Raw genomic sequence first — 51,182 nt, forward strand, 5'->3', positions numbered from 1 at the left:
TCCGCTGATCCGCCGCTGCTACGCCACGACCGGCGAGGCCGACTATCTCCTGCAGATCGTCACCGTCGACATGAGGGCGCTGGACAGGATGCTGCGCGAGGAGCTCAGCCGGCTGCCTGGCGTTCGCCGCACCGTCACCTCGATGGCGATGCGCGAGATCAAGGGCGACATCTCCTTTGCCGAGGCGGCGGCGCGTGCGTCGCTTTAGGAGCTGCAAGGTGCCCGACGGGCTCTCCCCAAACCGAACCGTGGATGCCAGCCGCACGGGCACCGCCGACCCTGACTTTTTCTGGCATGGTCGAAGGACGGGCGTCGAACCGGTCTATAAGTCGGGATCGGGGGTATGCGGGTGGCTGATATCATCTCAAGCAGAATCGGTGCGGAGCCTGTCTTGTCGGCTGGGCGTCCGCGGTTTTTCACATCGGCGGCGAATGCCGACATCGCGCGCCGTATCTTCCCACAGTTCAGAAGCAGCTTGGCAGCGGTGCTGCTTGCGTCGACCATGCCGCTGGCGACGGCCATGGCAACCTATGCCGCGCCGGTCCTGCCGGAGCCGCGCGACGGAGTCCACCGGTCGATGGACCCGGCTGCGCTCATCCAGGACGCCAACCGCGCTCTTCTGGCTCAGGCCGCAGGTGGCAACGGCGGAAATGGTGGCAATGGGGGGAATGGCGGCAACGGTGGAGCCGGCAATGGCGGCAACGGGGGGAATGGCGGCAACGGTGGCGCCGGCAATGGCGGCTCCGGCGGGAATGGCGGCGATGGCGGCAACGGTGGCGCCGGCAATGGCGGCTCCGGCGGGAATGGCGGCGATGGCGGCAACGGTGGCGCCGGCAACGGCGGCTCCGGCGGAAATGGCGGCGACGGTGGTAACGGCGGCAATGGGGGGAATGGCGGCGACGGCGGCAACGGTGGAACCGGCAATGGCGGCTCCGCCGGGAATGGCGGCGACAGCGGCAACGGTGGCACCGGCAATGGTGGAACCGGCGGCAATGGCAGTTCGGGCGGCGGTGGCGGCGCCGGCCATCACAGCACCGGTTCCGGTCATTCCGGCAACGTCGGTTCCTGCGGCGCTTCCTGGCGATCGTCTTGCTGACGCGGCTTGACCTGGAGGCGCGGCGCGCCGAAGCGGATCAAACGGACCTGCAGCAAGCCTTTGTTTGCGCGCGGATGGAAAACGCTGCGCACTTTTCCTCGAATTGCTCTACGGACCGGTGCGGTAGGCGAAGTCGTCCATTGCAGCCTGCCAGGAGTGCTGCGTCCGGATCTCGAGCCGCGTGATGCGCGTGTAGTCGGCCGCGAAATAGACCGGGCCGCTCGCGGACAGCACAAGCTGATCCTCGTAGGCCGGCTGGTCGCCCCGCCAGGCCTTGAGAACAAGCGTCTCGCCCTCAGCGTCGTTCCAGCCGACGCCGAAATAGGCGCCCGTGAAATCGAACGGCTTGTCGCTGAACACCTGCCCGGGGTGGCCTGAGCTGTTATAGGCGATGAATTCGCCGGACGTCGTCGTGTTGATGTAACCCGGGCCGTCGGTGAAACGCTGGTGCATGGCAACGAGATTGTACCAGTTAAGCCCGCCATAGCCGGACGGAATTTCGAACACGCCCGACGTCGTCAAAAGGTCGTCGAAGCCGACGACATGCTCTCGGGGCAGCGGCTCCTCGGCGAGCCCGCCCTTGCCCGAAAACGCGGAGACCACGACCGGCGCCTCGCCGACCACGATCTTTCGCCGCTCGGTCGCCCCGTCGGCCGAAACCTCGACCAGCCATTCGCCTGATGTCACGGGCGCGCTGAAGCGCCCATCCGGATCGACCTTGGCGGCGGCGCCTGCCCCGTCAGGCCCGGTGAGGGAAATCCGCGCTCCGGGGGCGGCCGCGCCGCTGATCGTCAGGTCCGCCGCAAGGCCGACCGGATGCGTCGTGCGTTGCGCGGTCATGTCGCCCGGCGCGCCGGGGGAAGCCGCATAATCGCTTTCCTGGAACGCGTTTGCGGTGGTGACGGAAAAGCCCGGCGGAGGCACGGCCCGGAACGAATAATATCCGGGATCGACAACCTCGAGATTGCGCTGGAGAACCGACATCCGGAAGTTGGCAAAGCCGCTGACATTGCTCCATCGCATGATGGTGTCGCCATTGGGCTTGCCGAGCTCGACGGCAACATGCGACATCGGCCGGTCGCCGAGATCGTAGATCCCGTTCCTGTTGCGGTCGCGGAACACCAGGATCGATGTGTTCATCTGGCCGCCGTTGAAGGCATCCCACGCGCGCCTGGGATAATAGTCCGCCGTGCTGCCGGCACGCGCCGAGCCGCAGACCATGGCCAGGCCGGCGGCCGCGACGACGACGGCACCCGGGGGCGACAAGCCACGCTTCACGAAATTCCCCCTCTGGCAGTCGGTGTCGGTCCGATTCCCTGGAGCCGCGCGATGATCCTGTCCACGGCATCCGCATCGAAATAGGCGAGATAGAGCAATGCCATGGTCGCGCTGAACGTGTAGACCGGCAGCGTCAGATAGATGATGGCGTGAAAGGCCAGGCCCGGCAGGACCAGATAGCGCCTCGTCGCACGGAACGGCAGGCCAAAGGCAAGGCCATATTCAAGCGCGACCACGCCGAAGGATATGATCGTGGCGGGCAAGGCAAGGCCGGCCGGGTAATCCGAACCCGCATAGAACCAGAGGAAGATCTGCTCGATCCGCGCGCCGCTCAGAAAGGCATGGTTCGACTTGTCGAAGGCGGCGAAGAAATAGAGCACCGAGAGCTGCACCACGATCAGCCGCAGCCCCCACAGATTGCCACGCTCCGCCGGCGGCGCAATGCCCATGCGCTCGGCGTGCGCCGCCGCCAGGTAGCGGTCCAGCGAATAGGAGCGGCCGCATGGGTTGAGCGCGACCAGAAGTGCCGCGACGGCGAGCAGATAGGCGTGATGGTGGGTCCAGGGCTCGCGACCAAGCTGGTGGCCGAAATAATAGTACATCACCAGCCCGACCGAGCCGGCCCAGACAGCAGCGGCGCGGCTCTGATAGCCGACGAACAGCAGCGCGGTGGCGACGAAGAAGTTGGCTGCCAGGAACAGGCCGATCGCCGACTGGTCCCTGTAGAGCAGCAACTCGCCCGCCCAGCGCGACCAGAACAGCATGGCCAGGCCGATGCGGATCAATGCGGACGAGCGCGACGATCCCTCCGTATCGACCGCCCAGCCGACGAAGCACGCCGCCACGGCGTGCGCCGAACGCCAGCCCATCCAGTCGGCGATCGCGTCAGCCGGCGCAGGCATTTTCGGCATCGGTATGAATGATCTGCCAGCCATTGCGCGTGCCTAGCCGGGCGCGGACACGGATGTCGGCGCCCTGCCCGGCGACCGTGCAGAGCCGCTTGACGACGGATGCCAGTTCCTCGCGGCTTTCGATCCGCTTCAGCCCGCCGTCGCGAGGAGCGCCGAGCATCTCGAACCGGTCGAGCGGGATGAGCACACCGTCCGGCTGGCGGATTTCGAAGGAAGCGTCGATGACGCCCAGCCCGATCGCGCTGAACATGGTCCAGGAGCGCAGCCATGGCGTCTGCACCCCGAAGATTTGCTCCGCGGCCGGACCGGCGATCATGAAAGCGGCGATCGCCGTGAAGGCGACCAGCCGCAAGCGTCCCGCCGACAGCCGTCCGGCAGGCTCCGCGCCTGTTCTGATTGAGATGATGTCCGCCACCCGCGCACCCCCGTCGCGACTATAGACCGGATCAACGCCGTTCCGCGACCATCCCAGAAAAAGTCAGGGCGCGGCGCGCGGGCGCCCCACCGTGCCTCGATGGCGAGAGGCAGGATCAAGGGCAAGATTTTTTGCGGAGGCTGCGGAGGCATTCCCGAGCGGATGAGTGCTGGAGCGGAACAACGCGTATCTCGCCGGGACTGCGGGCGCGAAGGATCGCGCCCTTAGGATTTTATCGATACATCTTCGCTGGCGAACAAAGGCATGGCGTCAGCCGCCCGCGCCACCTGTTCCTTCTCCGCGTCCGCCTTGCGTTTCGGGCACTCCTCGAAATCATGGTCGCGGCCGCCGCAATAGGAGCAGCATTTGGCGGGGGTGTCGGGGTTGAGCATCGAGGCCATTCCCAAGAATGCACGAAAAGGTTTCCGGTTGCAGCAATTACGTGAAGACGCCGCAATCACCGCCCAACCCGATACCCCAACACCGCAATATCAGGAGCTCGCCGCTGGCGCGGCGGGCTCCCGCCCGGTCACCGCTCACGCATGCGCGTGGGGATGACGGAAGTCCCATACGGCCCAGGCCGATGCCGCGACCACCAGCACGCCGAGCACGACGTGCGTGGCCATGACATGCGTGTCAGCCGCAAAGCCCAGCAGCCAGGGTGACACGATCAGCCAGAGCCCGAGGACGACGTTTACCCATTCCTCCCATTCGGCGAACACCGTCGCCAGCGCCAGCGCGCCGAGCAGAACGCCGACGATCCAGGCGTTCCACGCGGGCACCATCGCCGCGGCGAATCCGATGACCCAGGGTGAGATGAACAGGCAGATCGCGAGGACCAGAGTGATCCAGTCCTGGCTCTTTCTTGCTTCCATCAGTTTGCTTGCCATGACAACCTCCATGGATGAAGCTTGACCAAAGCAACAGCGTTCGCGTGGACATCGCACGCTTAGTTGTTGATGTAATTACGCTTTTATGAAGCTGCAAGGTGCCGGCCGGGCGGACAGTCCCGCGCGCCGGTGGCGCGGGCTCTCAGACGCTGAAGTCGGTTTCGTTCTCCGCCCCCAGCTGCGGCACGACGATCGCCTCGAGCGGCGCGTCGAGCTCCCACTTCACGCTGCCGGGAGCGCGTTCGAGGCTCGAGGAACCGCTCAGCGACTGCGGCGCCACCCGTTGCAGGACCACCGTGCCAAAACCCTTGCGATCGGCGAAACCCTTGCGGTTGCTCGCGTTCCGCCCGGCTTCGCCTGTTGTCGCCCCGGAGGTCTCGTGCCACAGAAGATGAAAGCGCCGCTGCGCCTCTGGGCCTGCCTCGACCTTCCAGGTGATTTCGACACGGCCGCCCTCGGCCGCCAGCGCACCGTATTTGGCCGAGTTGGTGCCGAGCTCATGGAAGGCCATGCCGAGATTCTGGACCGCATTCGACTGCAGCGTAAGCAGCGGACCCGAAAGCGAGATGCGCTCTTCGTGACCGAAGGGCTTCAGATGCTCCTGGATCAGGTCGAAAAGGCTGGCGCCGGCCCATTCCGAGGTGACAAGCAAATCGTGCGAGCGCGACAGCGCCATGATGCGCGAGCGGATCATCTGCTCGAACTCGACAGGATCAGTCGAGCGTTTGCTGGTTTCCCTGACCATCGACAGGATCACCGCGAACTGGTTCTTCACCCGATGGTTGACTTCACGCATCAGAAGCCGGATGCGGCGCTCGCTTTCCTTGGCGGCGGTGATGTCGCGGGCGATTTTCGATGCGCCGACGATGTCGCCGGCACCGTTCTTGATCGGCGAGATGGTCAGCGAAACGGCGACCAGCGATCCGTCCTTGCGCCTTCGGGTGGTCTCGAAGCTGGGGATGCGCTCACCCCTACGGATCCGAACAATGATCTCGTTCTCCTCGTTCTGCATATGCTCGGGGATCAGCATCAGGATCGACTGGCCGATGGCCTCTTCAGCGCTGTAGCCGAAGACGCGCTCGGCCGCCTGGTTCCAATCGGTGATGATGCTGTTCAGATCCTTGCCGATGATGGCGTCATAGGAAGAATCGACGATGGCCGCCAAGCGTGCGTCAGCGCCTGCGTCCTGACGGATAACCCCCCCGATTTTTGTCATGTGCTGAACGTAGCGCCGGACTGCATAAAGGCAACATCCTAATCGGCCGAGTTCTCGGCGTCGCCATTCGCTCTCGCCGACGACAGCACGACGCCGAAATCCTGCGACTTGATCCCGGCTTCCGCCGTCAGGAACCCTTCGGCGGCGAGGCCGCGGCGCAAAAGCTCGCGCACCGCCGCGGAGCGGCTAGGCATGCGCTTTTCAAAGCGCCAGTTCTCCAGAGCCGCGAGTTCTTCGTCATTGAGCATGATCTGCAACCGCTGAGGACGCTCGAGTTCAGCCACGTGTGCCACCCTTCAAAGGCTACAAATGCAACGAGTTAGTATGTGTCTTACTTTACAGGTAGTTAGGATTCGTCCAATGAAACGTCAAGGTCGCCCTGTGGGTCAAAACCGCAATAGACCAACGATGCCAACGATGCGTCTACCAAGCATTACGTGCTCTATGATAACTTACTGATATCATTGCGATTTTTTTTACTTTCCACTTGCCATTCCAGGGCCAGGGGAGCATCATCGAACCAGAGGGACAAACCGTCCGTGAAAGGGAGGGTTTTCCATGCAGGTGAGATATCCAAACAAGCTGAGAGACGACGCGCATTGCCGGGTACAGACGGCCCTGCGGGCCCACGGCGTCGTGAACCTGGTCGTGGTGGCTGAGGAGATAAGGCTCCGAAATCTCGCCGAAAACATCGCTCGCGAGGACATCGAGGAGTTGGTTCTGCAAGTCGCGCAGTTCTATGGGGCAATCGTGGAATTCGATGAACTGGCGCTCACCGCGCTCGACCTTCCCGATGCCAGCGGCCGCGACAATCGAAACGATCTGGAAAGAGCGCTCAGCGAGCGATCCTCGCCGGGCGGGTCCATGGAACACCTGCTTCAGGTGGATCGCGACGGGTAAGAGCCTCGCCCTGCCCTGTCACTCGCGTCATGCGGTTGGCGAACTTCGGTGAGGGCCGCTGCGTTCAACCAATCAAGGCGCCCTGGAACCTTCTTCCTGCCTGCTCTCGCAGTATGACCTGCCGGCCAGCCTTTGCTGGCTAGCGCTTGCGGGCTGGTTTCTTCGGCGCGACGGGAGGCGCGTCGGCCTCTTGCGCCAGCCTGGCTTCACGCAACCGCTTTGTCTTGGCAGCCCTGGCAGCCGCTTCCAGGTCCTGTATCTGTCGCGCGACGCGGGACGTCGTGTCGGTCTTGGCTTCCGTGCGGGATGGGACCGGCTTGAACAGGCCGGTATCCGGTAGCGACTTCATTGTTTTCTCCTTGTTTCACGCAATTCCGGACGAAAAAGCGCGTCGCTTTTCCAGGAATTGTCTAAAGCACGTCGCGTCGAAACGGATTCACGCGACGCGCTTTAGGTCGTTGCTTGATGCATGTCGTTGTCGCAAAACCGAGGTCACTTTTGAGCGACATGCATTAGAACAAAAAAGGCCGGGCACAGCCCGACCTTCTCCAACGCGCCTGTGCGGCCGATGCCAGTACATCCGTGGTCAAAGGACCCCGAGGCGCTGCGATCAGGCGGCTTGCAGATTGTCTGCCGAGCTCTTGCCGTTGCGGGCATCTTTCACGATGTCGAAGCTGACCTTCTGGCCCTCGACGAGAGAGCGCATTCCTGCGCGCTCCACGGCCGAGATATGGACGAACACGTCCGGCTGGCCGCCGCCCTGCTCGATAAAGCCGAAACCCTTGGTGGCATTGAAGAACTTAACCGTTCCAGTAGTCATTGCGATCTCCTTACAAATCGACGCAAAATTATACGCGCCCGACAACCGCCGAGCGACGCAATCTTCGAAATTGAGAGGGAAGATCGTAAGTGCGCAAATTTGCGCGAAAACAACGTTCTTTCAGCAAGATCGATTTGGCACATATAGCGCTAAATTTCCTGATCGACAAGGCTTTTCGGAATAATACTACCCAAGATGGTTGCGATCGAGCGCCAACCAGTCGAGGGGAACGAGCGACCCGACAAGGCGTTGGACCTTGGAAGGGAAACAGCAATGGCGGACGACGACCCGATCTGGAATGAGAACCACCCTACCCTGGACGAGTTCGTGCAGCGGTTGGTGAGCGAGACTGGAATCAGCGAAGCGCAGGCGCTCGAACTCATCTATCTGGTCGGCTTGAACTGGAGCTCGCTGGTTCGCGAGGCCAAGGCGATCGCATCGCAGCCTTGAGGGTCAGCCTCTTGCATCCAGACGGTCAAGGATGGCCAAGCCGGTTTCATATCTATCCGCCGGAGCACCCGCTTGGTGAGCCTGCCAAAGATTGTCCTTGAGGTCCGCTTCCTTTACCGGCCGTGCCAGTTCATTGGAGACGGCGCGACAGATGAAGCCCTCTTCGCTCTCGTCCAGACGCCTCGTCAGCGCATCGACGGCAGCCACGACGACGAATCCAAAACCCGCCGACTGTAGCCGGTCGAGCGTCCAGCCCTGGCCTTTCTCAATGACGTCATGCAGGTAAGCGACGGTCTTTTCATCAAGCGTTTCGACGGCCTCGGCCACGCGTCGCAAGTGTTCGATATAGGGCCGGCCGGTCTTGTCCGTTTGTCCGCGATGGGCTTCTTCAGCGATCCTTGCTGCTTCGTGGAGCATCGTCTTCCAATCTCGTCACAATAAAGCCCGCCCCGGCGAGGGACGGCCGAGGCGGGCTTGCTCGGGCCTGAGCCCCGAGTGGCGCGCTTTTCGCGGGGGAAGCGGGCTGCGCGCCATCCTGCATTCAAGAACAAAAGCGCCGGTCAAATGTTCCGCTGCTCGCGGATTTTTGAGAGGCTCCAGCACGTCCCCTGGGTTAACCTTTAGCTCCCTTGAATGTGACACCGGCTTTCTGCAAGGGTCGTTCGCATCAACGTAGGTGAACGATGAAGCGCAGGGACAAGGCAGCACCTTTCGTTCCAACCGAAATCCATGTCGTGACGGTTGATGACGACAGCGGCACGCTTGGCATCCTTTCAATCAGGACGGCCGAAGGTATCCTGGAAATCGCGCTCGACAGACAGGCCGCGGACGCCGTCATGCACGCCATCGGCACGATCCGTTTAAAGCTGGACCCCGGCATTTAAAAAGAAGCCCGGCTATGAGCCGGGCAAGAGAGGTCTTGGGAACATGCTGACCGGAGGAGCCTGGTTCAGCGCTTGCCAATTTGCCGGTTCATCATGACGGCCAGATGAAAGCCCGCGGTGCCGTATGCCCATGCCTCGCGTAGAAAAGCTTTTCGGCAGGAACCTCGCGACGGCGTTGCCGTTAGCCTTCCGTGTCCAACAGGAGGTCCGGCAATGGATTGGAACCGCGTCGAAGGCAATTGGAAGCAGATGAAGGGCAAGGTCAAGGAACAGTGGGGCAAGCTCACCGACGACGACCTCGACCGCATTGCAGGAAAGCGCGACCAACTCGAAGGCAAGATCCAGGAACGCTACGGCCTGGAGAAGGATCGTGTGCGCCGCGACATCGACGACTGGTACAGCATGCAGCGCTGGTAGCAGCCGGCTTCCCGAAAACGAAGGGCGTTGCCGCGCGGCAGCGCCCTTTTCCTTTGGCCGTTCCGCCGTCCGGCCAAGGCCGAGTTCCGTCAGCGCCGCGGTGTCGCGGCGTCATCGCGCTCTCGCCTTGCGGCGTCATCCTGGCAGATCATTCGAAACTGCGCAGCATCACAGAGCGGGCGCCGCACCTGACGCGGCTGTTGTGGCTCGACACGCCGATCGACGGCGCCATCCACCGCGAGTGGATCGTCGCCATGGGGCGGCGCTCGAAGGTCTTGCATCTGGCGCATCTGTTCTGCGAGCTGTTCGTCAGGCTGCAGGTGGTCAAGCGCACCAACGGCATGGCCTTCCACCTGCCCGTTTCGCAAGCCGAGCTCTCCGATGTGCTCGGTCCGTTGGTGGTGCATATGAACCGCGTCATCAGCGCGCTGCGCAACAGCGGCGTGATCGCCTGGGCGAACCATACGGTGACGATCCTCGACTGGCAGAAGCTGCAGCAGATCGCCGAGTTCGACCCGACCTATCTCTCGATGACACGCGAGCCGCGTTAGCCGGACACCACGCGTCAAATCCTCACCGTCTTATTCGTCAGTGAAAACTGCGAACAACCTGCCGGACCGCCGTGCGCTAGGCAGGCGATGGAATGATAGTCGATTGCCTTTCTTGTTTTTCGTCTCGTTGCTGGAACTATTTCACGTCAAGAACGCTATCTGGATGCGGATTTTCTGAATTAGGCAGGGAGACGAGTACCATGAAAGCCAAAGTGATCTTGATGAGCGCGTTCACGATTTCGGTCATGACATGCTCGGCATTTGCCGGCGCGGGCACAGGAACCTCCGCGCTGGACGATCCCCAGAAAATGTCGCCCTTCTTCACCGATGCCGGCATGAAAACCATGCGGTCGGGCGATGAGTTCAAGAAAGCCTGGATGGCGCTTACTGAAGAGGATCGCGCGTCCATGAAGAAAGACTGCGCAGACGAGACCATCGCGAAGTCCCATGATGAATTCTGCAAGGCGACCAGGGACCTTGCCGGCAATAACTGAGCGCCCTCAGAAGAACGCTCGCCCCGCACCGGAGCGAGCGTCCAACACTTGCTGTACTGAAAGAGCGGCCGGGCCTATGCAAGGCCCGAGCCAAGAATAGCGGTGTCGCGACCTTACTCGTTGCAATTCGTGACGAATTAGCCGCCCCACATATCAAATGTACTTTCAACGCCTCGCGTTGTCGCTCAAACTTGGGGCTGCGGGGACCCAGCGCAATGAGGGCCTATCGCGTCGAGGAATTGGACGGCGCAAGCCACGCGGTCGAGGCGATGGCGCCGTTCGAGGCTGCCCGAAAGGCGCTCGGGGTCGAGGTCACGTTGCGCGGCGACGCCGCGAAATGGATCCGCGTCGTCGAACTGACCGACAAGCCGCCGACGCGGCTTCGCCCCGGTGTGTTCGCGTTCAGGGTTGTCGGGCAGTTTTTGCCACAGCATTGCCTAGGGTCGGCCCGACGCGCACGGCTCAACGATCCGCACCCGCCAATCTCCCGCGCAGTGGAACCTTCCCTTGCCGGTGAAAGTTCACTTTAGGCAACATGACTGGCGGCTCCCGACTTACAATGGCTGACTATCTCAGACTTCCGGCTACCTCTCGTAAGCTGTTCCGTGTGGTCATCGAGACGCCGCGGGGATCGGCCGCTAAACTGGCTTATGAACCGAGGACCGGCGTGTTCGAATATTCCCGCCCGCTTCCTGTGGGCAACACTTATCCCTACGACTGGGGCTTCGTGCCATCGACATTAGGAGACGATGGCGATCCGCTGGACGGTCTCGTCATCCATCAGGCTGCCGCCGCTCCGGGCGTGGTCATAAAATGCGACCTGCTGGGCGCGCTTAGGGTGAACCAGCATGATCCCGACGGCTCGAAGGTTCGTAACGACAGGTATATCTTCTGCCCTCACAAGGAAGACGCGCCTGACGAGCCCTTGGCCGTCACCGACGTGCCACAGGATCTTCGTCGGGAGATTGAGCAGTTCTTCTTCTCGTCGGTGCTTGGTACCGGCAAGAAGATCAAGCTGAAGGGCTGGCAGAACGCCGCCGAGGCCAAGACCTCCCTGGCGAAGGGGATGAAAACCTTCAAGCGAAAATTCTCGAGGTGAACGGACGGCGAGTGCATGCCCCGCCCGTTTTGCAGATCCGATCGGCTGCCAAGCCGGACCGCTAACAAATGTGGAGGAGAAGCTGGGCTCGCGATGCCAGGATGACGATCATCGTGGAACCTATCTCCTCTTCGCCAATTACCCTGTGTCTTTATTAGCCGATGCTTATGTGATGCGAAAAACCCACTCCTTCAGGCAACCCGTGACGCTCGCATTGCCGGCCGTTCGATGAGCGAGGTCAGTTCCCAGGTCGAGGGAGAACAAAACAACACGCTGGCAAAGGGCCCGTTCCAGCGGTTCCTCCGCACGATCGGGCCAGGCTTCATTACCGGCGCGTCCGACGACGATCCGTCCGGCATCGGAACTTACAGCCAGGCCGGCGCCCAACTCGGCTTCAACATCGGCTGGGTCATGCTGTTCACCTTCCCGCTGATGGCCGCGATCCAGGAGATCGCCGCCCGTATCGGGCGCACCACGGGCGAAGGTATTTCCGGCAATCTCAGCCGGCACTATCCGGCCTCGATGCTTTACGCGGTCGTCATGCTGCTGTTCCTCGCCAACGTCATCAATATCGGCGCCGATCTCAGCGCCATGGCAGATGCATTGAAGCTGCTGGTTGGCGGGCCGAGCCCGCTCTATGTGATCGCTTTCGCGATCGTCTGTATCGGCGCGATCGTCTTCCTCGACTACACCCGCTATGTGAAATTCCTCAAATGGACCACCTTGAGCCTGTTCGCCTATGTCGCCGCGATGTTCGCCGCGAATGTGCCTTGGGCGGACGCGGCCAAAGGGCTGTTCATTCCGCACATCGAATGGAGCGGCGCCTTCTTCACCACGCTGCTGGCAATCCTCGGCACGACGATCTCGCCTTATCTGTTCTTCTGGCAAGCCTCGCAGGAGGTTGAGGAGGAAGAGCTCAAGCCAACCGCCAGGCCGCTGAGGTGGGCGCCGTGGCAGGCGCCCAGAGCCTTCCGGCGGATACGCGCCGATACGCTGGTCGGAATGGCCTTTTCGAATCTGATCGCCATCGCGATCATCTTCACTACGGCCGCGACCCTCCACAAGGCAGGGGTGACGGACATTGCTTCGTCCACCGACGCGGCAAAGGCGCTGGAGCCGGTGGCCGGAAAATTCGCCTTCATTATTTTCTCGATGGGAATTATCGGCACCGGGCTTCTGGCTGTGCCGGTGCTGGCTGGGTCAGCGGCTTTCGCGGTCGGCGAAGCGCTGCGCTGGCCGGTCGGGCTGCAACGCAAGCCGAAGGAAGCCGTGGCGTTCTACGCGACGCTCGCCGCCGCGACCGCTCTTGGCACCGGGATCATGTTCACACCGATAGACCCGATCAAGGCGCTTTACTGGAGCGCCATCATCAATGGCATATGCGCCGTTCCCGTAATGATCGTCATGATGCTGTTGGCCGGCCGCAAGGACGTGATGGGGGAGTTCCCGTTGCAAGGCTGGCTGCAGGCGCTTGGCTGGCTGTCGACGTTGACAATGGCGGCCTCGTCGGTGGGCCTCGTGGCGCAGTGGTTCCTCTAGAGGACCCGCCTCACCGCCAGCCCTGTTTCCATACGGAGCAAGGTCAATAACAATTGATGTTCGGGGCGGAATCCCCGCATAAAATTTCTTTCGGAACAAGTTCAGCCAGGCCGTGTTGGTGATGATCCAACCTCACCAGGAGATGCAGAAATGGCGACGACGAAGGCGGCCTCGAACAAGGGCCTGAACGAACTTTTCCACGACACGCTCAAGGACATCTATTTCGCCGAGAAGAAGATTCTCGCCACGCTGCCGAAGATGGCCAAGGCGGCGCAGGATGACGCGCTGAAGGCCGCGTTCGAAAAACATCGGGACCAGACCGAAGAACATGTCGCGCGTCTCGAGGAAGTCTTCGAGGTGATCGACAAGAAGCCGGTCGGCAAGACTTGTGCCGCCATTATGGGCATCACCGAGGAAGGCGCCGAGATCATGGACGAGTACAAGGGATCTCCTTCGCTCGACGCAGGTCTGCTGGCCGCCGCTCAAGCCGTCGAGCACTATGAGATTTCGCGCTACGGCACGTTGAGGACCTGGGCGCAGGAACTCGGCCTGACCGAAGCCGTCACCCTGCTCGACAAGACGCTGACCGAAGAAAAGGAAACGGACGCAGCGCTCACCCAGCTCGCCGAATCCGCGGTCAATGTCGCGGCTGAAGCCGCGTAGCGACGATCCACGCGCGGGCGCAGCCTTCCCTCGGTCCAGCTTCCAGCGAGCCCCGGCAGATTGCCGGGGCTCGCTGCTGCTTGTTGGACCCACGTTCAATCGAATGGCGACCGCCCTTGCCCACGCCATCCAACGATCACGCCGGGTTGCAGGACCGACAAAGCCGTTGCGGATAACAGAATTGGCGCGCCGGTTCTTGTAGCGACCCGGGAAGCTCTTGACGGTCAAAATCCACAAACCCATATCGCCGCAGGGCTTGGCCTCTGTCGGTCCTGAGCCTTCGCCTGAAACTCAATTGTTCGTTCGATTGGAGGACGTTATGAACGATCGGATATTCGACAGCCCTGTTTTCGTGAAGACCGAAAACAGCCTGATCCAGGAAATCGCGTGCCTGGAAGATGCCTTGGAATTTCTCTACGCGTGGCCCAGAAACAGGCGCGGAATTATATTTGAAACGGCCCTTCGTGCCTGCCAGCGGGCATTCGACAGCGGCTATCCGCTGACTGCCGCCAGAGATGCCTTTTGCGGTTTCGCAAAGTCGGTCAAAATTCTTGAGGACGTGAGTGTCCCCTTGCCATGGATGACCGGCAAAGGCGGCCGCGGCGGCGGACTGACTGCTTGAAAGTATCGCGGTTATATGGGAGTTCGCGATGCTTTCCAAACCTTTCGAGAAACCCCTTCGCGTTTGGGTCGGACTGGGCTTTCCCCGGCAACTAAACACCGTCGTCGATGCCTATCAGTTCGCGATCGACTGGTGCGGCAATAGCCCGGAGCAGAAAGCGGCGATCCGCGCCTGCAAGGCGGCCTTGGTTGGCGACGTCGACGCGGAAACCGCGCGAGGTGTTTTCGCGGCATTCGCGCGCAGGAAGGATATCCTGGTCGAGGACGGAGCAATCCCTCCCGCCATCGGAAAAGCCCAGCCGTCACATCACCAATGATGATCGGGGCGCCCACCACCATTGTCGGGCGCCTCGCACCAAGCCTGGATAAATGATGAGGAACCTTCGATGGCAGAACTAGCCATTAGAAAACCCGTTCACGAGGTAAACGCCGCCCGATACGACAGCGATTGCCAGGAGGCGTTGGCCGGCTCTCTCGATGGCCTGCTAGCACAGGCGGAAGCTGCGGGCTGGGACAGGAATCGTGCCGCGTCTGCAGTGATGTATCTTGCGGCAAAGCGCCTCAATGCGCGTGCCGAAAGCTAGTAGGACCGCGAGCAGCGAATATCGCGTATGCCGACTGCGGCCACCTGACATGCGGTGCAGCATGTCATCCGGTCTCTTCCCTTGAACTGGATGACCTGTCTTCGAACGGACGCCCACCAATCGCGAATGGTGGGCGTTCAAACTGCTGACGATGAAAGGGAGTCAAATCTTCGTCAAATCGTCCCACAAGAATCCGCCTCGTCGGCGTGAGGTTGCAGGGCTCGCCTTGCCGGCCACCCGGCACGTCGGTTGGTGCCGGCCCAGCTTTCGAGTTCCGCCGATAGCTGGCCAGGGGCACCGACGCCCCGCCTGAAAAGGCACATGATTTTCAGCGCAACCTGTTCGCGCTCGATCTCGCCGGCAATGCCGTGTTTCACGCAGAAGGCATTGAGTGCATTCGCCAGAATTGCCAGTTCGGCAGGTTCGGCTATTCCGTAACCCATCATGCCTGCCTCCCGGTCTGAGGCGAACACATGATAGCCGGTTCCAAACATCCTCCTTGCTCCCGCCAGCTACGACGACTGAGAGAGAATACACCCAAAAAAAGTCAGCTACGAGCAAATTCGGTTGGGCTGAGGGCCGAGTCCGGAGCCCAAGCCCGCTGCCCTGTCGAACCAGCGGCAGGCCAACAAGCGGTTACACCCGACCGCCCCGAGATGCCGCTTGGGTGCGTCATGCAGCAACTGTCGTGGAAGAACATCGGTACATGGAACATCGACCGGGGTTGTCAGTTCCATTGCAAGGCGGGCCAGCATGACCAGATCGTCGCTTCATCTGCTCAAGGGTACGGGGTATCTCATTTCCACGGTGAGCGTCACCCTGCTGGCGATCGTTAGCTGGGACGGAGCATCGAAAAGTCCGTTGCTGATCGCTTGCCTGCTCGGCGGAGCCGCCACCTCGGTAATCGGCATGTTCTGCCGTTGGCTATCCTACGAAATCGAGAAACGGCAGGAAGAACGGCGCTAACCCCCCCGAGCCTGGGGACGAAGTCGTATCAGCCTCAGTGGCGTGAGACCCGCGTGACAAGCAGAGTGATCAGGCTGCTGAGGACAATCCATACGATGATCCCGCCGCCGGAAGCGGTTGGCCGAGCGGCCGTGCCGAGACCTGCGCTAGCGTTGGCCGGCATCGCCGTCTCGGGTTTGGCTACTTCTTCGGCATGGCGCTGCGCAGCCCGGTCGTTTGCGTCTGCCATGACCGGCGCGAGGTCGCGCCGGCTGCCGCGGCGCACCGAATAGGCGCGCGTGATCTCGGCGCCGAAGAGGAAAATCTGCGCCGAGTAATAGACCCATACCAGCACGACCATCAGCGCGCCCGCCGCCCCGTAGGACGTGGCGATGGCGCTGGTGCCGATGTACCAGCCGATCAGCGATTTGCCGATGGTGAAAAGCAGCGCGGTCACCACGGCGCCGATGCCGACATCGCGCCATTTGAGCGTGCGGTCCGGCAGGACCTTGTAGATCGCGGCGAAGAGCAGCGCGATCAGGACAAAAGAGACGATCGTATTGATGCCACTGACGATCACGCCACCGAACGGCAGGCGCCGGTCGATCAATTCACCCAGCGCCGAGATCGCCGTGCTTGCCGCCAGCGATACCAGCAGCAGGAAGCCGAGCGCCGCCACGAGACCGAGGCTCGCCGCCCTCGCCCGCACAAGGCGCGACAGCGACACGCCATTGGGCTTCACCTTCCAGATTTCATTGAGCGATTGCTGCATCTCGCCGAAGACGCCCGACGCCGTGACGAAAAGCGTTACCAGCCCGATCAGTGTGGCAAGCGTGCTCGACCAGCGCTGCGCGGCGCTCTCGACAGTGGCCTTCAGAAGGTCGGCGCTTTGCGGCCCCATCACGCCCGAAATCTCGGCCGACAGCGCGATCTGGGCCGCATCATTGCCGATGACGACACCGGCGATCGCCACGACGATCAAAAGGATCGGCGCCAGCGACGTGGTGGCGTAGAAAGCGATCGCCGCGCCGTGGCTCAGCGCATTGTCATTGACGTAGCCGGTGAGGCTTTCCTTCAGCAATATCCAGCCTTCGTCGAGCCAGCGCGGCATCTTCCCCTCACTTCTGACGCGGATCCTCGAACCGGGCGCCGATGGTGGGAAAGTCGCCTGCCCGACGCTTCCCGACTGCTTCGGCCAGGGCCAAAGCGGCGTTGATCACTTCGGCCTGGATGTCCTTGTCGGCGTCGAGTTCGTCATGGCTTTTCGCATAGGGCTTCCAGTAGCCGATATAGCGGTCGAGCTCCGCCACCTCGCCGATCGCGTCGAGCTTCATCGAACGCAGCCAGTCGGCGAGCGCGTGCCGCACATTGGCGGCGCCTTCGGTGTCGCCATGGACCACGACCGAAAACAGCCGGCCGGCGAGATGGCGCGGATAGTCCCAGCCGGCCAGTTCAACCCTTTTGGCAAGCTCTGCATCCTTGCCCTGCGTCAGCGTCGGGTCAGGATTGCCCCCATCGGCGCAGACCAGCCGATCCATCATCAACTTTAGCGGCGATGACGTGTGGTACCAGTTGACGGGCGTGACAATCATCACGCCATGCGCTTCGACCCATAGCGGATAGATGTCGTTCATCCAGTCCTGCACCTGGCCGAGAGAGTGGTTCGGATAGCATGAGCACGGCCAGTGGCAGAGGGCCGCCGCCGTCGAGAAGCATGCCTTGCAAGGGTAGATCCTGCGGCCGTATTCCGAAGCGAGCCGCGACAAATCGAGCACCTCGACCGAAAAGCCCTGCCTGTCGGCAATGGCGCGTCGCGCCAGCTCGACCAAGCGAAAGCTCTTCGACATCTCGCCCGGACAGGTATGCTCGCTGCGCGAGGAGCCGTTGATGATCAGGATGCGCGAGGGCGCGGCCTTATCCTCATGCCGGCGCTGCGCGGCCTCGACCGCTTCATGCGCGGCGATCCATTCGACCGAAAGGTCGTAACCGGGGTCGTGGAAGCCCTGCCCCGCCTTCCGGGTCACCGGACTCTTGCGTTCGTCGCTATAGGCCCGCCAGGCGATCTGGGCCAGCCGGCCGATGGCGGCGGCTTCCGCCTCGAAGGCCGGGTCGTAGAACAATTTCCTGTAGCGCTGTTTGAATTCCGCCTCGCCGAGGCGCGGGCTTGGCATGCCCTTACGCGGTTCTATGGCGGCTTTGTCGGATTGTGTCTGTTCTGCCATTTGCTGCCCAAGCCCAATACGGAGCGGGCCGGGTGGGACAAGAGCTCGACTGCCTTTTCGTTGGCCAGGGCGTGAAGCCGGAGAAACCAGGCCGTGTTCTCTTTGCCACCGGGTCCGGCTGACGCGGCCCGCTGAACACAACCCGGTGCCGGCGCGATGGTTCCGGCCACCTATCGATGAGTGGCCGCGTACGACCAATGCTCAAGCCTAGGCAAAGCAATGGCGCTCAACTAGCCTCAGGCCGGGATCAAAGGCGGGGGCATGCGATGAAGGTCAATGTCGTCTACGCGCATCCGGCGCAGGACAGCTACCTGGCGTCGCTGCACCGGCGCGTCGTGGAGATCCTGAAGGCCAGGGGCGACGAGGTCGTCGACTTCGATCTCTATGCCATGAAATTCGACCCCGTCATGCGGGTCGATGAGTTGGAGGGGCACGCCGGTCCGTCGCCCGCGCCGGCAGATCTGCAGGTCTACATCGACGCACTGCAATGGGCGGAAGCGTGCGTGTTCTGCTTCCCGACCTGGTGGTCGGGCATGCCCGCTGTTCTCAAGGGATATTTCGACCGCGTGTGGCGGCCGGGCGTTGCCTTCGAACTACCGACGGATGGCGGCACGATCAAACCGGCGCTTCTGAACATCCGCCGGATGGGCGTGATCACCACCTTCGGCTCGCCGTGGTGGTACACCAGGCTTTACATGCAGGACCCGGGCAGAAAGGTGCTTTTGCGCGGCTTGAAATCCATGTGTGGACGCACGGAGAAACACCTCTATTTGGCTAAATATTCGGTTGAGAACATCACCCGCGAGGAGCGGGAAAAATTCGCCCGCAAGGTAAAGCGGCGGTTCGAACGATTTTGAGCGGGTCCGTCTCCGGAATTTGCAATGAGGGACATATATTTAGCTGACTAAGTCATTTGTGGCGCGGTGAACCGATGGCCAAGAAGAAAAGCAGAAAGACCTCGTCCGGCGTTGCGGAAGCCTCCCGCGCCGAGATCCACGAGGCAGCTTTTTTGCCCGCAAATGCGGCCTCACCCGCGAGGCATTGCAGATAATGCGCGAGGCCCACGGCTAGCCGGCCGTCAAGCCGGCGGCGGGAGAAGCGCAAACGCTGATCTTTGATGGTCTCATTGACCGGTCTGCGGTGGCACTTCGCCCGGCTTTATCACCGGCATGTCATTGCCGGTCGGCGGTGGCGTCGTCGCGTTCTGGTCGCCGGTCGGCGGCGGCTTCAGGACGCCGCCGCAATTGCCGAGCTGTTCCGACAGCTCATCCGTATCGGCCTGCTGCTTCTGTTTTTGCGCCTGATCGTTGGCGTCGGGCTTGACCTGGCAGTTCTGCGTCAGCCGGTCTTTCGGTTGGGCGACGACCTGCGCCGCCGCAGGCATCGCCGGGATCAGCGTCAGGGCCGCGATGAGAAGTGCTTTCTTCATGGGATCCTCCTGATGGTCAGTAGCCTCCGATGATCGGCAGGATCTCGCCGGTGATGTAGCTGGAGCATTGCGGCGAGGCCAGGAACACATAGGCCGGCGCGATTTCCTCCGGCTGGGCGGGCCGCTTCATCGGCGTCTTGGCGCCGAATTGCGAAACGTCCTCCGCTTCCTTCTCCGACGGATTGAGCGGCGTCCAGACCGGACCGGGCGCCACCGCGTTGACGCGGATGCCCTTGGAGATGAGGTTGCCGGAGAGCGCGCGGGTGAAGGCGTGGATGCCGCCCTTGGTCATTGAGTAATCGACCAGCTCCTTCGAGCCCTCTATGCCGGTGACCGAACCGGTGTTGACGATCGCCGACCCCGGCTTCATGTGCGGCACGGCTTCCTGCGCCATGTGGAAATAGCCGTAGAGATTGGTCTTCAGCGTGGTGTCGAAATGCGCTTCGGTGAGATCGGCGAAGTCGGCCGAGTGGACCTGGAAGGCGGCGTTGTTGACCAGCACGTCCAGCCTGCCGAAAGCCTTCACCGTCTCAGCCACCGCCTTGCGGCAGAAGCCGCGCTTGGCGACGTCGCCGCGCAAGGTGATGCAGCGCCTGCCCTCCGCCTCCACCGCCTGCTTCGTCGCCTTGGCGTCGCGATCCTCGCTGAGATAGACGATGGCGACATCGGCGCCTTCGCGCGCGAACAGCACGGCCACCGCGCGGCCGATGCCGGAATCGCCGCCGGTGACCAGCGCGACCTTGTCCTTGAGCTTGCCGGAGCCTTGCCAGAACGGTGCGTCATAGAGCGGCGCCGGCTCGATCGCCCATTCCTCGCCGGGCTTGGGGTGATGCTGCCTTGGGAAAGGCGGCGTGGGATATCTTCGGGCGCCGGCCTGCATGGCGCCCGGGGCTTTCGGCTTCGGCTTGCTGCGGTCCGTGGCATCGACCTTGCGCTGGACGCCGCGCTGCCTGCGCGCGGTCTTGGCCGTATCTGTCTTCTTGCCGGCGGATGATTTTTTGGGCGTGTCGGTTTTCGTTCGGCTGGTGGTCGGCATGGTGGTCTCCTTTTCAGAGGACAACGCATGCCAACGGAAAAGGTTGGCCCTCGGTTCGTCGCACCTCGCCGAGACGCCTGGACATACATCAAAGTTAAATGCGGCCGTCCGGCCGCGGTGCTAACCTTTTGTCATTGGGGGGACTCTTCAGGAGGAGTCCCATGGACGTTCGAACTCTCATCGGCAGCCTCTCGGTTGCATTGCTGCGCCGGCGCGGCGCCGCGCCGCCAATCCCCATCAGGGTGATCCGCGCCTCGCTGGCGGATGTGCCGCTCAGGCCGCGCCCGCGTCCGCCGCACCGGCCGGCGCCGCCGACCCGGCCCGCGAGCAATATGTAGCCTCAAAATTTGTAGCCTCGGACTGGCCGGCCGGATGCAACCGACTGGCGAAGTCATCGTTTATCGCCATCCGAAATTCTTACGGTGAAACATGAAATCCTTGTCTATGAACAGCCCGCTTTTTATCCTCGCCGCCGCCATGATCACGGCCGCGCCCTTTGTCGGCCTAGCCTGGCGCACGCGCGAATGGCTCGGATGGTGAAAGACCGATGAGCCGTTTCCTGCCCCTCACCATACGCTTCGTCAGCGGCGGCACGATGGTGGTCACCACCGTCGCGGAGGCCAAGAAGGCGCTCGGAGGCACATGGAAGAACAAGGAGGCGCCAGCCTATCTCGAAGCGGCCCGGCTGGTGGACGACGCGATCGCGGGCACCTGCCGTCCAGCCATCGCCTTTGCCGCATTCAAGAAGGTCGCCGCGCAGCAAGGCCTGCTGAGGCCTGCCCAGCCGAGTGCCGCGCTCACCATGCTGGACCAGTTGTGGTCGCGCTCCAAGACCCCGCCCAGCTAGATGCCTATCTCGGTTCGCGCGTCATGCTGAGATAGGTTGGATCGAATTCGGCGATCATAACCAGCCGCTCCCAGTCGAGGATCGTGATCATATGGCTCGTCCAGTTGATCACGTTCATGCGGCGCAGGGTGCCGATGACCCGGTTCATATGAACGACGGAGAGGCCGAGCACATCGGCGAGCTCGGCCTGCGAGAGCGGCAGATGGAAGCTCATCTCGCGGGTCTTTTTCACCACCTGCAGCCTGACGAAGATCTCGCATATCAGATGCGCGAGGTGGGAGATCTTGGAGCGCCGGCCCATGGCCACGATCCACTCGCGGTGAATGGCGCCATCGACCAGCGTGTCGAGCCACAACAGCCGGGTGAGGTGCGGCGCCTGCTCGGTGATCGTCTTCAGCTTGCCGTGCTCGGCGACCAGCACGTGGCAAGGCGAGAGCGCGACGATGCCGTGATCCATCGTTTTAAGCAGGAAGGCGTGCAGGTCGACGAAATCGCCGGCGAGCTGCAGCGAGGTGAACTGGCGTCCGCCATCCTCCAGCACCTTGTAGCGGGCGGCGAGCCCGTCGACGATCAGCGTGCTGTAGATCGGCCGCGTGCCTTCCGTGACGATATCCTCGCCGGCGGCGACGTATCTTTCGAGCGACATGGCGTCGGCGAGCAGCGCCTTCTCTTGTTCCGACAAGGCATCATGCTGGCCGAGGTTGAGGTAGAGCGATTCCAGCATTCGGGGTTCTCCATCCGCAACAGCTAACGCCGCAGGGCGGGGCCGGTTGCGGGCGGCCGCGCAGGAAGGGCGGACGCGCTTCGGATTTCCCCTCAGGATCAACCGCTTGGAACCATGATCGCGGCCAGGGATTGAACTTGCGAATCGCCTGGAGTGGATCATCGATGGAACGCTACTACTTTGACCTCTATAACGCCGAGCATGGCCAGGTTGACGACCAGGGGCAGCTTTTTGCCAACCGCGAGCGCGCCCGCCTTGAGGCGTTGCGCATCCTGCAGGACATCGCCCGAGACGAGGCGCCCGGGACCGAACAGTTGAAGATCACCGTGAAGCTGCGCACCGAGAAGGCACAGATCTTCGAGGCGTCGCTGACGCTGGACTCGACCTGGAACTGAGGCCTTTGACCCTCAGCGCCGCACCCCGCCGGAGGCAAGCATGTTCGCCGAATTTGAGGCATCGGAAATCGACACCGGCGGGGCGCGTATCTTCGCCCGCCATGGCGGCAGCGGGCCGGGCCTGCTCCTGCTGCACGGCTTTCCCCAGACGCATGCGATGTGGCGCGACGTGGCGCCCAGCCTGGCGCGGGATTTCACCGTCGTCTGCGCCGATCTGCGCGGTTATGGGCAAAGCTCCTGCCCGCCATCGGCCGCCGACCATGCGGCCTACGGCAAGCGCGCCATGGCCGCCGACATGGTCATGCTTATGGAAGAACTCGGCTTCAAACGTTTCTTGGTCGCCGGCCATGATCGCGGCGGGCGCGTCGCCTACCGGCTGGCGCTCGATCATCCGGACCGCGTCGAGAAGCTCGCCGTCCTCGACATCGTCCCTACCGCCGAGGCCTGGGACCGGGCCGATGCGAGGCTGGCGCTAAGCTTTTGGCCGTGGTCGCTGCTGGCGCAGCCCGAGCCCCTGCCGGAGACGATACTGGCGGCGGCGGCCGAAGCCATCCTCGACAATGCGCTTTCCGGCTGGGGATCCGCAGCCGACGCGTTCCCGCCCGGCGTGCGGCAGGCCTATGTCGATGCCCTGCGCGATCCGGCGCATATTCACGCCATCTGCGAAGAGTATCGCGCGGCGGCTTCGCTCGACCGTGTGCACGACCATGCGGACCGGGAGGCCGGCCGGCGCATATGCTGCCCCGTGCTGGCGCTGTGGAGCGAGCACGGGGCGCTGGCCGAATGGTATCGGGACGAAGACGGACCGCTGGGCATATGGCGGAACTGGGCCGACGATGCCAGCGGTGGAGCGATGCCCGGCGGCCACTTCTTTCCGGAGGAGTCGCCGATCGAAACGGCGGCCACACTCGACGCCTTCTTCGCCGGAAGATGACGCCCTCTTCTCCATCTTCTCCAGAAGATAGCGACACGCTTTCCGGCAGATGGCGCCGGCCGGCCAAGCGGCCGGCCAGCCGGGCTTATACCAGCACCAGGTAGAGCAACGGCAGGGCCGCAAGGCCGATTGCCATTGCAATGAGCGCGGCGTGGCCGAGACGCTCCGCGCGTCTGGCGATGTCGGCGACCTCGTCCTCGTCGTTGATGATATCGAGGAACGAAAGATCGATGCGGGTGGTACGCTGGTTGTCGTTGGCAGGCAGGCTTTCGGCATCCTGCCGGGCGGGCTTTGCAGAGATATAGGTCAAAACGTCGTCTCGCTCCGAAGCCGGCTGCGCGGCCTTCCTGTTTATGGATATTGGTGCCCGCCGGAATTGCGCGGGGGGCGACCGGCGGGCACCATTGACGGCCGGCGATGGAGGGGGCTTTTTCGTCGGCCGCTCACCAATTCCCAAAAAGAGATTTGGTTGCACAGGCCAGCCCAATGCGCTGGCCGGGTCGGACTTCAGTCTGACCGAGTCACGAAATGTTTCGGCCGGAACATCGGTTGCCGGCACCTGTTCTCCTTACTCAGGGATGTTGACGCGTCCTTGAATTCACCCTCAACAAAAATCCGAATCAACGGAGAATTCGATATGCCCAATCAAGGCGGAACCCACGAACAGCACGTCAAGGCCGGCCAGCAGAGCCACAAGAACCGCGAAGACCAGCATCGCGGCAGCGGGCAGCAGCAGGCCGAGGACCGCAACATGGGTCAGCGCAGCGCCGGCCAGCATCGAGGTGGCAGCGGCAACTTCGCCGAAGACCCCCAGCGCGCCTCCGAGGCAGGCCGCAAAGGCGGTCAGCGCTGAGTTCAAAATGGCGTCCGCGTTCGCGGACGCCATTTTTCTGTCCGGCGACTTCCAGCTGTCCCGCGACTTCAGCCCGGATGGAACCTCTTCCCCCTCCTCCAGTTCCCTTAGGGATCGGCCTCAAGCGAAGCCGTCGCCGCAGGACGTTACACGGAGGCATCAATGTCCTTGCATACACTTCATCCCGAACGCGTCGATGAGACCCGCATGCGGGCCTATTCGACCTTCGGTCCGTTGCTGATCCACTCGTTGGCGCAGAAACTGGCGCTGTGCCAGGGCACGCGCGAACTGGACAAGCTCGAACAATCGCTGGTGCGGCTGATCGAGGAGACCGACGTCGCCGCGCCGCAGGGCGAGGAGATGAAGGAATTCGCCGTCGAGCTCGTCGTGTCGACGCTGCGCAATGCGCGCGAGCATCCCGACGCCAAGCAAGATCTGGAAGAAATCGACGGACGCCGCGCCGAGGGCCGTTCGGAAGATCCGGACACGCTGGAAGAGCAGTTGCAGTCCGGTCTTGAGGACTCCTTTCCAGCGAGCGATCCGCCGGCCGTGGTCTCGACCGCGATCACCGGCGGCTCGAAGGACATCGTCGGCACCGACGAGATGCTGCGCCGCAAGAAGCAAGCACGCCGCAAGCAGACGGCGAACTGATACGGCGGAAATCGAAGGAGCCCTGCGATGACTCAGGCGAATAACAATATACCGAACCGGCCGGGCGCCGCCGATGCGCCGGCAACCGGCAATTTGCCGACCAAGGGCGGCGATGATCCCGATGTGCGCTTCCTGGCGGAGCACACCGATCTTTCGCCGAAGCAGGCGCGGGAGTTGATACGCGAGCACGGGCACGACCGCGACAAGCTGCTCGAGATCGCACGGACCATGAAAGCGGAGGGCTGACCCTCCCTACAAATCGAAAGGAGGCAGACCATGAGCAACGAACCACGTCCAGGACGGCCCGGAACAACCGAACAATGGCCGCGCTGGGAGGGCCCGAAGGGCAACCGCCCACCCGGTTATCTGAGGCCGAAGGACGATCCCGACAGGAACCGCGACGCGGCCGGCGAGAACAACAAGGATCCGGAACGGTCCGACCTCGGCGACGTCGCCAAGAAGAAGCGTTCCTGAAGCCGAATACACTCAGGGCAACAAGGAGCAAACAAATGCCACGTGGCGAGAAATCGAAATACACCGACAAGCAGGAACGCAAGGCCGACCACATCGCCGAAGGTTACGAGAAGCGCGGCGTCTCCGAGAAGGAAGCCGAGCGGCGGGCCTGGGCGACCGTCAACAAGGATGACGGCGGCGGCAAGAAGGAAGGCGGCTCCGGTCGCGGCAAGCACACCGGCAATCCGGCCGCGCACAAGGGCGGCAGGACGGGCGGCAAGGCCTCCGGCGAGCGCTCCGCGGCCGCGCGTTCGGCGTCGGCCAAGAAGGCGGCTGCGACGCGCAAGAGGAATGAAAGCCACGCGCATTAGCGATGGCGATTGGATTGCAGGCGTCCGCAATTGGCGAAATCGGCGGCGCCGCCCCCCATTTCTCCCCGTCACTATACGGGGAGAAATGCCCGGCAGGGCAATGAGGGCAGAACTGCCGCGCGAGTTTGTCGTTGCTGGCGCCAAGCTCTCGGGACGCCGAACGCCGCGCCACCCCTCATCCGCCCTTGGAGCACCTTCTTCCCGTTGAACGGGCAGATGGGAAAAGCCCCTTACAGCGGCATCTCGGACGTCTGCTTGATCGTCTGGCTGGGCACGTCCGTCTTGACGTTCTGCACGCCCCTGATGCGGCTTAGATGCTCCGACTGGAAGCGGCGGTAATCGTCGATGCCCGCGGCGACGATCCGCACCATGGCGTCGCAGTCGCCCAGCATCAGATAGCACTCCATCACTTCCGGGAACTTCGCCACCTCGGCGGCGAAATGCTCGATCGTGTCCTCGTCCTGCTGCTTCAGCCAGATGCGGGTGAAGAAGGTCTGGCCGCGGCCGATCTTGGCCGGATTGAGAACCGCGACATAGCGATCGATGACGCCGGCCTCCTCCAAAAGCTTGACGCGGCGCAGGCAGGGCGACGGCGAAAGGCCCACCTCCCTGGCTAGATCGTTGTTGGCCATGCGCCCGTCGCGCTGCAAGGCGCGAAGGATGCGCCTGTCGATCTCATCCAGCTTCATGGTGTCAGATTCCAACCTTCCGTCAAAATACGCCATCTGCTGCCAAACATTTGCAGAAATGGCGTATCTTCGCAACCCGATTGCCGGGCGTTTCGGCTATGGTCCGGCAACCGATAACCGACAACCGACCGGGAGAACGGCGGCCGCGAGGCCGGCCGAAGGCAAAGTCATGAGCATTTCCGAGATCGCCCTCGCCGGGGAGCAAACCGGCAATGGCCGCGGCGCCGAATTCCGGCGCGGGCTTGCCGCCTCGACGCCGGTGCTGCTCGGTATCATCCCCTATGCGCTGGTGCTTGGCGCGCAGGCCTCGCAGAAAGATCTCGGCGTCGTCGAGGTGCCGCTGATGACCGGGCTCAACTTCGCCGGCGGCTCGGAATTCGCGGCCATCCAGCTCTGGACCTCGCCGCCGCATATCCTGCTGATCGCCGCCATCACCTTCCTGGTCAACAGCCGGCATTTCCTGATGGGCGCGGCACTTGCGCCGTTCATCAAGCATCTGCCGAAGCGACAGGTGTTTCCGGCGCTGTTCCTGATGTGCGACGAGAGCTGGGCCGTGGGCCTGGCCGATGCACAGCGCCGCGCCGCCGCCGGCCTGCGGCCGGCCTTCAGCCTGTCTTTCTATCTGGGCGCCGGCCTTCCCTTCTACCTCGCCTGGGTGGCGTTCACGACTTGCGGCGCGGCACTCGGGCCGGTGCTTGGCGACGTCGAGACATACGGCTTTGCAATGGCCTTCCCGGCCGTCTTCCTGGTGCTGCTTCGCGGCATGTGGAAGGGCTTTGCCGCGGCCCGGCCCTGGCTGGTCAGCCTGGTGGTGGCGGCGCTCGTCTATCTCGTCGTCCCCGGCGCCTGGTATGTGGCGGCCGGCGCGCTGTCCGGCCTGGTGGCCGCGTGGTTCCTGGTAGGTGAGAGATGATCGATCCGATGACCGTGCTCGCCATCCTGGCGATGGCCGGCGTGACGTACCTCACCCGCATTGGCGGCTATGTGGTCTTGAGGAATCGCACGCTCAGCCCGCGCGCCATGGCGGTGATGGAGGCGGCCCCCGGCTGCGTGCTGATCTCGGTGATCGCGCCGGACTTCGTCTCGAAGAACCCGGCCGACCTAGCCGCGCTCGCCATAACCGTGCTTGCCGCGACGAGGCTGTCGATGCTGCCGACGGTGGTGGTCGGGGTGGCTTCGGCTGGAGCGTTGCGGTGGCTGATGGGTGGCTGATCTCTCCCCCGACGGAGGAGACGCTTAACCAGCCCGCATTCCCAGCGCGCCGCCCGTCGCCCTTGCAACGATCGCTTCCAGCGGCTCGGGCCGGTGCAGGAAATAGCCCTGGCCATAGGCGACGCCCATGCCCATGAGAATCTCCAGCGCGTTTTTCTCCTCGACCTTTTCGGCCACCACCGCGGCGCCCATCGAGCGGGCGATGCCGGTGATCGCCGAAACGATCTCACGGTCGAACCGGCTTTCGGCGATGTGCTCGACGAAGGAACCGTCGATCTTGATGGCGTCGATGGGGAAGCGCCTGAGATATTCGAACGAACTCATGCCGGCGCCGAAATCGTCGAGGCTGACGCGGCAGCGGCGTTGCCTCGCCTTGCGCACGAACTCCGCCGCGGCATCGAAATTGGTGACGGCGGCAGTCTCGGTGATCTCGAAGCCGATGGCAGACGCCGGCGCGCCACTGTCGGCGATGGCCTCGTCGACGAAATCCCAGAGCTGCGGATCGGAAAGCGTCTGCGCCGACAGGTTGAAGTCGAGCGAGATGGCGCCCGCGCGCATCGCCTCGCCGTGGCGCGTCAGCGCGGTGCGGATGATCCAGCGGTCGAGCCGGGCGGCAAGGCCGAAGCGTTCGGCGACCGGCATGAAATCGCCGGGCGGGATCATCTTGCCGTTGCGAGCCACGAGCCTGGCCAGCACCTCGACGTGGCGGCTGTCTTCCCATGGCCGGCCGAGCCGGTGGATCTCCTGGCCGAACAGCTTCTGCCGGCCGTCGTCCATCGCGTCGACCAGGTCGGCGGCCAGCCGCGCGGCGTTGAGGCCGCCGGCGCCCGACGTCGTTTCCGGCGAAAACACCGCGAAGCGGTCCCGACCGCCGGCCTTGGCGGCGTAGCAGGCATCGTCGGCGCAGGCGAGCGCGTCGGCCACCGTCATGTTGCGGTCGCGCACGAAGGCGATGCCGATGCTGGCGGCAAGCCTGCGCGAGGTGATGGCAGAGCCGAGATCGGCGTTGCGCACCGCGGCGAGCACCGCGCGGGCAAGGTGCTCGGCACAGGCGTCATTGCAGTTCGGCACCAGCAGCGCGAATTCGTCGCCGCCGAGGCGGGCCGCCTGCGCCGACACGGGCAGGCTGGCGAGTATGCCAGCCGCGACGCTCTTCAGCGCCAGGTCTCCGGCGGCATGGCCGGCATAGTCGTTGAGCGCCTTGAAGTAGTCGAGGTCGACATAGAACACGGCGAGCGGCAGCCGCCCGGCCATGGCGATGTTCTCGGCAAGCAGCCGGTCGAAGGCCGAACGGTTGAGCAGCCCGGTCAGGGCGTCGTGACGCGCGGCGAAGGCAAGCTCCTCGGCGCGCCTCTTCTCCTCGGTGATGTCGCGCACCGTGCCCAAAATCTGGCCGGCCGAGCCGACGCCGGCAATGAAACGCACCAGCGACTCGACATGGCGGACCTGGCCGTCACGCAGGACGATCCGGTATTGCGAGGCGACGACGCTGCTCGAGCCGGGCTCGATCTTGTGGGCCCGCTCGGCGGCGTCCTTGTCACCAGGATGAAGGTAGGTGTGCCACAGGTCAGCCGCCACCTCATCGGTATCGGCAACGAGGCCGAATATCTCGCGCGTGCGCGCGTCCCAATAGCTTTTCCTGGTGCCGATATCGTGGTGCCAGATGCCGGTGCCGCTGGCGGCAAGCGCAAGACGGAAGCGGACATTGACCTGCTCGAGCGCCGCCTCCGCCTCTTTCTGCCGGGTGATGTCGGTCTGCACGCCCATCAGCCTGAGCGGCTTGCCGTCGGCGTCGCGCTCGACAATGCCGCCGCGGTCGAGCACCCAGATCCAATGGCCGTCCTTGTGGCGCAGGCGCAGCTCAGTCTCGATGGAATCGACGATGCCCGCAATATGCCGGTCGCCGCTCTCCTGCGCGCGCTGGCGATCGTCGGGATGGGTAAGCTTCAGCCAGAGATCGGGCGTGTTGGCGAGTTCGCCAGCTTCATAGCCCAGCATCTTCGACCAGGTCGGCGAATAGTAGCAATCGCCCGTCGACAGATTCCAGTCCCATAGGCCGAGATGAGCCCGGTCGAGCGCCAGCGCCCAGAACTTGCCGTTGCGTTTATCGTCGTCCGCCATTCTTTGTTCTTGCCGTCCTGTCCCGGCAATACTGCATGAAAGCAGAGAAGAAAGAGTTACCGGGAGCGGTTCAGCCAATCTCCCGCCTTGTGGGGGAGATGGCCGGCAGGCCAGAGGGGGGCGTGAAGGATCGCGGCGTTGCAGGAATTTCGATCAAGGCTGCTGGCAAAGCTGTTCGCCTGCGAGAGCCTGAAACGCTGGCGGGACAGCGCCCCCCTCTGCCCTGCCGGGCATCTCCCCCACAAGGGGGGAGATGCCTAACCGCCCAGCCGTCTCCTCACCACCGCCGCATGAAACCGCGCGCCGTGCAGCAGGCCCTCGTCGTTGAAATCATAGGCCGGGTTGTGCAGCGGCGCGGTGCCGCCATTGCCCATGAAGACGAAGCAACCGGGGACCTGGTCGAGGAAGCGGGCGAAATCCTCCGAAGCGGTCATAGGCTCGGCAGCGACGCGAACCGCGTCGTCGGCCAGCACCGTATGGGCCGCCGCAAGCGCCTCGTCCACCAGCGCCGCGTCGTTGATCAAAGGCACGAACTCGCGGGTGTAAGCGATTTCAGCCGCGACATTATAGGCCTGCGCCGTGCCCTCGGCGATGCGGCGCATCTCCTTTTCGATCGCGGCGCTCACCTCGGGCCGGAAGCTGCGGCAATCACCGAGGATGCGCGCCAGCCCCGGCAGCGCGTTGCGGACGCCGTCGGTGATGAGCTCGGTCACCGAGACGACGCCGATGTCGGCCGGGCTCAGGCGGCGCGAGACGATGGTCTGCAGGTTGACCACCAGCGCGCAGGCGGCGACCAGCGTCTCCCGGCCGGCATGCGGCCGCGCCGCATGGCCGCCGAGGCCTTTGAGCACGATCTCGAAATTATCCTCGGCCGACATGACTGGACCGCCGCGGGTTTCGAAATGGCCGATGGGCAGGCCCGGCAGGTTGTGCAGCCCGAATATCTCCTCGAAGGGAAAGCGCTCGAGCAGGCCGTCGTCCAGCATGGCCAGCGCGCCCCTGCCCCATTCCTCGGCCGGCTGGAAGATGAAGCGCACCGTGCCGTCGAAGCCGCCTTCGGCGGCAAGCAGCTTTGCCGCGCCGAGCAGCATCGCGGTGTGGCCGTCATGGCCGCAGGCATGCATGGTGCCGGATGTTTGCGAGCGCCAGGCTCGCGTGCCCTGTTCGGCGATGCGTAGCGCATCCATGTCGGCGCGCAGCGCGATGGCGCGGTTGCCGCTGCCGCGGGTCAGCGTGCCGACGACGCCGGTGCCGCCGACGCCTTCGGCCACCTCAAGTCCGAAGTCGCGCAGCTTTTGCGCGACGAACGCGGCTGTGCGTTTTTCCTCGAAGCCGAACTCGGGATGGGCATGGAGATCGCGCCGCCACGCCGTCATCTCGCTGTGCAAAGCCTGTTGGTCGAGTTCAGCCATCGTCGCCCCTCAAGCCCTTTTCTCGACCCAATTCCGGAAGGCTACAGCGAAGTCGCCGAGCATAACGGCAGCGCACTTTTCCTGGAATTGCTCTTTTCTCGACGCAATCCCGGACGGAAAACCGGCCCGCACTTTTCCTGAATTGCTTTCACGCAGTCTGCAGGAACACTTCTTCCGGCGCCATCCCGACCAGCTCGGCAAAGCGGCCGTGGTCGGTCGCGCCCTCCGAGTTGATGACGAGCACGCGCGAACGCGCATCGAGGCCGAGCGCCGCGCGCATGTGCCTGTCGCCTGCGGCGCGGACCAGCCCGGCGAGGCCTGCTCCGCCGCTTTCGCCGGAGACGATGGCCGGATCGTTGCCCAGCGGCCGCGCCAGCCGCTTCATCACCGCGACCGCGTCCTCCTCTTCCACCGTCATGAAGGCATCGCCGACGCGCGCCAGCACGCGCCAGGCGACCAAGGACGGCTCGGCGCATTCGAGCATCGTCATCACGGTCGACTCCTGATTTGGGATCGTTGCCGGACGTCCGGCCTCAACCGAAGCGTAGACGCAGGCCGAGCGCCGCGGCTCGACCACCACGGCCTTCGGCCGGCTGGAGCCAAGCACGACAGCCATATGGCCGGCGACCGCCGCGGCGAAGCCGCCGACGCCGGCCTGCAGGAAGACATGCGTGGGCGGCTCGGCCATGCGCCGCAACGTCTCGCGCACGATCACCGTGTAGCCCTGCATGACCAGTCCGGGGACGCGCTCATAGCCCAGCCAGGACGTGTTGGAGACGATCTTCCAGCCGCGCTCGGCGCCGACGCGGGCGACTTCGCGCACCGCATGGTCATAGCCGCCTTCGACCTCGACGATCTCGGCGCCGAAGCGGGCGATGGCCGCGACACGCTCGCGGCTTACGCCGGCATGGACGAAGATCACCGAGCGAGCGCCGACGAGACTGGCGCCCTGCGCCACAGAGCGGCCGTGGTTGCCGTCGGTGGCGCAGACGAAGATCATGCTCGACGCGATCTCGCGCACCCTGGCGTCGTTTATCTCACTGATATCGACATCGCGCCCGAGCCACTTGCCGGCCTCCTCCAGCACCAGCCGCATAACGGCATAGGCACCGCCCAGCGCCTTGAAGGAGCCCAGGCCAAGACGCTGGCCCTCATCCTTGACGTGAAGCGCCGCGATGCCGAGCGTCTGGGCCAGCGCCGGCAAGGCGTGCAGCGGCGTTTCCGCATCGTTGTCGCGCGCCTTGAGGTAATGCTCTGCCCGCGCGCCGCCGGCCATGCCGAGGGACTCGGCATCGGCGGCAACCAACGGCTGGTTGTGTTCTGGGCGTTGGTTGAGAAGCAGCATGCTAGTCTTCCTGCTAGGCACTGAATTCTGTTGGCGGATGCGATTCCGGCGCGATTCCGCGCGCTTTAATTGGCTAAGTGATTGAAGTTTGTTTCGATTGGATGTCGCCGAATGTTCGCTTCGGAAGGACTCGATATAGCCAACTTGACTATTTTTGGTGGTATTGGCCTGCCGCCGAAACGCCGTAGACGCCCGCCCCCTGTCAATCGGCCGCCAGCCTGGCGGCGACGCCGAGCAGGATGTTGGCGCCGGCAACAAGTTCGCTGGCGGCGGTGAACTCGGCCGGGTTGTGGCTGATGCCGCCCCGGCTCGGCACGAAGATCATCGCCGACGGCGCGATGCGCGCGATCATCTGCGCGTCGTGTCCGGCGCCCGAGGTCATGCGCCGGCACGAAAGGCCGGCGGCCTTGGCGCCATCCTCGATCAGCGAGACGATGCGGGCATCGAAGGTCACCGGCTCGAATCGCGCCAGGCTTTCGGCATGGATGGTGACACCGGTGCTTGCGGCAAGCTGGTCAAGGAACGCGGCGAGCGCGGTTTCCTCCTCGCGAAGGTGCGTTTCGACCGGGTCGCGCAGGTCGATGGTGAAGGTCGCCCGCGACGGGATGACGTTGATGGCGTTGGGCTCGAAAGCGATGGTGCCGACGGTCGCGACCGTGCGCGTCGACGACGCACTGGCCCGGTCCGCGAGAAAGCCGATCACCCGCGCGGCGGCGACGCCGGCATCGCGGCGCATCGACATGGGCGTGGTGCCGGCATGGTTGGCCTCGCCGTCGATGGTGACGCGCTGCCACGAAATGCCCTGCAGGTTTTCGACCGCGCCGACGGCGATGCCTTCGCGTTCGAGCACCGGCCCCTGTTCGACATGCAATTCGACATAGGCATGCGGCTTGAGGAAGCCGGGCTCATGGTTACCGGCATAGCCGATGCGCTCAAGCTCCTTGCCCAGCACCGTGCCGTCGGTGCCGACCGAGGCCAGCGCTTCCCCGAGGTCGCGGCCGCCGGCAAAGACCAGCGAACCCATCATGTCGGGCGAAAAGCGCACGCCCTCCTCATTGGTGAAGGCGGCAACGACAAGCGGGCGCGCCGCCGCGAAGCCGGCCTCCTTCAGGCTCTCGATCGCTTCGAGGCCGGCAAGCACGCCATAGCAGCCGTCATAGATGCCGGCGTCGATCACCGTGTCGATGTGGGAGCCGAGCAAGAGCGGCGCCTGGCTTTCGTTGGCGCCATCCTTCCAAATGCCGAAAATGTTGCCGATGCGGTCGACGGCGACCTCAAGCCCTGCCTCTTCCAGCCAGCCGACGAGGCGGTCGCGACCAAGCTTGTCCATGTCGGAAGCGGCGACGCGCACGAGCCGTCCCTGAGCGTCGCGGCCGATGCCGCCGAGTTCCTCGATACGGCCTAGAAGCCGGTCGGCGTTGATCGTCAGATTGCTCATGCCGGCTGCCTTGCGTTTGCGACCTCGTCCGGCGCCATGCCGACCAGCTCGGCATAGCGGCCGGGATCCGTCGCGCCTTCGGAGTTGACGATCAGCACGCGGGAGTTGGAGTCGAGACCGAGCGCCGCCCGTATCTTCCTGTCGCCGACAGCGCGGATCAGCCCGGCGAGGCCTGCCCCGCCGCTCTCGCCGGAGACGATCGCCGGATCGTTCGCCTGGGGTCGCGCCAGGCGGTTCATCACCGAGATCGCATCCTCTTCCTCGACCGTCATGAAAGCATCGCCGATCCGCGACAGCACCCGCCAGGCGACCAAGGACGGCTCATAGCATTCGAGCATCGCCATCACCGTGGGCTTGCTGTGCGCGATGGCCACCGGGCGGCCGGCCTTGGCGGTGGCGTAGACGCACGCCGCCCGCGCGGGTTCGACCACGATTGTCTTCGGCCGATCTTCGCCAAGCCTGATGGCGAGATGGCCGGCCACCGCCGCGGCGAAGCCGCCGACGCCAGCCTGCAGGAAGACGTGGGTGGGCGGCTCAGGCAAACGCTTCAGCGCTTCGCCCACGATCACGGTATAGCCCTGCATCACCAGTCCTGGAATGCGCTCATAGCCCGGCCAGGACGTGTCGGAGACGACGGTCCAGCCGCGCTCGGCGGCAACGCGGGCGGCTTCCCTGACCGACTGGTCGTAGTCGCCGGCAACGCGCACCATCTCGGCGCCGAAGCGGGCGATGGCCGCCACGCGTTCGTCGCTGACGCCGGAATGGACGAAGATGACGGAGCGCGCGCCGACAAGGCCGGCGCCCTGCGCCACCGAGCGTCCATGATTGCCGTCGGTGGCGCAGGCGAAGGTCATTTGCGCGGCGATCGCCCTCACCTCCGGCTTGTGCAGTTCCCCGACATCCACGGCGCGGCCTAGCAGCCTGCCGGCCTCCTCCAGCACCAGATGCATGACGGCATAGGCGCCGCCGAGCGCCTTGAAGCTGCCGAGGCCGAGGCGCTTGCCCTCGTCCTTGATGTAAGCTGAGCCGATGCCGAGTTCGCCCGCCAGCGCCGGCAAGGCATGAAGCGGCGTCTCGGCATTGTTGTCGCGCGCGGCAAGGAAGCGCTCGGCCTCCCCGGCGCCGGCGAGCCCAAGCGTCGCGGCGTCTTCCTCGGTCAGCGGCTGGCGATGATCCGGGTGGCGGTTGAGCAGGAACATGGGTCGGCCTTTCTCCATCTCGATGCGTTGAAATTTATTGCAAGCGAGGCGAGAGAAGCGCTCTGTTTTGGGGCTTGAAATGCAAGTTTGTTTCGTCTGGAACGCTGCCATGCCTGTTTTGCCCGACCTCGACGCCTTCGACCGCGCCATTCTCGCCATCCTGCAGAAGGACAACACCACGCCGCAGCGCGCGATCGGCGAAGCAGTGAACCTCTCGGCGCCGGCCGTGCAGCGGCGCATCAAGCGCATGGAGGAGACCGGCGTCATCCGCGCCAATGTCGCGCTGGTCGATCCTGCCAAGGTCGGCCATCCGATCACCATCTTCGTCGAGGTCGAGGTGGAGAGCGAGCGCGCCGAGCTGATCGATGCCGCCAAGCGCGGCTTTGCCGAAGTGCCCGAGGTGCAGCAATGCTATTACGTCACCGGCGAGGCCGATTTCATCCTCGTCGTCACCGTGGCGACGATGGCCGACTACGAAGCGCTGACCCGGCGGCTGTTCTTCGAGAACAACAATGTGAAACGGTTCCGGACGTTTGTCGCGATGGATCGGGTGAAGGTAGGGTTGGAAGTGCCGGTGGAGTGAGGCGCCGAAGCTGCCGACCTCCCCAACAAGGGGGAGATCGGCTGTCGTCCTGGCTTTCGCCGATCTCCAGCGTCTACTGGGTCGGCGACGCCGCGTGTTCGCACGACACTTTCGGGTTCATGTCGGCAAAGGTGCCGGTCGGGTTGCCCTTCCAGGCCCAGACATGCAGTTCGTAGAACTCGCCCAGACCGTAGCGATTGGGCGCGCTGTTGAAGTTGAACAGCTGGCCGTCGAGCGACGCCGGTCCCTTCGAGGTGATGTATTCGACCGCCACCAGCTTCAGCGCGCCGTCGGCCATCGGCTCGTACATGACCGCTTCCGGACGGGCGATATCGATCTTGTCGTCCTTCAGATACTCGCCGTTTACGTAGTGGATGCCCATGGCGCCGCCGGTGACGCCGCTGGCGCAAGGAATGGGCGCATAGCCCTCGGCCGTAGCGGCCTTGACGTCGAGAAAGCGGCTGTTGGCCGCTCGCACCTTGTCGGCCAGCGGGCTGGCGCCCGACACGGACGCAGCTGCGTCCTGATGCGCCTGGGCGAAGGTCGTAAAGGCCGTCAGCGCGGCCGCTGCCATGAGAAGCCTGTTACAAAAGTGTGGTGTCATTTTCGTTCCGTTCTTCCTGAAAAGCACGGCTGGCCGGCCGCCGACAATACGGCGGCGCGACAGGCAAGCGCCGTGGCTGTTTGTGCTTGATGATCCCGGATTGGATGCGGCGGCTGCCGATCATCCCTTCGGCAGGTACGAAATCGTTCCGGCCAGGTCGGTGTTGTCGATCAGCTGGAAGCGGCTGTCGCTGCCGCCCTGGCGGGCCGACACGAAGGGGGCGTAGGCCGGATCGCTGGTGAAGGCGTGCGCCGCCGCTTCCGACGGGAAGGCCATCAGGGCGATCAGCGTCGTGTCGAGCGGCTTGCCCTCGAGCGTCTTCACATTGCCGCTGCGCGCCAGATATCTGCCGCCGTGCTTGTGAACGAGGTCGTGCACGGTCGCGGCGTAGTCCGGTATCCATTTCGGATCTTTCACCTTGATATCCGCGATAAGGTAAGCGGTCATGGTCAGTCTCCTGGTTGCTGCGCACAGGGTATCCCGTGCGTCGGCCAAAACGGCTCGCACGGCAGGGCTCGCGCCAACCAGTCCGCGATCTGTACCGGGCCGGTACAGTTTCTGTACTCGCCGCTTCATTCATGAACGTCTAATGTTCCACCCAACTTCGAGGGAGGACACAGATCATGGCCCAGCACGGATACAAGCAGTTCTGCCCGCTATCGATGGCCGCCGAGGTGCTGTGCACCCGCTGGACGATGGTGCTGATGCGCGAGCTGGTGGCAGGCTCGACCCGCTTCAACGACCTGCGCCGTGGCGTGCCGAAAATGTCGCCGACCCTTCTGTCGCAACGGCTGAAGGAGTTGGAGCTGGCGGGGATCGTGGAGCGCCGGGAAGTCCCCGGCGAGAAGGGTATCTTCGACTATCGGTTGACCGAGGCGGGACGCGATTTGCGCCCGGTCGTCGAGGCAATGGGCTTTTGGGGACAGAAATGGGTCGAGTCGCGGCTGTCGTTGAAGAACCTCGATCCGTCCCTGCTGATGTGGGATATGCGGCGTAATCTGAACCCCTCGCCGCTGCCCGAGGGAAGAACCGTGATACAATTTCTGTATCAGGATCTCCCGGCTTCGAAACGCTCGTGGTGGCTGATCGTCGAGAAGCACGGCGAGGTCGATCTTTGCTGGTACGATCCAGGCTTCGAGGTCGACCTCTACGTGTCGACCGATCTCCACACGATGACCGCAATCTGGATGGGCCTGCTGACCGTCGAGACGGCCGGCGTGAAGGTCGTACTGACCGGCGACAAGGCCATCGGCAGGAAGATGCAAACCTGGCTCGGGCTCAGTCCATTCGCGGTCGAACCGAAGCGCGCGGCCTAATTCCTGACGTCGCCAGTTGATCGCTCATGGCATCAATGCGTGTCGCTGCCGGCTTCGGCGCGCCCCAGCCATCTTGCATAAATCTCCCCGACAATCCCGCGCCTAAAGATCAGCACGCAGATCATGAAGATCAGCCCGGTGGCGATGGTCACCGGGAAGCCGGAGGTGGCAAGCGTATTCTCCAGGCCGACGACAAGGCCGGCGCCGGCCACCGGGCCGACCATGGTGCCGATGCCGCCGAGCAGCGTCATCAGGATCACCTCGCCCGACATCTGCCAGGTGACGTCGGTGAGGGTCGCGAACTGGAAGACGATCGCCTTGGTCGCGCCGGCGAAGCCGGCAAGGGCCGCCGACATGACGAAGGCGGCGAGCTTGTAGCGGCCGACGGAATAGCCGAGCGAAATGGCGCGGTTCTCGTTCTCTCTTATCGAGCGCAGGATCATGCCGAAGGGCGAATTGACGATGCGCCAGATGGCGAACACGCCGATGAGAAAGACGGCAAGCACGAAGAAATACATGTTCATGGTGACGTTGAGGTCGACGACGCCGAAGAGGTGGCCGCGAGGCACGCCCTGGATGCCGTCCTCGCCCTCGGTGAAGGGCGCCTGGACGCAGAAGAAATAAAACATCTGCGCCAGCGCAAGGGTGATCATCGAGAAATAGATGCCCTGCCTTCGGATGGCGAGGAAGCCCATGACGAGGCCCATGCCTGCGGCACCCGCGGTGCCGAGCAGGATGGCTGCCTCCGGCGGCCAGCCCCAAGCTTTCACGGCGTAGGCGCAGAAATAGGCCGCACCGCCGAAGAAGGCGGCGTGGCCGAAGGAGAGCAGGCCGGTGTAGCCGAGCAAGAGGTTGAAGGCGCAGGCGAACAAGGCGAAGCAGAGCATCTTCATGACGAAGATCGGATAGACGAAGAAGGGCGCGGCGATCAGCGCCACGATGCCCAGCGCGATCAGTGCCCGTTCGAGCCTGAGCGAGGTGGCGGCGCGTTCTGCGTGAAGGGTCGCCTCGCTCATCTCAGGCATCCCTTCCGAACAGGCCGGCGGGCCTGAGCAGCAATACGATCACCATGATGACGAAGACGACGAGGTTCGAGGCCTCGGGATAGAAAACCTTGGTCAGGCCCTCGGCGAGGCCGAGCATATAGCCGGTGACGATGGCGCCCAGGATCGAGCCCATGCCTCCGACCACGACGACGGCGAAGACGACGATGATCAGGTCCGAGCCCATCAGCGGGCTGACCTGGTAGACCGGAGCGGCGAGAATGCCGGCGAGCCCCGCAAGGGCCGCGCCCAGCCCGTAGGTGAGCGTGAGCAGCAACGGCACGTTGACGCCGAAGGCCTGCACCAGTTGCGGGTTCTCGGTGGCGGCGCGCAGATAGGAGCCGAGCCTCGTCTTTTCGATCAGCAGCCAGGTGCCGATGCAGACGATGAGCGAAGCCACCACCACCCAGCCGCGGTAGTTGGGCAGGAACATGAAGCCGAGATTGGTTCCGCCGGCGAGCAGCGTCGGCACGGCATAGGGATTGCCCGAGACGCCGTAGTAATAGCGGAATACGCCTTCGATCACCAAGGCGAGGCCGAAGGTGAAGAGCAGGCCGTAAAGCGGGTCGAGGCGGTAGAGCCGCGACAAGGCAACGCGCTCGACCGCCATGCCGAACAGGCCGACGATAAGCGGCACAAGGACCAGCGCCGGCCAGTAGCCGATGCCCAAATGCACCAGCAGCAGATAGCCGATGAAGGCACCCAGCATATAGAGCGCGCCATGGGCGAAATTGATGATGCGCAGCAGGCCGAAGATAACAGCGAGGCCGAGGCTGAGCATGGCGTAGAAGGAGCCGTTGATCAGGCCGACAAGCAGCTGTCCGAGCAAGGCCTGGATGGGGATGCCGAAGACCGTCAACATGGCGCGCTCATACCCCCAGCACCTCGTGCAGCTTGTCGGTGTGCGCGGAAAGCTGCCCGATCGGGAATCCTTCCACCACCTTGCCGTGGTCCATCAGGTAGAAGCGGTCGGCGATGCGGGCGGCGAAGCGGAAGTTCTGTTCCACCAGCAGGATGGTCATGCCGCGCTTCTTCAGCGTCGCCAGCAATTCGCCGATGCGCTGGACGATGACCGGCGCCAGGCCTTCGGTCGGCTCGTCGAGCAAAAGCATCTCGACGCCGGTGCGCAGGATGCGCGCAATCGCCAGCATCTGCTGTTCGCCGCCGGATAGTTTTGTCCCTTGGCTGTCGCGGCGTTCCTTGAGGTTGGGGAAGAGCTCGAAGATTTCTTCCACGCTCATGCCGCCCTTGGCCACGACCGGCGGCAGGATCAGGTTCTCGTCGACGGTAAGGGTGGCGAAGATGCCGCGCTCTTCAGGCACGAAGCCGATGCCCTGATGCGCGACGCGGTGAAGCGGCAGGTGGATCAGGTCCTTGCCGTTGAAGGTGACGGAGCCGGTGCGCTTGCGGATCAGGCCCATGATGGCGCGCAGCGTCGTCGTCTTGCCGACGCCGTTGCGGCCGAGCAGCGTGACGGTCTCGCCGCGCCTGACATCGAGGTCGACGCCGTGCAGCGCATGGCCTTCGCCATACCAGGCGTGGAGGTCGCGCACGGCAAGCAGCGGCTCACTCATGCCCCGCCCTCTTCGTGCGCTGTCCCCATGTAAGCGACGCGCACGCGCTCGTCCTGGCTGACGGCGGCGTAGTCGCCGGCCGCCAGCACCTGGCCGCGCTGCATGACGGTTATCCAGTCGCAGAGGTCGGCAACCACGGTGAGATTGTGCTCGACCATCAACACGGCGCGGTCCTTCGCCAACGAGCGGATAATGCCGGAGATCATGCCGACATCCTCATGTCCCATGCCGGCCATCGGCTCGTCGAGCAGAAGCACTTTCGGGTCGAGCGCCAGCGTGGTCGCGATCTCCAGCACGCGCTTGCGGCCGTAGGAAAGATCGCCGGCGAGCCGATGCGCCGCGTCGTCAAGACCTACGATGGCGAGCAGCTCGCTCGCCCTTGGCGTGAGCTGATCCAGTGCGGCGACCGGGCGCCAGAACTGGTAGCCGAGCCCGCCCGGACGCTGCAGCGCCACGCGCACATTGTCGAGCACGGAGAGATGCGGAAAGATCGCCGATATCTGGAAGGAACGAACGAGGCCCATGCGCGCCACTTTAGCCGGCGGCGTGCGGGTGATGTCGGTGCCGAGCAATTCGATCCTGCCGCTGGTCGGCTGCAGGAATTTGGTCAACAGGTTGAAGATCGTGGTCTTGCCGGCGCCGTTCGGGCCGATCAGCGCATGGATTTTTGCATGATGGACGTCGAGGTCGACATCCTTCACCGCGACGAAGCCGGCGAAGTCGCGCCTGAGGCCGCGGGCGGAAAGCACCACCCGCGGCATCTGATCCGTGCTGTCCGGCCGGACGGCGGTAGCGGTGTCGAGCGTCACTTGGTGACGAGCGGGCAGCCGCTGTCTTCGGCCTTCATGAAGGCCTTGTCGCCCGGAATGGTCGCCAGATAGTTGTAGTAGTCCCAGTCCTTCTTAGACTCTTCCGGCTTCTTGACCTGGTAGAGATACATGTCGTGCACCATCGAGCCGTCGGCCTGCACCTTGCCGTTGGCGGTGAAGACGTCGTTGACCGGCATTTCATGCAGTTCCTTGGCCACGGCCTCGGTCTCGTCGGTGCCGGCCTTGTCGATGGCCTTCAGATACTGCGTCACCGCCGAGTAGGTGCCGGCCTGGATCATGTTCGGCATGCGGTTGGTGCGCTTGAAGAAGCGTTGGGCGAATTCGCGGCTCTTGTCGTCGCGGTCCCAGTAAAAGCCTTCGGTCAGCACCACGCCCTGCGCCGCCTGGAGGCCGAGCCCATGCACTTCGGCGAGCGTGAAGAGAAGCGCCGCCAGCCGCTGGCCGCCGGCGACGATGCCGAATTCCGCCGCCTGCTTGATCGAGTTCGAGGTGTCGAGGCCGGCATTGGCAAGCCCGACGATCTTGGCGCCGGAGGACTGCGCCTGGAGCAGGAAGGAGGAATAGTCGGTGGAGCCGAGCGGATAGCGCACCTCGCCCAGCACCTTGCCGCCGCTGGCTTCGACCAGCTTGGCGGTCTGGTCCTTCAGCGAATAGCCGAAGGCGTAGTCGACGGTGATGAAATACCAGCTGTCGCCGCCTTGCTTGACCAACTCGCCGCCGGTGCCGACAGCCTGCGAATGGGTGTCATAGGCCCAGTGGAAGCCATAGGGCGAGCACTGCTTGCCGGTGAGGTCGGTGGAGGCTGCGCCGGTGACGATGTCGATCTTCTTCTTTTCCTTGGAAAGCCCCTGGACGGCCAAGGCCACGGAAGACGTCGTGAGCTCCATGATCGCGTCGACCTGCTCCGTGTCGTACCACTGGCGCGCGATGTTGGAGGCGATGTCGGGCTTGTTCTGATGATCGGCGCTGACGATCTCGATCGGCGCGCCCTGCACCTTGCCGCCGAAATCCTCGACCGCCATCTTGGCGGCCTCGACCGACCACTTGCCGCCGAAATCCGCATAGACGCCCGACTGGTCGTTGAGGATGCCGATCTTGACCTTGCCGTCGGAGATTTCGCCGGCCGCGGCCGGCATTGCGGATGCCGCAAAAAGCGCGGCCGAGACGAGATAGGATGCTTTCACTGGTGGTTCCTCCCTTGTGGCCAACCACGGGAAACGCGGCTGCCTCGCGATGGTTCAACAGTTCCTTCGGATTTTGGATTGGAGCCTCGATCCCGCCTTGCCGCTCCTCCTCTCGCGGGCCCTCCTGTTTTGCGGACTGGGCCGCGGCGTGCCTTGGGTGCACGGGCACGAGCCTAGCACCACCTTTCACAGGCCGAGAATGCTATTTTCGTAGCATGGCGTTGGGTCACGGCAGCGTGACCTTCCGGCAGCCTCAACCGAGGCCGATCAACGCCCCTCGCCTCGCGGCCGCTCGTGTTGCTGTCGAAGACCTGGATGCCGGGGTCGAAACGCTTGGCTTCGGGCAGCGTGCCGACGACGATCGGGTCGAAGCCGGCGTCCGTCACCAGTTGCTCCGCGAGCGCCAGCGCTCCGGCATCGTCGCCGATGCGGTCGCCGGCGCGATGCGCCTCGCTGCCCAGCGTCGTCCACATCACCGTCGAGAAGGCGCGCCAGTTTTACCGGACACAATCCAGAAACAAGATTCAACAGTCGGGAAAAACTCGCGAAAAGAGCGCCTGTCATAAGCGGCAGCGGAGCAGCCGATGATTTGCGGCGCGCGACACAGGACATTGTTCTTAACCAAGGAATGCCGATTATGAAAAAGACCGTTCTTTCCGCGCTCGGCCTTGCCGTCGCGCTCGCTTTCGCGGTGCCTGCGCTGGGCACCACCGAAGCCAACGCCGCCGCGACGACCACCACGACTACGACTGCTCCGGCCGCGACCACTGAAGCCGCGAAGCCGGCAGCGACCGATGCCGCCAAGCCGGCCAGCAATGGCCCGCACAAGAAGCATCACCGTCATCATGCCCGTAAGCATCATCACGTGAAGAAGCACTCGAAGCATCACGCCAAGAAGCATCACGTGAAGAAGCATCACGTGCGCAAGCACCATGTGAAGAAGCATGTTGCGAAGAAGGCCGCATAAGGCCTGACGCGTTTCGAACTTCATGACCGGATGATCCGGGACCGCTTGCAAAGGGTTCAGGATCATCGCTTCCCGAAAACGCCGCCCTCCTTCCGGGCGGCGTTTTTGTTTGCGTCTACGGCTTCTTCTTCTGCGGGTGGATCGTCGCGCCGCGCTTCAGCATCGCCACCAGATCTGCGATCTTCTTCTTTCGGCCCGCCTCGGTCTTCATGTTATGGGTGCGAAAAGCGAGTGCGAAGCGGTTCTGCGCCGAAAGCTTTTCCAGCATCGCTTTCGCCTTCGGCTCGGCATCGATCGCTGCCTGCAGGTCGGGCGGGATTGTCATCTCCTTCGACCCGCCATAGGCCCGCTCCCAGCGGCCGTCGGCCTTGGCCGCCTCGACCTCGCGCAAGCCGTGGCTGGTCATACGGCCCGCCTCGATCAGGCGCGCGACATTGTCGATGTTGATCTTGCTCCAGATGCTCTTCCTGCCGCGCGGGGTGTAGCGCTGCAGGAAACTCTTCTCGTCGAGCGACTTGCGCACCGCGTCGATCCAGCCGAAGCAGAGCACGACGTCGATCGCCTCCTTCGGCGTGATCGACGCCAGCCCCGACCCGACCTTGTGGACCTTGATCCAGACCTCGCTTTCGCAGGCGTGGTTGTCGGCCAGCCAGGCACGGAAGCTTTCGGCATCGGGGAACTCGCGCACCTTGTCCGGGTCGACCTTGATCGGAGCCATCGTCACCTCGTCTTTCGTCGCCACCAGTGTGGACGATTCCGCAGCGGTTGTAGCGACGGCTGGTGCCAGTTTCTGTCGGCAGTGACGCTTTTCGGAACGCACCGGCTCGGCGCCGCGTTCCTGCCTAATCCAAACCGAGGAAGCGCCAAATGGGTATCGAGACGATCTTCGCCCACGTCAGTTGTTCCAATCTGGAAGCCAGCGTGAAGTGGTACCAAAAACTGTTCGGCAAGGCCCCTGCCCGCCGACCGATGGCTGGGCTGGTGGAATGGCAGTTCACCGACAGCGCGGAAGTGCAACTCTTCGAGGACAAGGACAAGGCGGGCACAAGCACGCTGACCATCGGAGTGTTGCCACTCGAACCGGAGCGCAAACGCCTGACCGATGCCGGCCTAAATCCAGGCCCGGTCGAGGATGCGAAGGACTTCTACATCATGCGCATGCGCGACCCCGACAACAACCTCGTCGTTCTCGCCAGCGCGCGGCTGAACTGAAGCGCTTCAAGCCTACTGCAGCTGCGGCTTCTTCAGGAAGGAATTGCGGTCGGCGGATTTGACGCGCAGCCAGGTCTCGCGGCCGTCGCGCACGACGCGCAGCGGAATTTCAGCGCCAGCCGGGTTCTGCCAGAGTTTTCTGTAGAAATCGGCCAGGCCGTCGACTTCGCCGTCGCGCACGTCGGAGATGATATCGCCCTGGCGCAGGCCGGCCTGGGCGGCCGGGCCGCCTTCGGCCACGCTCATCACCACCACCATGCCGTTCGACTCGGCCGAGAAGGCGCCGAGCCACGGACGCGGCGCCTTGGCCGCCTGGCCGCGCTTGATGAGATCGTCGAGAATCGGCGTCAGAAGATCGATCGGCACGACCATGTTGATGTCGGCCACCTCGCCGGCGCGGCTCATCTGCAGGCGCAGCGATCCGACGCCGAGCAGCTTGCCGTTGCGATCGAACAGCGCGGCCCCGCCCCAGGACGGGTGCGCGGGCGCAATGAAGATCGCCTCGTCGATCAGATACTCCCAGTAGCCGGCGAATTCCTGCTTGGTGACGATGTGAGCGTCGACCTGCTGGCCGATGCCGTCGGCGAGCGTCACGGCATCGCCGATATTGGTCTTCCTGGCATTGCCGAACTGCACAGCCGCAAGGTTGAGCGGCGACAGCGCCTGAACAAGGCCGAAGCCGGTTTCCTGGTCATAGGCAAGCGCGTGCGCGGCGACCACGCGGCCGTCCTGGTCGGTCAGCCACACTTCCTCGGCCTCGGTGATGAGATAGCCGATGGTGAGCACCAGGCCATTGTCGCGGATCACCACGCCGCTGCCTTCGCGACGCGTGCCCAGCGCATTGGCGGTGAAAGCGTCGTCCGGCACCGTGGCGCGCACGGCGACGACGGAGCGCGAAATTTTCTCGATGGTCATCGATCCATCCTGCATTGCGGGGTCTTTGCCTATAAGTATGGCCGAAGGAGCGCGGCGCAAGGGCGGATTTCCCCCTTGCCCCCTTGTGGGAGAGGGTGTCGCCGAAGGCGACTGATGAGGGGCTCCAGAGAGCACAGACGCAACGCTCCGCTGGAAACACTTCAATTGTCTCGGCGCCGCGCGCCAATCCACCTTCTCCCACACGGGAAAAGGGAAAGGCGCTGGCACAAGCGCAAGTTCAACGAAGATTGAACTTTTTTCTTTGACGCGCGCGGAACCGCACCTAAGTCTAGCGGCATCCGTGGCGGACTTCCCGCCGCTTACGAAACACAGGGCCGCCAACATGGACGAATACACCCCACCGAAAGTCTGGACCTGGAACAAGCCCAATGGTGGTCAGTTCGCCTCGATCAACCGGCCGATCGCAGGCCCGACGCATGAGAAGGAACTGCCGGTCGGCAAGCACCCGCTGCAGCTCTATTCACTGGCCACGCCCAACGGCCAGAAGGTTACGATCATGCTGGAGGAGTTGCTGGCGCTCGGCCACAAGGGCGCAGAGTATGATGCCTGGCTGATCAAGATCGGCGATGGCGACCAGTTCGGCAGCGGATTCGTCGGGGTCAACCCGAACTCGAAGATCCCGGCGCTGATGGACCGCAGCGAGCCGAAGCCGGTGCGCGTGTTCGAATCCGGCTCGATCCTCACCTATCTCGCGGAAAAATTCGGCGCGTTCCTGCCGACCGAGCGCGCGGCGCGGGCAGAGACCTTTTCGTGGCTGTTCTGGCAGATGGGCTCGGCGCCCTATCTCGGCGGCGGCTTCGGCCATTTCTACGCCTATGCGCCGCACAAGATCGAATATGCGATCGACCGCTTCGCCATGGAGACCAAGCGGCAGATGGACGTGCTCGACCGCCGGCTGGCCGAGAGCGAGTATCTTGCCGGCCCGGACTACACCATCGCCGACATGGCAGTGTGGCCCTGGTATGGCGGGCTGGCCAAGGGCCGCAGCTACAACGACGCCGCGCAGTTCCTCTCGGTGCATGAATACAAGAACGTGCAGCGCTGGGCCGACGCGATCGACGCCAGGCCGGCGGTAAGCCGCGGCCGCATGGTCAACCGCATGTCCGGCGATCCGGCCTTCCAATTGCGCGAGCGCCATGACGCCAGCGACTTCGAGACGAAGACGCAGGATAAGCTGGAGGCGGCGGAGTGAGGCGTTGAAGCTGCCGATCTCCCGCCTCGTGAGGGAGATTGGCTATCGCCAGCGCCCCGCTACCTTCCATACGTATACGTCACCGTCGCCACGCCGAGCGCGGAGCTCTTGGCGGCGACCGAGACCATGTCCGGTAACGGATTGTCCGGCGTGCGCAGCGTCCTTTCGCCCAGCGCATAGAGCGTGAAGACATAGTGATGCTGGCCGCTGCCCGGCGGCGGGCATGGGCCGAAATAGCCGGCGCGGCCGACGCCGCCCTTGCCGAGCACCGCCCCCTTGGGCATGCGCTTGCCGCCCTGCGCGCCGGCGCCTTCTTTCAGACCCTTGGCGCTCGCCGGGATGTTCCAGGCCAGCCAGTGCCAGAAACCCTTGCCGCCATTGGCGTCGGTGTCGAACATGGTCAGCGCGTAACTCTTGGTGCCGGCGGGCGGATCCTTCCAGGCAAGGGCGATCGAGACGCTTTGCCCACCGCAGCCGGCCTTGTCGCCGAGATATTTCGCGTCCCATTTGCCGTCCGAAACCGACGGGCTGGAGATCTCGAAGGCCGCCGCATGGCCGGCGGAGGCGACAAGGACAAGCATGGTGAAGCCGAGACGCAAGGTTGTCATTTGATCCTCCCTGGAGAACGCAGCGTAGCGGAAAAGCGGCCCGAAAAAGGGCAAGCTGCCGCGACCGGCCTGCCTGGACGACGAAAAAGCCCCGCCGGTGGAGGCCGTCGGGGCTCTTCGTTCGGACCATGGAGGTGGGACCCCAAGGTCAGGTCGATCCAGGGGGTGTTGGATCGGTCGCGACACTAGCCGAGGAATCGGCCGCGCGGACAATCACGGCTGCGCACTACCAATCACGCCTGCGCGAGAATGAGGTGATAGCCGGCTTACCCCCCGCAGCAGCTTCGCCAGTCTCGGCACGCCTTCGTTCACCGCGCGGTCGTCGGCAAGGGTGAACGACATGCGCAGCGTGTTGCGGCCGGTGCCGTCGGCGTAGAAGGCGTTGCCCGGCACGAAGGCGACGCGCGCCTCCTTGACCGAGCGCGCCAAAAGCTCGGTGGCGTCAGCGCCATCCGGCAGCGTCAGCCAGACGAACATGCCGCCGTCCGGGCGGCTCCAGGTAATGCCGTCGGGCATGTTGGCTTCCAGCGCGGAAAGCAGCGCGTCGCGGCGCTTGCGGTAGGCGCCGATCAGCTTGTCCACCTGGGCGTCGAAGATGGTCTCGGCGACGCGGTGCATGACCATCTGGTTGATCGAGGGGCTGTGCAGGTCGGAAGCCTGCTTCATCAGCACCAGCTTCTCCACCACATGGCGCGGCGCGCACACCCAACCGACACGCATGCCGGGCGACAGGATTTTCGAGAAGGAGCCGCAATAGAGCGTGCGCGCATGATCGATGCCGCCGGAGCGGGCGCAGTCGAGCGCCAGGATCGGCGGCATGCCTTCGCCGTCATAGCGCAACGCGCGGTAGGCCGCGTCCTCGATGACGGCGATGTCGAGCTCACCGGCGAGGTCGAGCACCGCCTCGCGCTGCTTGGCGTCCAGCGTGTTGCCGGTCGGATTGGCGAAATCCGGCACCAGATAGGCGAACTTCACCTTGCCGCCCCCTTTCGAAAAAACAGAGGGGACGGCCGCCGCGGCGCGATAAGCCTCCGGCGTCATGTTGCCGCCGGCTGTGTTCAGCCGGTCGTAACGCGGCTCATAGGCGTTGAAGGCCTGCAGCGCGCCGAGATAGGTCGGCCAGGTAACAAGCGCCGTGTCGCCGGGCGACAGGAACAGCTTGCCGAGATAGTCGAGCGCCTGCTGCGAGCCGGAGGTGATGAAGATGTTGCCCTCGTCGCATGGAACGCCGAGCTTGCCCATATAGGCGGCCAGCCATTTGCGCAGCGGCAGGAAACCTTCGCTGACCTGGTACTGCAGCGCGGCCCCCGCCTCCTTGCCGCCCAGCACCGCCTGGTAGGCATCGGCGATGGCTTCGGCCGGAAACAGCGACGGGTCGGGAATGCCGCCGGCGAAGGAGATGATGTCCGGCTGGTCGAGCAACTTCAACAGCTCGCGGATTTCCGAAGCCTTCATGCGCGAGGAGCGCGAGGCCAGAAGGTTCAACAGGGTCAAGGCGCACCTCCCGCAGTGCTTATTTAGGTCAGTTTGGTTGACCTATTATCAGGCCGCGCCTTTCGCGTGAATACACAAAACGGTCATGGCGCATCGTCGAGGCGACATTTGGCCCACAGATTTTCGCAAATGCTAATGGAAAGCCATTGCACGATCGGCCGGCCGCGCGCACGATGATGACCAAAGAACCGGACGTCGAGAGAAAATCAATCCGGACCAAGGGGGACGCGCATGACACTCGAAGTCATCGGGGCCGGTTTCGGCCGCACCGGCACGTGGTCGACTTTCGCCGCACTGAACCGGCTGGGCTTTCCGAGCTACCACATGCAGGAAGTCATCATCAACAAGGCCAACAAGGGCCACCTCGACTTCTGGCGCAAGGTGGCGAACAGCCCGCCGGGCAGCCAGCACGACTGGAACCGGGTCTTTTCCAACTACCGGGCAACCGTCGACAATCCGGGCTGCTGCGTGTGGCGTGAGCTGATGGCCGCTTATCCCGACGCTAAAGTGCTGTTGACGCTGCATCCGCGCGGAGGCGAAGCCTGGTATGACAGCACAATCGACACGATCTATTTCACCGAGAATGTCTGGCAATTCAAAGTGCTGGAATGGCTCACACCCTTCGGCCGCAAGTTCGGCGATATGTCGCGCAAGCTGATCTGGGGCCGAACGCTGAAGGGCGTGATGAACGACCGCGATAAGGCGGTGGCGCGCTACAATTCCTATATCGAAGAGGTGAAGGCGGCGGTGCCGCCGGAGAAGCTTTTGGTGTTCAAGGTCAGCGACGGCTGGGCGCCGCTCTGCGGTTTCCTCGGGGTCGCGCTGCCCAACGAGCCCTTTCCCAATCTCAACGACCGCGCCAGCATCAAGAAGATCATCAACGAGATGATCATGGGATCCTATCTGATGCTTGCCGGCGTTGCGGCCCTGATCGCGCTGGCGGTCGGCGGTTTATGGTGGTGGCTGGGATAGCAACCCCCCTATTCGTCTGCCAGTGCCGCAGGCGGCCGCGATCAGAACGGCAACCGGATCTCGTCGAGGTCGTTAGACTGTTCCGGCCAGCCAATGTCCTTTTGGACCTCCGCCGGCAGCTCGTTCAGCTCACGCGTCGTGCGACGGCGCTTGCTGGCCTGCGCAAAGGCGGCGCGGATTCGATTAAGACTTTTGAACATGGAAACCCCCATAAATCAGCGGCGGAAACCGGTGCCGCCTCTTCCCGGTGCCGCTTTTGCGATGCGTCTGTAACCGGTGGATTGCGCGCGAACGGTGAAATGCTTCACGAAACCGGAGGGGCTTGAAACATATGCATGCAAACTAATTTGTGGGATCGACCGTGCGGCGACGCGCCAGTCGCCGGACTGCGTGCCTGCAATGTCGGACGCTTGGTCTTATCGCCCGATGTGTCGATACATGTCCAGCCGAAAGGGAGGGCGCGCTTTACTCCGGCGCCTGCGAATCCGATCCGGCCTGCTGCGCGGTCTGCGCTGAGAGCCGTCCTTTGCGGACGAGCGCCGGCTTGGAATATTCTTTCTTCACGGCAAAGTCCCCAACCTTTCGCGGAAGGGTGCGGCATCGGCACATCGGCTGTCAAGCGAAGGGTTGGCCTTAAGCCGCCACGCGCTTTCCTGGACCTGCCTTAGAATTTGTAGTTGATCTTGCCGACAACGACATTTTGCGTGTCACGGTTGTCGACAAAGAAGCCTGGCTGCTGGTCGCTTTCACCGGACTTGGAGCCGAAGTCGTAATAGTTCCACTCGACGCCGGCGGTCCAATGATCGGTCAAGGCGTATTCGACGCCCAGACCCGCGGTCCAGCCGACACGCGAGCCACCGCCGAACGATTGCGGAAACAAGTCGACCTCAGCAAATTTATACTTGGTGAAGGCAACGCCCGCGTCGCCATAAATCATGAAGCGGTCGACTGCATAGCCAAGACGGCCGCGCACCGAGCCCAGATAGTCCTGCTTGGTCTCGCAAGTGGTGCCTGGGCTCGCGGCGCACTGATTGTCGCCCTTCACGGTCGAGCCCGAGAAGTCGCCCTCGATGCCGATTACGTACTGGTCGATCTGCCAGTTGTAGCCGATCTGGCCGCCGAAAATGCCGCCGGAGCCATTGGTGTTGAACGTTGGGAAACCGTTGCCCGACCAGCGGCTGTCGTTCCAGCCGCCGCCGGCCTGGCCGCCGACATAGAAGCCGGTCCATGAAAAAGGCATTGTCGCGACGGGCTGCACAAGGTCCGCCGCCAGAACCGGAGACGTGGCTGCCAAAAAAGCAACCGAACAAAGGAGCGCCAGCTTCATGAATGTCTCCGCATCGATCGACCACATATGTATGCCACAATTCGGATCCGCCACGTCATCAAAAGCTTCGGCAAAGGGCTTTTTGGATAGCGCGAGTTGTAGCTCGGCAACAAATTAACGGCTTCTAATCCACTTGGTTTTCGGCCCCACCTTCCCACCCCGCGCCAACATGATCGGCTACCGCTCCGGCTTCTACGAGGACTGGGAACTGGAAGCCGCTTACGACGTGGTGAGCC

At 63.7% G+C, this 51,182-nt stretch carries 67 protein-coding genes and 3 pseudogenes (1 of these 70 cut by a window edge); 33 read left to right on the forward strand and 37 right to left on the reverse strand.

Annotated elements, in window-relative coordinates; all coding sequences use genetic code 11:
• On the forward strand, positions 1-208 hold the 3' portion of the coding sequence (locus tag FJ957_RS27120; RefSeq protein ID WP_140678643.1) for an Lrp/AsnC family transcriptional regulator. 260 nt of this gene lie to the left of the window's left edge; 208 of the gene's 468 nt are visible here — the last part of the coding sequence; the start codon falls outside the window, past its left edge; its stop codon occupies positions 206-208.
• 183 nt (positions 209-391) lie between these two features.
• Positions 392-1,096 (forward strand): hypothetical protein, encoded by a 705-nt coding sequence (locus FJ957_RS31965; protein WP_181180728.1) that lies wholly within the window; start codon positions 392-394, stop codon positions 1,094-1,096.
• Between the two features lie 108 nt (positions 1,097-1,204).
• Here the strand turns inward: FJ957_RS31965 and FJ957_RS27130 are convergent, their stop codons facing one another.
• From FJ957_RS27130 to FJ957_RS27155, 7 genes are all read right to left on the reverse strand, one after another.
• Positions 1,205-2,374 (reverse strand): hypothetical protein, encoded by a 1,170-nt coding sequence (locus FJ957_RS27130; protein WP_140835904.1) that lies wholly within the window; start codon positions 2,372-2,374, stop codon positions 1,205-1,207.
• On the reverse strand, positions 2,371-3,276 hold the full coding sequence (locus FJ957_RS27135; protein ID WP_181180729.1) for an HTTM domain-containing protein: 906 nt from the start codon (positions 3,274-3,276) through the stop codon (positions 2,371-2,373). Before FJ957_RS27135 ends, FJ957_RS27130 begins: the two co-directional genes overlap by 4 nt.
• A complete protein-coding gene (locus FJ957_RS27140; protein ID WP_140835906.1) occupies positions 3,260-3,700 on the reverse strand; it encodes a hypothetical protein in 441 nt (146 codons plus the stop codon). Before FJ957_RS27140 ends, FJ957_RS27135 begins: the two co-directional genes overlap by 17 nt.
• Before the next feature lie 224 nt (positions 3,701-3,924).
• Positions 3,925-4,092, reverse strand: coding sequence for a hypothetical protein (locus FJ957_RS31970; protein ID WP_181180730.1), 168 nt, complete (start codon positions 4,090-4,092; stop codon positions 3,925-3,927).
• Between the two features lie 144 nt (positions 4,093-4,236).
• Positions 4,237-4,590, reverse strand: coding sequence for an SPW repeat protein (locus FJ957_RS27145; RefSeq protein WP_140835907.1), 354 nt, complete (start codon positions 4,588-4,590; stop codon positions 4,237-4,239).
• Between the two features lie 142 nt (positions 4,591-4,732).
• Positions 4,733-5,755: a PAS domain S-box protein gene (locus FJ957_RS27150; protein WP_246685978.1), complete on the reverse strand. Its 1,023-nt coding sequence runs from the start codon at positions 5,753-5,755 to the stop codon at positions 4,733-4,735.
• 89 nt (positions 5,756-5,844) lie between these two features.
• Positions 5,845-6,090, reverse strand: a complete 246-nt coding sequence (locus FJ957_RS27155; RefSeq protein ID WP_140835909.1) for a hypothetical protein — start codon at positions 6,088-6,090, stop codon at positions 5,845-5,847.
• A 274-nt stretch (positions 6,091-6,364) separates the two neighbouring features.
• On the opposite strand from FJ957_RS27155, the gene FJ957_RS27160 reads away from it, so the two are divergent.
• Positions 6,365-6,706, forward strand: a complete 342-nt coding sequence (locus FJ957_RS27160; protein WP_140835910.1) for a hypothetical protein — start codon at positions 6,365-6,367, stop codon at positions 6,704-6,706.
• 139 nt (positions 6,707-6,845) lie between these two features.
• Here FJ957_RS27160 and FJ957_RS27165 read toward each other — a convergent pair whose 3' ends face one another.
• Together FJ957_RS27165 and FJ957_RS27170 are read right to left on the reverse strand one after the other, a co-directional pair.
• A complete protein-coding gene (locus tag FJ957_RS27165; RefSeq protein ID WP_140640933.1) occupies positions 6,846-7,055 on the reverse strand; it encodes a hypothetical protein in 210 nt (69 codons plus the stop codon).
• 261 nt (positions 7,056-7,316) lie between these two features.
• Positions 7,317-7,526 (reverse strand): cold-shock protein, encoded by a 210-nt coding sequence (locus tag FJ957_RS27170; RefSeq protein ID WP_140681745.1) that lies wholly within the window; start codon positions 7,524-7,526, stop codon positions 7,317-7,319.
• A 273-nt stretch (positions 7,527-7,799) separates the two neighbouring features.
• Here FJ957_RS27170 and FJ957_RS31975 point away from each other — a divergent pair, with 273 nt between their 5' ends.
• The gene (locus FJ957_RS31975) at positions 7,800-7,976 is read left to right on the forward strand and encodes a hypothetical protein (RefSeq protein WP_181180731.1); all 177 of its coding nucleotides are present in this window, start codon (positions 7,800-7,802) and stop codon (positions 7,974-7,976) included.
• 3 nt (positions 7,977-7,979) lie between these two features.
• Here FJ957_RS31975 and FJ957_RS27175 read toward each other — a convergent pair whose 3' ends face one another.
• Positions 7,980-8,393: an HD domain-containing protein gene (locus tag FJ957_RS27175; RefSeq protein ID WP_140835911.1), complete on the reverse strand. Its 414-nt coding sequence runs from the start codon at positions 8,391-8,393 to the stop codon at positions 7,980-7,982.
• Between the two features lie 266 nt (positions 8,394-8,659).
• On the opposite strand from FJ957_RS27175, the gene FJ957_RS27180 reads away from it, so the two are divergent.
• The 10 genes and pseudogenes from FJ957_RS27180 to FJ957_RS27225 all read left to right on the forward strand — a co-directional run bounded on the left by FJ957_RS27180 (position 8,660) and on the right by FJ957_RS27225 (position 14,561).
• Positions 8,660-8,860 (forward strand): hypothetical protein, encoded by a 201-nt coding sequence (locus FJ957_RS27180; RefSeq protein WP_140835912.1) that lies wholly within the window; start codon positions 8,660-8,662, stop codon positions 8,858-8,860.
• A gap of 213 nt (positions 8,861-9,073) precedes the next feature.
• Positions 9,074-9,277: a CsbD family protein gene (locus FJ957_RS27185; RefSeq protein WP_140835913.1), complete on the forward strand. Its 204-nt coding sequence runs from the start codon at positions 9,074-9,076 to the stop codon at positions 9,275-9,277.
• Positions 9,278-9,384: 107 nt separating this feature from the next.
• Positions 9,385-9,828 (forward strand): annotated as a pseudogene (locus tag FJ957_RS27190) (Crp/Fnr family transcriptional regulator); the annotation flags it as partial.
• Positions 9,829-10,028: 200 nt separating this feature from the next.
• The gene (locus FJ957_RS27195) at positions 10,029-10,322 is read left to right on the forward strand and encodes a hypothetical protein (protein ID WP_140835914.1); all 294 of its coding nucleotides are present in this window, start codon (positions 10,029-10,031) and stop codon (positions 10,320-10,322) included.
• A 215-nt stretch (positions 10,323-10,537) separates the two neighbouring features.
• The gene (locus FJ957_RS27200; RefSeq protein WP_140835915.1) at positions 10,538-10,852 is read left to right on the forward strand and encodes a hypothetical protein; all 315 of its coding nucleotides are present in this window, start codon (positions 10,538-10,540) and stop codon (positions 10,850-10,852) included.
• Between the two features lie 29 nt (positions 10,853-10,881).
• Complete coding sequence (locus tag FJ957_RS27205; protein WP_140835916.1) at positions 10,882-11,421, forward strand: inorganic diphosphatase; 540 nt, start codon at positions 10,882-10,884, stop codon at positions 11,419-11,421.
• A 228-nt stretch (positions 11,422-11,649) separates the two neighbouring features.
• Entirely contained in the window at positions 11,650-12,960 is a 1,311-nt protein-coding gene (locus FJ957_RS27210; RefSeq protein WP_140835917.1) for an Nramp family divalent metal transporter, read from the forward strand.
• Positions 12,961-13,110: 150 nt separating this feature from the next.
• Positions 13,111-13,623: a ferritin-like domain-containing protein gene (locus tag FJ957_RS27215; protein WP_140835918.1), complete on the forward strand. Its 513-nt coding sequence runs from the start codon at positions 13,111-13,113 to the stop codon at positions 13,621-13,623.
• Between the two features lie 319 nt (positions 13,624-13,942).
• The gene (locus FJ957_RS27220; protein WP_140835919.1) at positions 13,943-14,245 is read left to right on the forward strand and encodes a DUF982 domain-containing protein; all 303 of its coding nucleotides are present in this window, start codon (positions 13,943-13,945) and stop codon (positions 14,243-14,245) included.
• Between the two features lie 28 nt (positions 14,246-14,273).
• Complete coding sequence (locus FJ957_RS27225) at positions 14,274-14,561, forward strand: DUF982 domain-containing protein (RefSeq protein WP_140785403.1); 288 nt, start codon at positions 14,274-14,276, stop codon at positions 14,559-14,561.
• A gap of 440 nt (positions 14,562-15,001) precedes the next feature.
• Here FJ957_RS27225 and FJ957_RS27235 read toward each other — a convergent pair whose 3' ends face one another.
• A complete protein-coding gene (locus FJ957_RS27235; RefSeq protein WP_140835920.1) occupies positions 15,002-15,322 on the reverse strand; it encodes a hypothetical protein in 321 nt (106 codons plus the stop codon).
• Between the two features lie 259 nt (positions 15,323-15,581).
• On the opposite strand from FJ957_RS27235, the gene FJ957_RS27240 reads away from it, so the two are divergent.
• Positions 15,582-15,794, forward strand: a complete 213-nt coding sequence (locus tag FJ957_RS27240) for a hypothetical protein (RefSeq protein ID WP_140835921.1) — start codon at positions 15,582-15,584, stop codon at positions 15,792-15,794.
• Between the two features lie 34 nt (positions 15,795-15,828).
• Here FJ957_RS27240 and FJ957_RS27245 read toward each other — a convergent pair whose 3' ends face one another.
• On the reverse strand, positions 15,829-16,884 hold the full coding sequence (locus FJ957_RS27245) for a YihY/virulence factor BrkB family protein (RefSeq protein WP_140835922.1): 1,056 nt from the start codon (positions 16,882-16,884) through the stop codon (positions 15,829-15,831).
• A gap of 7 nt (positions 16,885-16,891) precedes the next feature.
• On the reverse strand, positions 16,892-17,995 hold the full coding sequence (locus tag FJ957_RS27250; protein WP_140835923.1) for a flavodoxin family protein: 1,104 nt from the start codon (positions 17,993-17,995) through the stop codon (positions 16,892-16,894).
• A 266-nt stretch (positions 17,996-18,261) separates the two neighbouring features.
• On the opposite strand from FJ957_RS27250, the gene FJ957_RS27255 reads away from it, so the two are divergent.
• The gene (locus FJ957_RS27255; protein WP_181180732.1) at positions 18,262-18,852 is read left to right on the forward strand and encodes an NAD(P)H-dependent oxidoreductase; all 591 of its coding nucleotides are present in this window, start codon (positions 18,262-18,264) and stop codon (positions 18,850-18,852) included.
• 266 nt (positions 18,853-19,118) lie between these two features.
• Here FJ957_RS27255 and FJ957_RS27260 read toward each other — a convergent pair whose 3' ends face one another.
• Positions 19,119-19,424, reverse strand: coding sequence for a hypothetical protein (locus FJ957_RS27260; protein ID WP_140835925.1), 306 nt, complete (start codon positions 19,422-19,424; stop codon positions 19,119-19,121).
• A 16-nt stretch (positions 19,425-19,440) separates the two neighbouring features.
• Positions 19,441-20,460, reverse strand: coding sequence for an SDR family oxidoreductase (locus tag FJ957_RS27265; protein WP_140835926.1), 1,020 nt, complete (start codon positions 20,458-20,460; stop codon positions 19,441-19,443).
• Between the two features lie 161 nt (positions 20,461-20,621).
• Here FJ957_RS27265 and FJ957_RS31980 point away from each other — a divergent pair, with 161 nt between their 5' ends.
• Positions 20,622-20,798 (forward strand): hypothetical protein, encoded by a 177-nt coding sequence (locus tag FJ957_RS31980; protein WP_181177605.1) that lies wholly within the window; start codon positions 20,622-20,624, stop codon positions 20,796-20,798.
• A gap of 209 nt (positions 20,799-21,007) precedes the next feature.
• Positions 21,008-21,307, forward strand: a complete 300-nt coding sequence (locus FJ957_RS27270; protein WP_140835927.1) for a DUF982 domain-containing protein — start codon at positions 21,008-21,010, stop codon at positions 21,305-21,307.
• 4 nt (positions 21,308-21,311) lie between these two features.
• Here the strand turns inward: FJ957_RS27270 and FJ957_RS27275 are convergent, their stop codons facing one another.
• Positions 21,312-22,031: a Crp/Fnr family transcriptional regulator gene (locus FJ957_RS27275; protein ID WP_140835928.1), complete on the reverse strand. Its 720-nt coding sequence runs from the start codon at positions 22,029-22,031 to the stop codon at positions 21,312-21,314.
• Positions 22,032-22,195: 164 nt separating this feature from the next.
• Between FJ957_RS27275 and FJ957_RS27280 the strand changes: the two genes are divergently transcribed.
• Positions 22,196-22,426, forward strand: coding sequence for a hypothetical protein (locus FJ957_RS27280; RefSeq protein ID WP_140835929.1), 231 nt, complete (start codon positions 22,196-22,198; stop codon positions 22,424-22,426).
• Between the two features lie 40 nt (positions 22,427-22,466).
• Positions 22,467-23,360: an alpha/beta hydrolase gene (locus FJ957_RS27285; protein WP_140835930.1), complete on the forward strand. Its 894-nt coding sequence runs from the start codon at positions 22,467-22,469 to the stop codon at positions 23,358-23,360.
• Between the two features lie 85 nt (positions 23,361-23,445).
• Here FJ957_RS27285 and FJ957_RS27290 read toward each other — a convergent pair whose 3' ends face one another.
• On the reverse strand, positions 23,446-23,919 hold the full coding sequence (locus tag FJ957_RS27290; RefSeq protein ID WP_140835931.1) for a hypothetical protein: 474 nt from the start codon (positions 23,917-23,919) through the stop codon (positions 23,446-23,448).
• 78 nt (positions 23,920-23,997) lie between these two features.
• Between FJ957_RS27290 and FJ957_RS32540 the strand changes: the two genes are divergently transcribed.
• From FJ957_RS32540 to FJ957_RS27315, 5 genes and pseudogenes are all read left to right on the forward strand, one after another.
• Positions 23,998-24,213: a KGG domain-containing protein gene (locus FJ957_RS32540; RefSeq protein WP_348639763.1), complete on the forward strand. Its 216-nt coding sequence runs from the start codon at positions 23,998-24,000 to the stop codon at positions 24,211-24,213.
• Positions 24,214-24,375: 162 nt separating this feature from the next.
• Positions 24,376-24,780, forward strand: a pseudogene (locus FJ957_RS32545) (hypothetical protein); the annotation flags it as partial.
• Between the two features lie 111 nt (positions 24,781-24,891).
• Positions 24,892-25,110, forward strand: a complete 219-nt coding sequence (locus FJ957_RS27305; protein WP_140640886.1) for a hypothetical protein — start codon at positions 24,892-24,894, stop codon at positions 25,108-25,110.
• Positions 25,111-25,140: 30 nt separating this feature from the next.
• Entirely contained in the window at positions 25,141-25,338 is a 198-nt protein-coding gene (locus tag FJ957_RS27310) for a hypothetical protein (protein ID WP_140835933.1), read from the forward strand.
• A gap of 35 nt (positions 25,339-25,373) precedes the next feature.
• Positions 25,374-25,688: a plasmid stabilization protein gene (locus FJ957_RS27315; RefSeq protein ID WP_140835934.1), complete on the forward strand. Its 315-nt coding sequence runs from the start codon at positions 25,374-25,376 to the stop codon at positions 25,686-25,688.
• A gap of 230 nt (positions 25,689-25,918) precedes the next feature.
• Here FJ957_RS27315 and FJ957_RS27320 read toward each other — a convergent pair whose 3' ends face one another.
• On the reverse strand, positions 25,919-26,377 hold the full coding sequence (locus tag FJ957_RS27320) for an Lrp/AsnC family transcriptional regulator (RefSeq protein WP_140681697.1): 459 nt from the start codon (positions 26,375-26,377) through the stop codon (positions 25,919-25,921).
• Positions 26,378-26,546: 169 nt separating this feature from the next.
• Between FJ957_RS27320 and FJ957_RS27325 the strand changes: the two genes are divergently transcribed.
• A complete protein-coding gene (locus FJ957_RS27325) occupies positions 26,547-27,290 on the forward strand; it encodes an AzlC family ABC transporter permease (protein WP_140835935.1) in 744 nt (247 codons plus the stop codon).
• Positions 27,287-27,589, forward strand: a complete 303-nt coding sequence (locus FJ957_RS27330) for an AzlD family protein (protein ID WP_140835936.1) — start codon at positions 27,287-27,289, stop codon at positions 27,587-27,589. The genes FJ957_RS27325 and FJ957_RS27330 overlap by 4 nt, the downstream gene beginning before the upstream one ends.
• Positions 27,590-27,613: 24 nt before the next feature.
• Here FJ957_RS27330 and FJ957_RS27335 read toward each other — a convergent pair whose 3' ends face one another.
• The 5 genes from FJ957_RS27335 to FJ957_RS27355 all read right to left on the reverse strand — a co-directional run bounded on the left by FJ957_RS27335 (position 27,614) and on the right by FJ957_RS27355 (position 35,104).
• Positions 27,614-29,710, reverse strand: a complete 2,097-nt coding sequence (locus FJ957_RS27335; protein WP_140835937.1) for an EAL domain-containing protein — start codon at positions 29,708-29,710, stop codon at positions 27,614-27,616.
• Between the two features lie 257 nt (positions 29,711-29,967).
• Entirely contained in the window at positions 29,968-31,122 is a 1,155-nt protein-coding gene (locus tag FJ957_RS27340) for an amidohydrolase (protein WP_140835938.1), read from the reverse strand.
• Between the two features lie 148 nt (positions 31,123-31,270).
• Positions 31,271-32,467, reverse strand: a complete 1,197-nt coding sequence (locus tag FJ957_RS27345; protein WP_140835939.1) for a diaminopropionate ammonia-lyase — start codon at positions 32,465-32,467, stop codon at positions 31,271-31,273.
• A 202-nt stretch (positions 32,468-32,669) separates the two neighbouring features.
• Positions 32,670-33,905, reverse strand: a complete 1,236-nt coding sequence (locus FJ957_RS27350; RefSeq protein ID WP_140835940.1) for a Zn-dependent hydrolase — start codon at positions 33,903-33,905, stop codon at positions 32,670-32,672.
• Positions 33,902-35,104, reverse strand: coding sequence for a diaminopropionate ammonia-lyase (locus FJ957_RS27355; RefSeq protein WP_140835941.1), 1,203 nt, complete (start codon positions 35,102-35,104; stop codon positions 33,902-33,904). The genes FJ957_RS27350 and FJ957_RS27355 overlap by 4 nt, the downstream gene beginning before the upstream one ends.
• Positions 35,105-35,213: 109 nt before the next feature.
• Between FJ957_RS27355 and FJ957_RS27360 the strand changes: the two genes are divergently transcribed.
• Positions 35,214-35,687, forward strand: coding sequence for an Lrp/AsnC family transcriptional regulator (locus tag FJ957_RS27360; RefSeq protein ID WP_140835942.1), 474 nt, complete (start codon positions 35,214-35,216; stop codon positions 35,685-35,687).
• A 73-nt stretch (positions 35,688-35,760) separates the two neighbouring features.
• On the opposite strand, the gene FJ957_RS27365 is transcribed toward FJ957_RS27360, so the two are convergent.
• Positions 35,761-36,261 carry a hypothetical protein gene (locus FJ957_RS27365; RefSeq protein ID WP_140835943.1) on the reverse strand — a complete coding sequence of 167 codons (501 nt, stop codon included), beginning with the start codon at positions 36,259-36,261 and terminating at the stop codon, positions 35,761-35,763.
• A 150-nt stretch (positions 36,262-36,411) separates the two neighbouring features.
• Positions 36,412-36,738, reverse strand: coding sequence for a DUF1330 domain-containing protein (locus FJ957_RS27370; RefSeq protein WP_140835944.1), 327 nt, complete (start codon positions 36,736-36,738; stop codon positions 36,412-36,414).
• Positions 36,739-36,914: 176 nt separating this feature from the next.
• On the opposite strand from FJ957_RS27370, the gene FJ957_RS27375 reads away from it, so the two are divergent.
• Complete coding sequence (locus tag FJ957_RS27375) at positions 36,915-37,607, forward strand: helix-turn-helix domain-containing protein (protein WP_140785385.1); 693 nt, start codon at positions 36,915-36,917, stop codon at positions 37,605-37,607.
• A gap of 32 nt (positions 37,608-37,639) precedes the next feature.
• Here the strand turns inward: FJ957_RS27375 and FJ957_RS27380 are convergent, their stop codons facing one another.
• From FJ957_RS27380 to FJ957_RS27405, 6 genes and pseudogenes are all read right to left on the reverse strand, one after another.
• Entirely contained in the window at positions 37,640-38,623 is a 984-nt protein-coding gene (locus FJ957_RS27380; protein WP_140835945.1) for a branched-chain amino acid ABC transporter permease, read from the reverse strand.
• A gap of 1 nt (position 38,624) precedes the next feature.
• Complete coding sequence (locus FJ957_RS27385) at positions 38,625-39,512, reverse strand: branched-chain amino acid ABC transporter permease (RefSeq protein ID WP_140835946.1); 888 nt, start codon at positions 39,510-39,512, stop codon at positions 38,625-38,627.
• A gap of 7 nt (positions 39,513-39,519) precedes the next feature.
• The gene (locus tag FJ957_RS27390) at positions 39,520-40,224 is read right to left on the reverse strand and encodes an ABC transporter ATP-binding protein (protein WP_140835947.1); all 705 of its coding nucleotides are present in this window, start codon (positions 40,222-40,224) and stop codon (positions 39,520-39,522) included.
• On the reverse strand, positions 40,221-40,985 hold the full coding sequence (locus tag FJ957_RS27395; protein WP_140835970.1) for an ABC transporter ATP-binding protein: 765 nt from the start codon (positions 40,983-40,985) through the stop codon (positions 40,221-40,223). The genes FJ957_RS27390 and FJ957_RS27395 overlap by 4 nt, the downstream gene beginning before the upstream one ends.
• Positions 40,986-41,029: 44 nt before the next feature.
• A complete protein-coding gene (locus FJ957_RS27400) occupies positions 41,030-42,238 on the reverse strand; it encodes an ABC transporter substrate-binding protein (protein ID WP_140835948.1) in 1,209 nt (402 codons plus the stop codon).
• A gap of 326 nt (positions 42,239-42,564) precedes the next feature.
• Positions 42,565-42,663, reverse strand: a pseudogene (locus FJ957_RS27405) (NADP oxidoreductase); the annotation flags it as partial.
• A gap of 212 nt (positions 42,664-42,875) precedes the next feature.
• On the opposite strand from FJ957_RS27405, the gene FJ957_RS27410 reads away from it, so the two are divergent.
• Entirely contained in the window at positions 42,876-43,205 is a 330-nt protein-coding gene (locus FJ957_RS27410) for a hypothetical protein (RefSeq protein ID WP_140835949.1), read from the forward strand.
• Positions 43,206-43,320: 115 nt separating this feature from the next.
• Here the strand turns inward: FJ957_RS27410 and FJ957_RS27415 are convergent, their stop codons facing one another.
• Positions 43,321-43,923, reverse strand: coding sequence for a YdeI/OmpD-associated family protein (locus tag FJ957_RS27415; RefSeq protein WP_140835950.1), 603 nt, complete (start codon positions 43,921-43,923; stop codon positions 43,321-43,323).
• A gap of 149 nt (positions 43,924-44,072) precedes the next feature.
• On the opposite strand from FJ957_RS27415, the gene FJ957_RS27420 reads away from it, so the two are divergent.
• Positions 44,073-44,417, forward strand: coding sequence for a VOC family protein (locus FJ957_RS27420; RefSeq protein WP_140835951.1), 345 nt, complete (start codon positions 44,073-44,075; stop codon positions 44,415-44,417).
• Between the two features lie 12 nt (positions 44,418-44,429).
• Here FJ957_RS27420 and FJ957_RS27425 read toward each other — a convergent pair whose 3' ends face one another.
• Positions 44,430-45,332 carry a S1C family serine protease gene (locus tag FJ957_RS27425; RefSeq protein WP_140835952.1) on the reverse strand — a complete coding sequence of 301 codons (903 nt, stop codon included), beginning with the start codon at positions 45,330-45,332 and terminating at the stop codon, positions 44,430-44,432.
• Between the two features lie 343 nt (positions 45,333-45,675).
• On the opposite strand from FJ957_RS27425, the gene yghU reads away from it, so the two are divergent.
• Positions 45,676-46,545 carry a glutathione-dependent disulfide-bond oxidoreductase gene (gene yghU, locus FJ957_RS27430; RefSeq protein WP_140645498.1) on the forward strand — a complete coding sequence of 290 codons (870 nt, stop codon included), beginning with the start codon at positions 45,676-45,678 and terminating at the stop codon, positions 46,543-46,545.
• Positions 46,546-46,604: 59 nt separating this feature from the next.
• Here yghU and FJ957_RS27435 read toward each other — a convergent pair whose 3' ends face one another.
• Positions 46,605-47,153 carry a YbhB/YbcL family Raf kinase inhibitor-like protein gene (locus FJ957_RS27435; RefSeq protein ID WP_140835953.1) on the reverse strand — a complete coding sequence of 183 codons (549 nt, stop codon included), beginning with the start codon at positions 47,151-47,153 and terminating at the stop codon, positions 46,605-46,607.
• A gap of 213 nt (positions 47,154-47,366) precedes the next feature.
• Positions 47,367-48,608 carry a PLP-dependent aminotransferase family protein gene (locus FJ957_RS27440; RefSeq protein ID WP_181180735.1) on the reverse strand — a complete coding sequence of 414 codons (1,242 nt, stop codon included), beginning with the start codon at positions 48,606-48,608 and terminating at the stop codon, positions 47,367-47,369.
• 270 nt (positions 48,609-48,878) lie between these two features.
• Here FJ957_RS27440 and FJ957_RS27445 point away from each other — a divergent pair, with 270 nt between their 5' ends.
• Positions 48,879-49,619 carry a sulfotransferase family protein gene (locus tag FJ957_RS27445; RefSeq protein WP_140835955.1) on the forward strand — a complete coding sequence of 247 codons (741 nt, stop codon included), beginning with the start codon at positions 48,879-48,881 and terminating at the stop codon, positions 49,617-49,619.
• Between the two features lie 41 nt (positions 49,620-49,660).
• Here the strand turns inward: FJ957_RS27445 and FJ957_RS27450 are convergent, their stop codons facing one another.
• Positions 49,661-49,819 (reverse strand): DUF1127 domain-containing protein, encoded by a 159-nt coding sequence (locus FJ957_RS27450; RefSeq protein ID WP_140835956.1) that lies wholly within the window; start codon positions 49,817-49,819, stop codon positions 49,661-49,663.
• Between the two features lie 464 nt (positions 49,820-50,283).
• Complete coding sequence (locus FJ957_RS27460) at positions 50,284-50,946, reverse strand: outer membrane protein (RefSeq protein ID WP_140835958.1); 663 nt, start codon at positions 50,944-50,946, stop codon at positions 50,284-50,286.
• Positions 50,947-51,182: the final 236 nt, after the last annotated feature.

Source organism: Mesorhizobium sp. B2-4-6 (assembly GCF_006442775.1).
In the GTDB taxonomy this organism is placed as follows: Bacteria; Pseudomonadota; Alphaproteobacteria; order Rhizobiales; family Rhizobiaceae; genus Mesorhizobium.

Excerpts from the sequence above, each read along its gene's own strand:
- FJ957_RS27265 (WP_140835926.1), bottom strand. The coding sequence starts at position 20,460 with ATGCCGACCACCAGCCGAACGAAAACCGACACGCCCAAAAAATCATCC.
- FJ957_RS27315 (WP_140835934.1), top strand. The coding sequence starts at position 25,374 with ATGCCACGTGGCGAGAAATCGAAATACACCGACAAGCAGGAACGCAAG.
- FJ957_RS27210 (WP_140835917.1), top strand. The coding sequence starts at position 11,650 with ATGAGCGAGGTCAGTTCCCAGGTCGAGGGAGAACAAAACAACACGCTG.
- FJ957_RS27365 (WP_140835943.1), bottom strand. The coding sequence starts at position 36,261 with ATGGCAGCGGCCGCGCTGACGGCCTTTACGACCTTCGCCCAGGCGCAT.
- FJ957_RS27215 (WP_140835918.1), top strand. The coding sequence starts at position 13,111 with ATGGCGACGACGAAGGCGGCCTCGAACAAGGGCCTGAACGAACTTTTC.
- FJ957_RS27345 (WP_140835939.1), bottom strand. The coding sequence starts at position 32,467 with ATGCTGCTTCTCAACCAACGCCCAGAACACAACCAGCCGTTGGTTGCC.
- FJ957_RS27145 (WP_140835907.1), bottom strand. The coding sequence starts at position 4,590 with ATGGCAAGCAAACTGATGGAAGCAAGAAAGAGCCAGGACTGGATCACT.
- FJ957_RS27450 (WP_140835956.1), bottom strand. The coding sequence starts at position 49,819 with ATGTTCAAAAGTCTTAATCGAATCCGCGCCGCCTTTGCGCAGGCCAGC.
- FJ957_RS27280 (WP_140835929.1), top strand. The coding sequence starts at position 22,196 with ATGGAACGCTACTACTTTGACCTCTATAACGCCGAGCATGGCCAGGTT.
- FJ957_RS27305 (WP_140640886.1), top strand. The coding sequence starts at position 24,892 with ATGACTCAGGCGAATAACAATATACCGAACCGGCCGGGCGCCGCCGAT.
- FJ957_RS27445 (WP_140835955.1), top strand. The coding sequence starts at position 48,879 with ATGACACTCGAAGTCATCGGGGCCGGTTTCGGCCGCACCGGCACGTGG.
- FJ957_RS27260 (WP_140835925.1), bottom strand. The coding sequence starts at position 19,424 with ATGAAGAAAGCACTTCTCATCGCGGCCCTGACGCTGATCCCGGCGATG.
- FJ957_RS31975 (WP_181180731.1), top strand. The coding sequence starts at position 7,800 with ATGGCGGACGACGACCCGATCTGGAATGAGAACCACCCTACCCTGGAC.
- FJ957_RS27355 (WP_140835941.1), bottom strand. The coding sequence starts at position 35,104 with ATGTTCCTGCTCAACCGCCACCCGGATCATCGCCAGCCGCTGACCGAG.
- FJ957_RS27310 (WP_140835933.1), top strand. The coding sequence starts at position 25,141 with ATGAGCAACGAACCACGTCCAGGACGGCCCGGAACAACCGAACAATGG.
- FJ957_RS27185 (WP_140835913.1), top strand. The coding sequence starts at position 9,074 with ATGGATTGGAACCGCGTCGAAGGCAATTGGAAGCAGATGAAGGGCAAG.
- FJ957_RS27205 (WP_140835916.1), top strand. The coding sequence starts at position 10,882 with ATGGCTGACTATCTCAGACTTCCGGCTACCTCTCGTAAGCTGTTCCGT.
- FJ957_RS27160 (WP_140835910.1), top strand. The coding sequence starts at position 6,365 with ATGCAGGTGAGATATCCAAACAAGCTGAGAGACGACGCGCATTGCCGG.
- FJ957_RS27245 (WP_140835922.1), bottom strand. The coding sequence starts at position 16,884 with ATGCCGCGCTGGCTCGACGAAGGCTGGATATTGCTGAAGGAAAGCCTC.
- FJ957_RS27360 (WP_140835942.1), top strand. The coding sequence starts at position 35,214 with ATGCCTGTTTTGCCCGACCTCGACGCCTTCGACCGCGCCATTCTCGCC.
- FJ957_RS27235 (WP_140835920.1), bottom strand. The coding sequence starts at position 15,322 with ATGTTTGGAACCGGCTATCATGTGTTCGCCTCAGACCGGGAGGCAGGC.
- FJ957_RS27170 (WP_140681745.1), bottom strand. The coding sequence starts at position 7,526 with ATGACTACTGGAACGGTTAAGTTCTTCAATGCCACCAAGGGTTTCGGC.
- FJ957_RS27165 (WP_140640933.1), bottom strand. The coding sequence starts at position 7,055 with ATGAAGTCGCTACCGGATACCGGCCTGTTCAAGCCGGTCCCATCCCGC.
- FJ957_RS27340 (WP_140835938.1), bottom strand. The coding sequence starts at position 31,122 with ATGGCTGAACTCGACCAACAGGCTTTGCACAGCGAGATGACGGCGTGG.
- FJ957_RS27320 (WP_140681697.1), bottom strand. The coding sequence starts at position 26,377 with ATGAAGCTGGATGAGATCGACAGGCGCATCCTTCGCGCCTTGCAGCGC.
- FJ957_RS27175 (WP_140835911.1), bottom strand. The coding sequence starts at position 8,393 with ATGCTCCACGAAGCAGCAAGGATCGCTGAAGAAGCCCATCGCGGACAA.
- FJ957_RS27220 (WP_140835919.1), top strand. The coding sequence starts at position 13,943 with ATGAACGATCGGATATTCGACAGCCCTGTTTTCGTGAAGACCGAAAAC.
- FJ957_RS27375 (WP_140785385.1), top strand. The coding sequence starts at position 36,915 with ATGGCCCAGCACGGATACAAGCAGTTCTGCCCGCTATCGATGGCCGCC.
- yghU (WP_140645498.1), top strand. The coding sequence starts at position 45,676 with ATGGACGAATACACCCCACCGAAAGTCTGGACCTGGAACAAGCCCAAT.
- FJ957_RS27180 (WP_140835912.1), top strand. The coding sequence starts at position 8,660 with ATGAAGCGCAGGGACAAGGCAGCACCTTTCGTTCCAACCGAAATCCAT.
- FJ957_RS27395 (WP_140835970.1), bottom strand. The coding sequence starts at position 40,985 with ATGCCGCGGGTGGTGCTTTCCGCCCGCGGCCTCAGGCGCGACTTCGCC.
- FJ957_RS27195 (WP_140835914.1), top strand. The coding sequence starts at position 10,029 with ATGAAAGCCAAAGTGATCTTGATGAGCGCGTTCACGATTTCGGTCATG.
- FJ957_RS27240 (WP_140835921.1), top strand. The coding sequence starts at position 15,582 with ATGACCAGATCGTCGCTTCATCTGCTCAAGGGTACGGGGTATCTCATT.
- FJ957_RS27350 (WP_140835940.1), bottom strand. The coding sequence starts at position 33,905 with ATGAGCAATCTGACGATCAACGCCGACCGGCTTCTAGGCCGTATCGAG.
- FJ957_RS31980 (WP_181177605.1), top strand. The coding sequence starts at position 20,622 with ATGGACGTTCGAACTCTCATCGGCAGCCTCTCGGTTGCATTGCTGCGC.
- FJ957_RS32540 (WP_348639763.1), top strand. The coding sequence starts at position 23,998 with ATGCCCAATCAAGGCGGAACCCACGAACAGCACGTCAAGGCCGGCCAG.
- FJ957_RS27420 (WP_140835951.1), top strand. The coding sequence starts at position 44,073 with ATGGGTATCGAGACGATCTTCGCCCACGTCAGTTGTTCCAATCTGGAA.
- FJ957_RS27200 (WP_140835915.1), top strand. The coding sequence starts at position 10,538 with ATGAGGGCCTATCGCGTCGAGGAATTGGACGGCGCAAGCCACGCGGTC.
- FJ957_RS27285 (WP_140835930.1), top strand. The coding sequence starts at position 22,467 with ATGTTCGCCGAATTTGAGGCATCGGAAATCGACACCGGCGGGGCGCGT.
- FJ957_RS27385 (WP_140835946.1), bottom strand. The coding sequence starts at position 39,512 with ATGTTGACGGTCTTCGGCATCCCCATCCAGGCCTTGCTCGGACAGCTG.
- FJ957_RS27390 (WP_140835947.1), bottom strand. The coding sequence starts at position 40,224 with ATGAGTGAGCCGCTGCTTGCCGTGCGCGACCTCCACGCCTGGTATGGC.
- FJ957_RS27225 (WP_140785403.1), top strand. The coding sequence starts at position 14,274 with ATGCTTTCCAAACCTTTCGAGAAACCCCTTCGCGTTTGGGTCGGACTG.
- FJ957_RS27415 (WP_140835950.1), bottom strand. The coding sequence starts at position 43,923 with ATGGCTCCGATCAAGGTCGACCCGGACAAGGTGCGCGAGTTCCCCGAT.
- FJ957_RS27460 (WP_140835958.1), bottom strand. The coding sequence starts at position 50,946 with ATGAAGCTGGCGCTCCTTTGTTCGGTTGCTTTTTTGGCAGCCACGTCT.
- FJ957_RS27410 (WP_140835949.1), top strand. The coding sequence starts at position 42,876 with ATGAAAAAGACCGTTCTTTCCGCGCTCGGCCTTGCCGTCGCGCTCGCT.
- FJ957_RS27255 (WP_181180732.1), top strand. The coding sequence starts at position 18,262 with ATGAAGGTCAATGTCGTCTACGCGCATCCGGCGCAGGACAGCTACCTG.
- FJ957_RS27435 (WP_140835953.1), bottom strand. The coding sequence starts at position 47,153 with ATGACAACCTTGCGTCTCGGCTTCACCATGCTTGTCCTTGTCGCCTCC.
- FJ957_RS27325 (WP_140835935.1), top strand. The coding sequence starts at position 26,547 with ATGAGCATTTCCGAGATCGCCCTCGCCGGGGAGCAAACCGGCAATGGC.
- FJ957_RS27275 (WP_140835928.1), bottom strand. The coding sequence starts at position 22,031 with ATGCTGGAATCGCTCTACCTCAACCTCGGCCAGCATGATGCCTTGTCG.
- FJ957_RS27270 (WP_140835927.1), top strand. The coding sequence starts at position 21,008 with ATGAGCCGTTTCCTGCCCCTCACCATACGCTTCGTCAGCGGCGGCACG.
- FJ957_RS27335 (WP_140835937.1), bottom strand. The coding sequence starts at position 29,710 with ATGGCGGACGACGATAAACGCAACGGCAAGTTCTGGGCGCTGGCGCTC.
- FJ957_RS27380 (WP_140835945.1), bottom strand. The coding sequence starts at position 38,623 with ATGAGCGAGGCGACCCTTCACGCAGAACGCGCCGCCACCTCGCTCAGG.
- FJ957_RS27425 (WP_140835952.1), bottom strand. The coding sequence starts at position 45,332 with ATGACCATCGAGAAAATTTCGCGCTCCGTCGTCGCCGTGCGCGCCACG.
- FJ957_RS27330 (WP_140835936.1), top strand. The coding sequence starts at position 27,287 with ATGATCGATCCGATGACCGTGCTCGCCATCCTGGCGATGGCCGGCGTG.
- FJ957_RS27250 (WP_140835923.1), bottom strand. The coding sequence starts at position 17,995 with ATGGCAGAACAGACACAATCCGACAAAGCCGCCATAGAACCGCGTAAG.
- FJ957_RS27440 (WP_181180735.1), bottom strand. The coding sequence starts at position 48,608 with ATGAAGGCTTCGGAAATCCGCGAGCTGTTGAAGTTGCTCGACCAGCCG.
- FJ957_RS27370 (WP_140835944.1), bottom strand. The coding sequence starts at position 36,738 with ATGACCGCTTACCTTATCGCGGATATCAAGGTGAAAGATCCGAAATGG.
- FJ957_RS27135 (WP_181180729.1), bottom strand. The coding sequence starts at position 3,276 with ATGCCTGCGCCGGCTGACGCGATCGCCGACTGGATGGGCTGGCGTTCG.
- FJ957_RS31970 (WP_181180730.1), bottom strand. The coding sequence starts at position 4,092 with ATGCTCAACCCCGACACCCCCGCCAAATGCTGCTCCTATTGCGGCGGC.